This is a genomic window from Nostoc sp. ChiQUE01b (assembly GCF_034531255.1).
In the GTDB taxonomy this organism is placed as follows: domain Bacteria; phylum Cyanobacteriota; class Cyanobacteriia; order Cyanobacteriales; family Nostocaceae; genus Nostoc.
The window spans coordinates 1-57,671 of the sequence record NZ_JAVRBM010000057.1; the positions used below are offsets into that span (position 1 = coordinate 1).

Sequence of the window (57,671 nt, forward strand, 5' to 3'; positions counted from 1 at the left end):
ATCATCTGTTCTCTTCTACTCTTATCTTATAATTTTTTATGTCTAGCTACTTATTTGCAAATCACAGTGTAAGGAATGACAAAGATTGTTTCTGTGTCGATAAATTAGCGATCGCACTGCGAATAACAATTTTTCTTTCTTTACATAATTTGGTTTTTTTATGCCAACTTACTTAGTTTTTGCTATTTGTTAGCCTTATATTTGATTGATAAATCATTTATAACCTGAGATAGATGCTTGTCAACAGGTTTTAACTTTCTGATACAATTTTTAGATGAAGACGCATAGAAATAACCCCATCGCTTGCGGCACATCCCCTCTTGAGGAGAGGTTGGGAGGGGTATAAATTAAATAATGTGCAGCTTTTTAGCAGCAGGGCTATTTCATTCTAAAAAGTTGCTTGAGTGGGGTAAACAAAGCTAGGCATAGTGGAAGAGTATGGCGTTGTCCAGCACGGCGACGGGGGTCTTTTAGCCCAATAAAGGCTTCTATAATTGCGATTTGACACACGGTAGTAGATGCGTTGCCCAGAATTTGTGCGCTGACTATACCATATACTGCCAACATTTAGAATGAAATAGCCCTGTTTTAGCAGCATGAAGCTCTTGGTTTGCTCTGGTCGTAACACCATTTGCACAATCCAACGACAAAAGTCCACGAGCGAATGCCACTAAGAAAAGCCGAAACACTTATGAGTTTCGTGATCAATGGGTAAATTTTTGGGTCGCCGAACCCTTGCACACGAGCGATCGCAAGAGATGGTTCAAGTCGTCAGGAGAACATCAACTTGCAGGGAACTGTGCTAGGAGGTCTTTACCATCAATAATGGTACTAGTGAAGGTGAAACTACTGTTAGCTTGGTAGCGTGGGTCTGACTTAACGATAACCATGAACTCACGATGTCCCTGTTTTGTCCTACCTACTTGACAGCCAGCGCTCCATCTTCCTACGTCGGACTTAGGGTTATCACCTCCCCAATGTTGGTTAATGCCAAAATGACCTGAGTCTATAGAGTCGCCTTTATCGCGGGTGCCTGAACGATTTGCATCACGATGGACAGTGACTGAACCACCAGTTTGGACAAGAGCTTCATGAGGAGAAGCCTGTCCGTGAGTTCCTACCTGCCATGCGGTGTATTGCCCGAAGGCGATAATTGCCGCACCCTTGGCGTTCAAGGGATTGTATGTATAGTACTTACCTGGGTTTGTTGTGGCTTCCCAACAGCCAATCATTTTAGGCTTGCCGTCTTTAAACTCAATCACGATGCGGAGGTCGTTCCAGACATTGAGGGCGTTGTTATTGAGCGTTCCGTCCGGATTCATCCCTTCGATGTAGATAATATTCTTGTATCCAGGTTCTTTGTCAATTTTGTAGCCCTTCTTCTGGCAATAGGCAACGATTTTCTCTTCTAGAGTTTTAGGTTTGGTCGGGACTGTTGCGATTTTGCAGCCGTCAATCTGGACATGCCCACCATAGACAAACCAAATGTGCCGAGCTAGGACTGGAGCCTTGAGCATAACCCGGAGATGGTGAGCGTCTGCGATCGCTACCTCGGTAATTTCCAACTGTCTCCCCGCTTTGACAGTAGTTTTTTCCGATGCCTCGAGCTTGTTGGAGGGCAATGAGCAGCTTTTAAATACCGAGTCAGAAGTCACTTTGAGATTAAACTGCCCCTGCTCGGTCTGGTCATCTTTGAGTCCTATCGCTTGCAGAAAGTACAAAATTGCCGCACAACCAGCAGCCGAATCAATACTCTTAGTGTGATTAGTCCCAGCCCAAACAAACGGCGTAATTCCCTGGCTATCTTTGCCCTGGAAGTCGTTGCACGCATCGAAGGCCAATAAGCGAGCTGAGAGCTTTGCTGGTATCTGTTCGCCCTGAATCTTACTCAGCTTGTGCGTGATTTGATCGAAGAATTGCGTAGAACCCTGGAAATCCGCCTTAGCGTGTAAGATTCCTGCCCAATACCAAGGTAAGTTGGGATAGTACCACTCGATTTTCTCGTAAAAGCCGCGATCGTAATACAGCTTCTCAGCAATTTTTTCTAACTCTGGCAAGAGATTTGATTGCACCTTGCAGACTTGCCATAGTTCTGTATATTTTTCTTGATTAGACACAATATTAGCCATTTTTGTGATATTTACTTGTAACTGTTCACAGATAAGTAAGGAACGGCAAAATTTTGTTATACTAAAAACTGCTTGAAGCTTTACTTTTTAATAATCGCCAAAAGCTTAAACACGCAAAACTTGCATCCGCTTTTAAAAAGTCCAGCTATGAGTCATTTGAAGTATCGCTTGCTGTGTACAAGTTCCAGTGTGGATTTCTTGGCTGTTGATTGCTCGGGTCTTCATGCTCTGTTTCTTTATATCTAATGTCTTGATTTTTAACCTGTTCTATGCGTTGGCAGAGGCTATAGATGATTGTCGGGTCGCGGATGATTTCAGTCAGGATACGGGCTTCATTCAAGTCTCTGGCATCGCTTCTTAAGTCACGCAACACCAGATCGATTAGCTCAGGACTCATTTCTATTTCTAAAGAAATGCTAATCGCAACATCTTGCCCCATTTTGTCTACGTTGATCGAATACTTTTTGCTGTTACGAATCATAATTGTGTCCTGCGGTGAGTGCCTTCATTTTCTGTCTACTGAAGCAGATTGATTGTGATTCTCTACTGTTTTTGCTAACTTAATTCCTCAAGCTTTAAATGCTAAACCATTAAGCGTAGGGTTTCAGAAATAGGTCAGCTTCAGCTTCTCTTCGTCTCCTAAGTCCTTGCTCAACATTTGATCCAGGATTGCGATACTTGATGAAAGTTTCGCGGATATTAGCCCAATCACGATTCTTTAAGACTCTAGTCATTGACTCAAAATTAGAGAGACCGTAAAATTTACTCCCCAAGTTGTAGCCAAAGCTGAGTAAGGCACCTTGTTGGTAAGGGTTGAGTTCGCCCCAGCAAGGTATTTTCATTAAATCGGGTAAGTAGCTTGTTTCCAACTGATAAATCAACAGCTCATCAGCTTGTTGTTGGGAAATACTCTCTCCCATGTACCAAGGACTACCGTCACGTTTCCTGGTCGAACCCCAGCCAATTGTGATTGGTATCCCTCCACTTTTGGGGTCGGGGTATGCATTAAGATAGCAACCTTCAAACTTTTTAATTAGCTCAACTCCACACGTAGGTAGACTTGTGGAGACTTGTTTAGTTTCGGTGAGCTGGTTTGCTGCTGTACCGTTCTTGCTTATAGGATTGCTCTTAATCTTAACCAGAATCTCGTTAGCACTGAGATACTGTACTGAATTAGCGTTTAGGCTGGTGCTGTCACGGTCTTCTTCGTCCTCTTGCAATAAATTGCTAACAGGACTTAAGTCAGGTTGCTTATCTGAGTCCTCTTGGGCTGCCAGAAGTGCTGGTTTTGCGTCATCGCGCTCTTGTTCCAACTGCTGCCTTTCGGCTTGGACGCGCTGCTTCTCGGCTTCTAGTTCCTTAAGTTGGGCTTCATACTGTGCCCGTAACTGCAACTGCTCGTTGAGCTTTTCTAGGGCAAGTTCAGCATTCTTTGTGACTGTTTCTTGTGTCTGCTTAGTGCCTGCCTCTTGTCGTTCTGTTAACTGCGAAATAAAGCCCTGTAAGTCCTGCTGAATATACTGTTCGACGCGTTCAGCAAAAATGGTGTAGGCATCGGAGTGGGTATTAAATTGACGATAGGGGCCAGCCATTTGGAAAAACTGCCACCCCTCAATTTTCAAGCCTTCGGCAGTATTACGATAGTTGCGGTACTTCTCACCATGACCAAAAAACTCTTCAACCGCAGCAGAAACCGCTACTACCTGACTTAAACCGAAAGCCGACCAGCCAACAATTTCTTGCCACTTCTGGTTCCCCTTCTGAAAACCAATTAGTGCCGGGACAATTACCCCGCCAATGATGGTAATCATTCTGAGGTTGTGATGAGCATTGCGTTCTTTGGTGGCTCGTCCCTCCAGCCACATGAGTTGGTCAAGCCAGCGATTTTTCAGAAAGTCTTTTCGCAAGTCTGACAAGTCGAGTCGGTCAATCAGTCCACAGAATATCTGTTTAAGGTACTGACTATAGTCTTCTTTCTTAGCCATAATTTTAAATTTCTCAAAAGCTTCTAGCTATAATTACATAAAAATATTGCTTCCCCATCAGTAGTTTCCCCACTTAGCACTCTTGCTTTAAAAATTCCCGATATGGATCTTTTTTTGCTATTGTTGACTCCTCAAGGTAGATAGTTTGGTTCAGATTCATAAAATCTTCCAACCCCCAAAATTGCTTGGTATCACGGAAGTTAAACTCGATTTGAAAGCGAAGTTTGTAATAATCGATGATTTATATCAGCCTTCAAATCTAGGTCGTAGGAAAATAAAATTACATAGCTACGAACATGAGTTTCGAGATTGGTTTTGACCAAAATTACTACATTAAGAACCTGTGCAAATTCTTTATGTAGCAGAGTGGCTTGATAAACATCAGGATGTCAGGCATGGGCTAAATCGTAGTTTCTGAGTTGTCGTTTGGGAAGACAATAACTCTACTAGGACAGCCCTACCTCTTCGTACTCTTTTTTTGGCAATGGTATTGTTAAGTAGAAAGTAAATGTGTAATTGTGTCAGTTAACTTTTCCCAATCCGCTTTTAAATCAATGGTTTGCAACTTACCAGAAGCAGCTAATTTTTCAGCACGTTCATCTGTAGCTTCTCCATTTAATGCACAGACAAGTTTATCGGCTGTTCTACCACTACCTGCTATTACCATCACCAAGCGTCCGGCGATGACGCTGTTAAGAGCGTCAATAAAGGTAATTTCTCCACCATTTATCAGCACTGTTACCGAAGGTGCGCCGCCAGCTAGCATGGTTGCTACTTGTACTATCCAAGGAGATTCATCACCCCAATTATTGCCAGGGACTAGGATAAAATGAGTATGATGTGGTTCTAAAAGTGCAGCATCATCATTAGATTCAGTCTGATTGGGTAGAATGACTTTTCCTGTAGGCGCTACCCCAATCAACGGAAATTGAGCATTGATTTGATGACGAGCATTACCTATCAATTGCATTACTCCCGCATCTGTACCACCATCGACAATATATGCTCCTAAACGTTGTGCTATTGGGGCTAATACTTCCACAAACAAGCATTGGATACGCACAAAGTCCGCTTCGCTCATCTGACTTGCACCACCAACGATGACTAAAATTGGATGGGAACCAACCAGCCCCATTTGCTCAAGCGCATTAGACAATTCTCCTGGTTCGGATACTGTAGCGGCTGTTGCTGTTTGTCCTTGATTGAAACTCAAGTTGAAAAATTTTTCCATGTTCGGGAATTTTATTACTTAATCAAATGATTTTACTTACTACTTTTGTAGTTTGAGTTCATAAACAGGTGAATTAACAAATTCTTCAAGTTTAAAAAATGATAGTAAATTAGCCCAGTCTTGCTGATTAGCAACTCGGTTCTGAGCAAGTTGGCTAACAGTTTCATACCAAATGTTATTTTCTGCATAAGGAATGTATTGGTGTTGATATGCTGTTTGCTTGATTTGTGCTACTAGCTTAGGACTCGCTCCCACTCTTTGAATCCAACCATTGACGCTAATATTTGTGTTAGATCCCTGAGTATTGACACAAGCAATTTTGAAGTACCAATGATATTTTTTCCCAATCAATAATGGTTTTTCGGTAGAGGGAAGACTAATGCTGACAATGCCTTTTTTTTCTGATAAAGAGAACAGCAATGGCTTTGTCAAAACAGACTTTTTCTGTTCATCTAATAATCTAAATTTAGCAGGAGGTGACTGGGAATTTCCTCCAAAGGGTAAATAAAACCAAAACTGGGGATAATCCTGAGTAGTCAAGCCTCCATTGTTATTAGAAACTAAGGCAATAAGGTTGTTGCTATTTATTTGAGAGCATTGCGATCGCGTTGCTCCTCCTCGCGATCGCCCAGACGCATTTCCCTCGGCTCTAGAACCATTAAACATCTGGCCAATACGCTCAAAGACATTTTGTGCTTGGGCTTTGCGAACAAAAATAGGAGACAAAAAATTAAAATAAAAAACAGTTGTCAGAGTGCAGATAAAAATAGTTGACCGCCGAATCGATAATTGTGGACGAAGCATTTTGTAATCTCCTCTTAGTCTGCTGATTTGTTGACTTAACTTTTACGGAGTCTATTGGTTAAGTATAATACTGCTCCTCCAGTAACCATTAATGTTAAAAATGCTGGAATAAAAGGTATCCAACCGCTTTGACTCATTAAAATTATTGAACATGTAATGTATAAAATTCCAGCAAAAAGTCCTACAGCTATACCTATATAAAGATTGCGGTTAAATTGCCAACAGACAAGACCACCTACCAAAGCCCAACCAAACATCCACACTGTTTCATAACCAAGAGGCCACCACCAGATAAGCGAGCGATTATCTAAGGTCGCACTCAAGATTTGGCTGATGGTTTGCCCATGCAACGTTACTCCGGCAACGTCACCATAGGGTGTACTCCAGTAATCAGCTTGTCTGTTTTGCCTGTCAGTAAAGCCAATCAGTACAATCCGATTTCTAATTTGTTCAGCAGAAACTTTATTGTCCAAAACTGCCAAAATATTGACTCTAGGCGCGAAATTATTGGGGTCGCCTCCAAAAGTACGATATTTGAGCATCGTTTGATAACCTTGAAGCTGATTATCCATGTCTTGATAGCCACCTCCCATTCCCAGTAGTTGGGGAATCACTGTTTTACCAAACTGCATCGGTTGGTCATAAGCTTTGGTTTTGAGATTTAGAGGAGAGGTGAAAGGCTGACCCTTGGTTTCTAGATAGCGACGAGCAATTACTAGACTCAAAGCTTCTGGTGTATTGCAATATTTAGGGTCTGGCTTTTGCATCAAGTATTGTCGGCGCACAAAACGACCACCTTTAGCATCATCATCAACCAAGTCACTAAAGCCAACTTGCTCTACCGAGACTTCTGGTGCTTGTTTAAAGCCAAGAATTTTTTCACCCCGATTATTTTCATAACTGTTTTTACAGACCGAAATGAAGTTTTTTGTTTGCTGCAAACGTTGTTTTAGGCTATCCTCAGCCGGAAAATCACGGATAAAATCCAGCCCAATCATAGTAGGTTGATGTTGGGAAAGATTTTTGAGTAAATCGTTTAGAGCAGCATCAGGAATAGAACCTTTACCACCCGGATATCTTCTGCTTTCATTCAACTTCTCAAGACTTTCCGGATCGACATCGACCATTAAAAATCGTTCGTCCTTGGGTTCATCAGGACGTAAGGACATCATCTGGTCATAAGCCGCTAGTTCTAAAGGCTGAGTGAATCCGAGAAATCTAGCAATGAACATTACCGTTGTCACAGCCAAGCTACTCAGCAGCACAGTGCGGAGCTTGATTTTCCGATAGGGGAGAGCGCGACTGGCTGCAAGATATTCTAGTTGTAGATTGGTAGGGGCTGGTTGTTTGTCAACAGACTGCTTCGACCATTCCTCAGAGGCGACTAAATCTTTACCCCGTAGCAAAAAACTATCGTCACGTTTAGTATCGTCCCACTCTTTCGCTTTCAAGAAAATACGTGTGTGCGATCGCACGTAATCTGGATCTGCATCTAGTGTTCTAGTTAATTCGCCAAATTTGGTCAGAAAATCTGCGCCATGCTTGCAAAAATCAATCCACTGCACTTTTGCTAACCCTGGGTGAATATCTGCAATATTGATTTCCCGATACAAAACGGTAACGATTCGCTTATGCAAATTCATTGCATACTCGACCTCAGCTTTGCAGTAGGGTGAACTGATAGAGTTGGGTGAAATAATAAATAAGAAGTTGTTGGCGCTTTCTATTCCTCGGTAAATCTCTTGCTCAAATTCACTACCAGAGGCGATACTTTCTTGATCGAACCAAGTAGTCTTGTTTTGAATTTGCAATGTATCGTTGAGCTTGCGCGCAAAGTCAGAATCAGCACGAGAGTAAGAAATAAATACGTCTAGCGCCGCCTCTGGGGGTTGCTTGAGGCTTTCAGTGATGAACTCTACTTGCAAAGGTATGGGCAGATGTTGCGTTTTTTGTTTAGCTACCTTTAACCAAGCCTCAGCATTACGGAGATTGTAACCCCGCAACAAAATACTAGAATTGCGTTTTTGTCGTTCCCACTTGAGAGCTTTTACTAATAAATTTTTATGCTGTTCGTAATAAGCTGTATCTTGAAACAGCACATTAATTAGCTGGTCAATATTGGCAGAGTCTTTTCCATCCTGTTGTTGCTCTGTAAAGTCAATGAAGTGCAAGGTACGTAATTCGACAGGAATTAGCTCTAGGTTTACTTGTTCAATCAATAAAGGAATGACCCGCTTTTTCAGAGAGAAAGCATGAGACAGTTCCATTTGACAGTATTCTGATTGCAAAGAGGCCGCAGACATCAGAAAAACCAGATTGTCCGCTTCCTCAATACCTCGATAAATTGACTCGACAAAATCTGACCCCGACTGAATATCTGTTTTGTTTGTCCAAACCGTGAAGCTTTCTCGCATCAAGATTTTGGCAATTTTCTCCATAAATGGCCTCTCTTTTTCTGAGTAGGAGAGGAACACCTGAGTCATCAGGTTGTTAGCATTTTTGATACTCTGACAAATCAAAGCACAGTGTAAATCCGTAGGTTCACAGGGCGGTTGCTCGTGTTTAAACCGAATTTTCAGCCAGTCTTCAGCCTGTATCCGTTCTTCACCAACTAACAGGTATTCTGACTTTTGTTGTTTTTGTTCCCACTCTATGGCTCTGGCTAAAAAGTAGGTGTGTTGACGCACATAATCTCGATGACGGGAAAATAGCTCTAGCAGTCCCGCAAAGGATTTCTCAAAGTCATCTATACCTTCACGGAAGTATACCCAGTTAATCTTGCCAATAGCTAGATGCATATTGGGAAAACTGGAATGTGACCCCTTGGCTTTATATTCTTCCCAGTGACTCGCTTCACCTCTAGGATTGCGTTGCTGCCAAATTTCCTGAGTAATTTGCTCTACATGGAGTAAGGGAATAATGCGTTTATTTCGGCGGAGTGCTAAGTCTATTTCTTTACCACAATAAAGGGAGTTGATTGAGTGAGGCGCAATGATAAAGAGAAAATTGTCTGATTTATCAATCCCATCATCTATTTGACTTTGGAAATCAACACCCAAAGGAATATCATTTTGGTCAAACCAAATTTTCAATTCTGCTTCTACAAGTCGCTGATGCAGCTTAGTTGCAAAATCTTTGCTATCTGCTCTTCCATAAGAAATAAATGCATCTTTAAAGCTATTCATATTGAGTATTAATGCTCGTTTTTAGAAATTGTTTGACATCACGCTCAAAATGAAAACCATTGACTTTAGTCAATAGCGATCGCCTGTGTCACTTACATTTAATTGATACAGTATAAGAGAACAAAGTAGCTTTTAGTATAGTAATAATACTTAAGAAAAATGGCGGAAATATGAAATTAATACAAAAATTCTGGAGATGGACATCAAAGCCAACTACCAACTAAAACATAGGGGGCCCAATAACGAGGGTGGTCATATTTGGGGTTTTTGAGTAGAGCTTGCTGTGCGAGACGAAGTGCTTCGGCTCTGCTGATGTTGGGTTGCCCTAGATGTGTATAAAATTCTTTAATGAATGGAACGCTGGCTTCATCGTCTAGATCCCATAAACTGGCGATCGCACTACTAGCCCCAGCTTGGACTGTAGTTCCAGCAATACCCATCACTTCTTGGTCATTACCTGTAGCTGTCTGGCAAGCACTAAGAACCAGTAACTCAATTCGGCGATGCCTGCGCCGAGCGAAGCTATCGCGCTTTTGCCCTTGGTTAAGAAACAATCGATCGAATTCATCTATCTTCAACTTTCCATCGGCTGTCACCACAAAAGTATTTTCTCGATTTGCACTAAATAGACCGTGGGTTGCTAAATGTACTACGTCAAAATTAGCAGCATTTAGTTTTTTGTTAAAATTGTTCGTGGTAAATTCTCGATCGGCGATCCAGTTAACGGCTAATCCCGTCTTTTTAATCTCCTTGATTTCTTGCTCAACATTTGCTAATCGAGAAAAGCCAGAAAGTTCTGTGTTATTTGGTGGTTGAGTTAAGCTGGCAGCCAAAACTTTGATTTTCGCTCTATCTAAAGGAATTGGTTCGCGTACTTGTAACCCCAAAGCTAAGGAGACAGCATATTTTTCTACTAGATACTGTTGTCCATCATAGAGACTAGCCATCGGAATTTTTCTTAAAGGGCCATCCAAAACAAAAATCAAATTTTTAATTTTGCTATCCTTTAACTCTTTTTCTATTGGTTGAATCAGCCAGTTATAAACTTTTTGACCATCCTGTTGTACTTCTTCATAACTACCATCTTCTTGCAGATTTTCATATAGTCGGCTGACAACTTCCTCAATTTTCTGTTGAGGCGGGGTAGCATAATGGCTAAGTTCTTGATTAGGTCGCTTCAGGATAACTTCTAAACGGTTATTCAAAATAATTACATAAATAACAGCAGATGTTTTATCTTTGGAGTCAATCACCTTATCGAGTGCTAATTTTGTATCTTCACAAGCTTGCCGCAAATAGTTTTGTAATTTCGCCACTTGCAGCGCTTCAATAACATTACGAGCCTGTGTTAAATTCTCTTGACTTGATGCTGATGATTGAAGTAATAAATCTACTAAACGGCGATATACAGGTTCTACGGTTTCCCGAAAAGAAAACTGCACATTTTTATTCGTAGCAATCAAATCGCTACGGATATTTTGTAGAGTATTAAATGCTTGTTGATAGGCAGCGATCGCTTCTGTCTGATCGCACTGGGGTTTACTTTGGCAAAGAATACGTCCCAGTTGCCACTGCCAACGATAGGCGATATCTGGCGCTTGAATTGACTGTGATAAATTCAGCGCCTGTCTGGTCAAATCCTGGGCTATAGACCATTGTTGAGATAATTCATATAGGTGTCCAAGATTACCTAATACAAAAGACTCTGAGCGTACATCTTGCAATTGTTGCGCCTGCTGACGTGCCACAGCCAGGATTTTACCAATTGTTTCGGGGTTGGGATTGGGGAATTTCTGCCTCATTTCTAAAAGGCGTTGAGCCAAATTTACCTGAGCGTAAATCGCCGAACGGCCAAGCGGCAGGCGAGCAATTTGACTTTGAATTTCGGGATACAATGCTTGAGCGGCTGGCCATTGTTCCAACTCAATCAACAGGCGTAAACAGTTAAGTTGGGCGGGGATTTTGCTAGTCGCAGTAGTTGATGAAACAGCTGCTTTTTCGTAATAAGCCAGAGCAGTGTTTTTTTGTTCTATGCTGCTACCGGGAATATAAGCGAGATTACCCAAACTCAGGTAAGCTGTAGCAATATTTTCTGCTGATTGTAGTTTTTCGGCAATCTCTAGACTTTGTTGTAAATGTTTTTTTGCCTGCTCGATATCGCCAGCCAGCGCCAGCGCCTCACCTAAGTTGCGAAAACTAGCCGCCTTAGCCAGAGAGTCTGGTTCTTTTTGCAGATCCGTTGTCAAACTCTGGAGTAGAGAAATCTCTCGGCGATAGAGTCCTAAAGCCTGCAATGCTTGTGCTTGGTTAATTTGGGTGAGGATAGCTCTATTGCTATCTTTTAATTGTTGGTAGAGCGATGCGGTTGTTTCCCAAGATGACAAAGCTGCTTGAGCTTTACCTTGTGCTAATTCCAGATTACCTTTAATATCCCAAACTTGCGCCCAAACTGGCAGACGTTGTGGTGAATTGGCAGTATTTTGTAAAATAGCGATCGCTTCTTCAATTGCCCCACTTGCTTCATCAATGCGGCCTAATTGGTGCAAGTTGAGAGCCAAATTACTCAGAATCACCGCCTTTTCTACTTGGTTCCCACTTGTTTGATAGGCTTGCTGTAATAGCTTTACTGCTTCTGCAAATCGTCCTGACATATAGAGATTTTTAGCTGCTTCCTCTTGAGAGGAAGAAGCAACCACAGATGCAGTCAACCCTTGACTTACTACATCACGAGCCACCACAGGCGAAACCAATATACACAGTAAAGTTGTTAGACAAGCCAAAACTCCATACCAGAATTTTTGGCGTTGTTTCTGAGAAAAAATTTTTACTTTTAGCATCAATCCCCGAATTAAAAAGGTGTATAGATCACAGAGAAATACAAACCGTTTTCTTGCCATGTTTTACCCTTTTGAGAATCAACTGATGTTAGCGGGATACCCCAATCAAAACGTGCAGTAAAATTATTACCCTGTCGCCACAGCAAGCCCATTCCGGTACTGATTAAAGTGTTATTACGGGGATTTGAGCCGCCATTATTCCAGCCAGTACCTATATCTACAAAAGGCGTGAGTTGCAAGACTCCTTGAGGAACTCGCAGAATCGGTAAGCGAATTTCTGCGGTTGCTTGCACACCATTATCTGTTAACAGTTGATCCTGACGGTATCCGCGCACAGTTGTTTGTCCACCGATGCCAAATTGTTCCAGTCCTAACAGTTTTCTATCTGCTAATTGCATATCAGCTTGCAGCAGCACTAAGGTATCAGGCGCTAGTTGGCGCAGCCATTGTGCTTGTCCTCGCCAGCTAAAAAAACGGCTATCAGGTTCATCTTGATTGATTGTGGCCCCTAAAATACCTAAGCCGAGACTAAATTGCGATCGCGCTGCTATTACTTGTTGGCTACTGCGTTGAGTCCATTCTTGAAAAAATCGGATAGCAGAAACCCTCGTCCTTCCTTGGTTATCAGCACCAACTGCTAGCGGAAACGCCCCGATGTCGTTATAACCTAGAAATGTTTGACTTGCTTGGTGGCTGGCGGTAATTCCTAAAGTGAACTCTTGGTTGGGAGTTTGTAAGAGGGGTTGACGGAAGGTTAATTCGTAGTAACTTGACTGAGAATTAATATCCAAGGGGTTAAAAGGACGTTCTATAACATCACTATTAGTATTGCCATAGGTAAAAATCAGCTTACCGTTGCGTGGGTTGACTGGTAGGCTATAGCTAACATCAAAGCCATTACTACCATCTGTATTGGTGTAACCAACACTTAAACCGTCTCCAAGCCCTAACAAATTGGCTTCGTTAACATTAATGCGCCGGCGAAAACTTCCCACACTCGGACTGCGTTGGTTATCTAGGACTAGCTGAGTGCTAAAAGAATCGGCTTCAGTAACTTTAACTTCTAAAATATTAGTACTCGGACGTATGCCAGCTTGTAAGTCAGTAGATATACTTTTAATTAAAGGATCGAGTTGTAATAGTTGCAATCCTACGAGTAGGCGATCGCGGGATAATGGTTTACCAGCAGCAATTGCCAAGCGATCGCGTATATAGCTGGGGTTGAGGCGGCGCGTACCTGTAACATTTATCTTTTCTATACTTCCTTCTACCGCCTGCATTACCACTACCCCTGCTTTCACAGTTTGGGGAGGAATAATTACTCCAGAGGTAATATAGCCTCTATCTATATATAATTTCGTCAGTTCTAAACGTAGCTTGAGTAAATCATTAAAGGTAATTTGACGTTTGAGGTAAGGAGCCGTCAACTTCGCCAGTTCTTGGGTGCTAAAAACTGTGTTCCCCACAAACTCAAACCGTTCTACAACCAACGTTTGTGCTAATGTCTGCGGATTAACATCTGGTTGAGTTGGTGACTGGGGTGCAGTGGGTAATAGTTGTTCTGGAGGCGGTAGTTCTGGTAGAGGTTGTGGCTGGGGTAGTGGTTGTATCGAAGGTGGTTTTACCTCAATGGGAGCCTGTTGAGCCGCTAACTGTTGTGGATAAATGCTGATATTTAACCCTGTACATAGGAGGAATACATAACCCCAATTTGCGAAAAGAATCCGACTGATAGATTTTGTTTTCTTAGAGGATGTTTGAAAAGTCGTCTTGTCGGTATAAAAAGTTCTAGATCCCCCTAAATCCCCCTTAAAAAGGGGGACTTCGATTCCGGTTCCCCCCTTAAAAAGGGGGGTTAGGGGGGATCTAAAAGTGCCTAAAATCACAGTGAAATACTTTTCAAACAACCTCTTAGAGATGATGAACGTATTGCCAGTCTGGGCCAGGTTTTGTGGTTGGTTTGTGACCCAATCTGAATAGTATTGATATAGATTGGGCGATCGCCTACCCAGCCAGTCGTTCATCATCGGACATTCCCTTGAGTAACATTACAGGCTTGAGTAGATAACCCCGACTGCAACAAAGTAGCCGTTGTTGATTGAGCAGTCAAAACAATATCTCCATTCGCACTGCGTACCATACCTACTGCTTCTACTAAAGGAGCGGAAATATTTGATGATAATTGCCTAAAATTCCTCTCAGTCATATTTTCCGAATCATTACTACCATTAACCGTATTATTTACTACCCATTCCGGTAAAATAGCCCCAGGCTTAAGAGTATCATCAGGACTGGGTGGTAATCCCCCACGTCCAGTAATCACAAACTCACTTTGTCCTTTAGCAACGTTACTGTTGCGATCGCAACTTTGGGCAATCAATCTAGACGGATCTACTAGATTTGTCGGCAGTGCGACAAGCCCCTGGCTAGGGTCAATACTGAGAGTATTAAGGGATACTTCCCCATTGTCACCCACATCGGAACTGGCACTGATGTCGCTGATGCCGTTGTCTTTAAGATTGCTCAGTTCTGCTGAACTCAAATTTTCCTGCTTTTTAAATCCTAGAATACGGTTAGCATTAATCTCAATCCTGCCACCCTTACCGCCAAAGGCATTGGCAATAATATCGCTGTTTTCTGATGGCACTGCTATGACAAATCCATCCTTGGCAGTAATTGTGATACTACCGCCATTACCACCAATTCCTTCTTGACCGGCTGTAGTGGAAATTTTGCTTTGGCGACGAAGTAGCAAATTATTTGTTGTGATGTTGATATCTCCTGCATTGCCAGAATTATTATTAGTATTGATTTCCGACTTCTGATTCAGAAACAAGCTGCGTGTGGTGATATTAATATAGCCATTATTTCCTTGGCTAGATATCTTACTGCCATTGAGAATCGATATTTTATCACTAGCATTAATTGTGATATATCCTGCAATCTCTGAACCTTTACTATCAGTATTAATTTGAGATTCTTTATCCATAAGAAAGCTTTTAGGCGTATATCTATCACCAATATATATATTTCCCTTATTTCCATTACTAAATATCTTACTGCCGTTGATAATGGATATTTGGTCACTAGCATCAATGCTGATATTTCCTGCATATTCTGCTGAATCCTTACTATTCGTATTTATTTCTGAATTATCAATAATAATGCTCTTAGGGTTATCTATATCATTAATACCACTCAATCGTAATTTATAAGTATTCAATAGTACTTTATCATTAATACCAATCAATATAAATCCATTATTTCCCTGACTAAATATCTTGCTTTTGTTGAGAAAAGATATTTTGTCACTAGCATTAATGATGATACCTCCTGCCTCATCTAAATTATTACTATCCGTATTTATTTCAGAATTATTAATAATAACGTTTTGAGGCGTATATATCTTATTACGATCAACCTCAAAATTTATTGGATCATCATTATCAGTCGATATTATTAGATTAATACCAATGAGTAGTAATCCATTATTTCCCTGACTAAATATCTTGCTGTTGTTGAGAAGAGATATTTTGTCACTAGCATTAGTTATAATATATCCTGCATAGCCAGAACCATTGTTAGTGGTAGTTAATTGAGAATTATTTAAATTAAGTGAACCTTTCGTAGAATTAATGGTGATGTTACTATTATATTCTTCTATCTCATTATTACTAATGGCTTCTATATTACTATTAGAAACAGATATATCTCTTAACGCTTGAATCGAGACGCTTCCAGCAATTCCATTATTGGGAGATTTAGATATAATATCCGCGTTTATATCAATTTTTCCTTCCTGACTGTTCAGATAAATATTGCCACCATTGCCATTAACACTACCATTTACATTAGATAACAGATTACCTTGAATCAAGATATTTTTATTTGCTAGGAGCCTAATACTACCCCCTGTTCTGTTTTTTTCTACAAAATCATAAATATCAGTTAAAATTGTCCCATTAGTTGTAATATCACCCCGCGAATCAACAGCGACATCGCCATAAGTGCTAATCACTCCAGTTGTAATATCACCTGCCAATGCATTGGGATGATACTGGTTAGTTATAAGTATATTTCCACTGTTAGATTGACTGCCTGAAAAATTACGAATACTACCTTGAATGCTAATATTTGCATTTGTTGGAGTATTGGTTGTCGTAGGATTTTGCAGATTGAAGCCAATAGGTAAATTTGGTGTAAAGTTTGGAATGCCAATATAATTGGAATCTACCCCTGCTCTAATGTCTAGAGTTGGTGTTTGACTACCATCAATATTTATCTCTGTTTCTTCATCTGATAGCGTGACGGTTTGTTGAAGAGAATTGCTTGTGCTGTCTACGCCAGTGATTTTAACGTTACCCGAAATATTGACACTCCCACCCGCCAGAATGTGCAAAGATGCACCTTCGTAACTATCAAAACTCACATCCCCAGTAGCGCGAATTACCGGATGGTCAGGACTAAACAGATTACCTAAATCGCCGTTTAACTTTTCTATCCTAAAATTACCCCCAGCCCAAAAATGTGCATCGCCACCAATAATATTTTCAGACTGCAACACCATATCGCCACCAGAGTAAAAGCCACTATCTGGGTGATTTAAAGCAGAGATATCTACTTTCTGATTACCTTGCGCCAGCAAATTCCCACCCGCAGCCGCAATGAAAGGATTAGTTGCGCTATCTCTAACTTTTAAAGTGTCCTGCGCCTGTAATGTTAAATTCCCACCAGTTTGGAGTTGTCCTTGTAAATCCAGATTTCCTGCACTCAGCGTCAAATCCTTTCCTGTTACCAAATTCCCTTGATTGGTAACACTTGCCGTTTGCTGTAAACCATACTGCACACCCACAGGTACACTCATTGTTAACAGTGGCGGCGCTTGGGGATTAGTAGCACTAAATTCACTACCATCAGGAAACTGAAAACTGTTAGCTGTGGTAGCTAGGAATGAACCTTGAATATCTAACTGGGCATTTGTCCCAAAAATAATGCCCTTGGGATTGAGCAAAAATAGATTAGCTGCACCATTTACGCCCAAAGTGCCCAAAATATTAGAGGCGTTACCGCCAGTAACTCGACTAAAAATATTAGCAATGCCCGTAGGGTTGGCAAAATATAGCCGTTGCCCATTGTTGACATTAAATTCTGCAAAACTGTGAAACAGGTTGCTTCCCCGTTGGACACCACCTTCAATTAAGTCAGCCCCATGTTCCTTAATGTTGACACCAGTCGTAACACGGGAGCTTTCATTTCCCAACGTAGTATCAGGTATAATCTGTGCTAAACAAGGGTTACTAGTCAATATCGATACTACGGCTACTGGGATTATGGTTCCTAGCAAAAGGAACAATCCAGCCTGGGACTGAGTAAAGTTCCTGCTGTTATTCACGGTGGATTTAAGGTTATTTTACTTAAAGACTAAGCATAAGTTGTTACCAATTAAAAGCGATACACTATACTTTGTCAAGAATTTACATACTGATTTTTTTTGATCTAGAGAACCGCCTCCATCTTGGTTGGTATCCGCTTTGAGCAACACACGCGCATGGTTAATTTTGTATGCAGCCGTTTTACCTATAGTTGTTAATTTTTCTAAGTATTCTCTTTCTTCCGCCGTTAGGGAGACAACGTAAATATTAGAGAAAGGGTTGCTCAACTGATTAACGAGTTCCTAGTAAATTTATGATCGAAGTGACACCAAAGCAACAAATTTTTATGCAAGATGATGTGACTATACGTTTACGTCGTTTAGCTACACACTTGTCGCAGATTCAATCTTTATTGACTCAAAACTCATCAGAGGATTTAATACTGGCTTTGGTCGATGAAAGCAGATACTTTATTGAATGGACTGTCCCAGACATGGTAAAGGCAGATGATATTGACCGAGCCTGTGAGTTAGTTGACTTAGTTCGTCTTCTGACTCGTTGGTTATTCCATTGGGACAATATTTGGACTGATGCCGAACAAAAGCAATCTGTGTCTCTTCAAGCTTCATATTGGTTACAGCGAGTTTTGGAAATATCGCGCACAGAACCGGTATCATTGAGTGCCTGATGTCTATGAAGCCTTCTTTCGCTTCACTAAAACCGAGCGCAAATACCGCCGACACTCCCCCTCTCCCCGATATATGAGAATCCGCAGCGCCTCTATTTCCTGCATCGGAGAAACACAAATTTCAGCGATTGCAACAATTAGATTCTGTTGCTTTTGCACATAAGGCAGTTGGGATAAGCAGAGGGGACAAGGGGACAAGGTGACAAAAGTTTAGAACTTACAACAAGTCTTTCCCCTTGTCCCCAATTCTCTTTGTCACCTTGTCCTCTTCCTCATGCCCGATGCCTAAAATTCGCGTTGTGAAAAGATAAAAATAGCGATCGCTAACAACATGGTACTATAAAGTAAGCCGTAACCAGCATTCATAATCAGTGCAGTGGTGTCAGGTAGTGCTTGCAGACCATAAACGGCATCATTTTTCAAATCTAATCGAGATAAATCTGGCAAGAAAAGAAACAAAGCTTGAGTTAGACGTTCCATACCAGGGTTACGGCTAAGACGACCAAGTTGTACTAAATCTTGAGTAATATTTCCGATTAAATATACTGCAAAGGTTAAAACAGTCGCTAGCAGAGAAGCAGTAAAAACACCGAAGGTAATAGCTACGGCAGTAATTAATGACAACTGCAAAAATAAGAAAATTGCAGCAATTAAAATGCTTACCGTAGAATGAGGAATGTTACCAAATTGCAGAAATAGCAGATAAATTACTGTCATTGTGGCGACAAGCACAGCTAGGACTGCGGATAAACCCAAGTATTTGCCGACGATAATTTCACTGCGACTAACAGGTTTAGCAATTAATACTAAGATAGTGCGTTTTTCAATTTCTTTATTAATTAGCCCCGTACCAATAAATATCGTAATAATTAACCCGATGGCATTCATCGCTGCCATCCCAAAGTCTAAAAACATTTTATCTTCAGCCGTAGCTGCAAATTCAGGAAGGAGGCGGGAGGCAATGACGAGTACTAGCGCATAAAAACCAATAATATATAGGATGCGATCGCGTACCACTTCCTGAAACACATTCTTTGCCAATACAAAAATTCTGTTAATAGTCATTTGTCATTTGTCATTTGTCATTTGTCATTTGTTATTGGAAGAGGCAGAGAGGTAATTTTATTATTCTTCCCCTGCCACTCCTCACTGCTGCGGAGGCGGTGAACCAGAAATTAATTTACTGGCGCGATCGCATTCAATTTCTGCAACTGTAATCTTATTCTCTGAATTCTTGACTACTGCAACTGGTTCAATGCGACAAGATTTTTTTAAGTAATAGCCCCGTGGGTTAGAACTTGGGCCTATCCAAATACTTAATAAATCTAATATATATCCAGACTTTGTATTAGCTACACGCGGTTCAACGCGCCATAGTTCGTTCTCTTCATATTTACTCAGGTTCTTTTTAATAATTTCCCTACCCAGATTTCCTACCCGCTGTTTCGCATCTAGCAACCATTTCTCTACTTCTGACCAAGGTCTTTGGGCTATTTGTTCTATTACTATTGGTTGAAGTTTCTCTAGAATTACAACACCGTTTTGGGGAATTTTTACTGCCTTTTCTGTTCTGACAACAAAGGTGCTATGTTTAAAAGTATCTGCCTGTAAACTGGGATATTGTCGTAACCAATTATCCGTTACAAAGTGAAACTGAATCCAGCAACTTAGTAGCATACTACTAGCAACTAAAATTATGATTCTTTGGCGGTCTTCTGGCTTAGGAATACGAGCTTTTGCATCGGTGTCATTTCCTTCAATAAACTCTGGTATTGCTGTAATTAGTGCTGAAATTGTCGGCCAAAAAACGATTGTTCTGGGTGTAATTATATCTCGTTGATCTCCAAATGCAAAAACACTCACTAAGAATCCGGTGATTACTGCCCCGACTGGCATAAAAGTACCAGGAACCCTCAAAGGATCTTCAGTTGTATACCAAGCTGTACCAGCAATTAAAAATAACCAACCGAAAAAGGCAATTATATCTTTGATATAACCTGTGGCAAAATATGAGAGTAACCAAGAAAAAATACTTAAATAAATAAATGTCTGCCAAGAATAAGCTTTGGGTGGAACTAATATTTTCCTAATTCCTGCATAAAGTCCTTCAGCAAATTTAAAAACCCCAAAGACATCTTTTAGTAGCGTATTCATATTCCTCCTTAAAGCTGACTAATTAATAATTTCCCTCTAAACTCAACAAGTAATTTCTTGCTATTTGGAACGAAATAATAAAATAACGGTTATTGCACTATAGCTCAGAGAATTTGCTATTAGTATAGTAGTAACTAAATTAGTATTTTGGAAATTTAGGGTGGTAAAACGACGCCGTTGCAGGCGTTGAGATGTTTGAGGTTCCTCTTCTTTTTTCACAAATGATTCATTTAATGAGAATAACAAAACCCTTAAAATGAAAAATTTCATCAAAAACGTAGTAAAAAAAATTATACAAGCAGTTAAAATAATTAAACTCTGTGTATTCGCCGATTTAAAATTATTAAAAAATATATAGTTAATTAATTCTGATTTAACCTGTATTGGCAACATTGGTTCGGATACAAAAAATATGAACCAACCAATGACACTGGAAAACAGATTAATAGAAATTGCGTAAAAAGTACTGGTTTTTTTGTCAAATTTTAGTCGAAAATGCAAAACATAAGCTTCGATGGGGATGGCAATCAGTACAAATAAAAAGTCAAACAGAAATCCACCAATGGGAAAAACCCCGGGAAGCATCCAATTGTCGGGCATAAATGGTTAAGGGTAAGGGTTAACTGTAGTGAGTATAACTGGGATAGTAAGGGTGATGGGGGAAATTATCCCATTGTTCTTGTCCTTTACTATGGGAGTGTGCCAGTATTCCTCTATTGATATTAGACTTCTTGCAGAAATTAAAAAAAGAACCCCACCCCGCCTTTGACTTACGTCAAATTCTCCCCTAAGAGCCTGCTCTTAGGGCTTGGGGGGGGGTGTTAAGGGACTTTTGCAAGAGACTCCACGAACAGAGTCCACAACGAAGTAATAAAAATATCTCTTTCCCACTCCCCACTCCCCACTCCCCACTCCCTATTTTCAAGCTAGGTCTATTGGTAAGATTAAAGACTGCCATAGTTATAGCTTTTCGAGAGATGACAAGGAACGGTATTGGGATTCGGACGGCGCAAGTGCGTCAAGAACGGCTTATTGGTCAAATTCACGTCTACGATGGTCTGGGTAAAGGTAAATCTCAAGCGGCTTTGGGGGTGGTTTTGCGCTCCATTGGCTTGGGAATAAATACGCCTAGCAATTCTAATCGTGTTTTACTGTTGCGGTTTTTAAAAGGGCCAGAACGTGATTATGACGAAGATGGCGCGATCGCAGCTTTACAACGCGGGTTTCCCCATTTAATTGACCAAGTTCGTACCGGGAGAGCAGAATTTTTTGGGCATGAGGAAATTACCACTTTTGACCGAGATGAAGCAATGCGGGGTTGGGATGTTGCTAAAGGTGCGATCGCTAGTGGTTTATATTCAGTTGTCGTCTTGGATGAAATTAACCCAGTTTTGGATTTAGGTTTGCTACCAGTGGATGAAGTGGTAAAGACATTAAAATCCAAACCCCAAGAGTTGGAAATCATTGCTACCGGACGCGCCGCACCCCAAAAATTGCTCGATATTGCAGATTTGCACTCAGAAATGAAACCTCATCACCACCCAACAGCCAAAGCCCTCTTCCTGGAAGGGATTGAAATTTATACTGGTGCTGGTAAAGGCAAGTCTACTAGCGCTTTGGGCAAAGCTTTACAGGCGATTGGTAGGGGAATTAATCATCCAGGGTCTACTCGTGTGTTGATTATGCAATGGCTTAAAGGTGGTAGCGGCTACACAGAAGACGCAGCGATCGCCGCTTTACAACAGTCATATCCAGAAGTGGTGGATCATCAGCGTTGCGGTGGAGATGCGATCGTCTGGCGAAATTCCCGACAAGAATTAGATTATGTAGAAGCCGAACGAGGTTGGGAAATTGCCAAAGTTGCGATCGCCTCTGGATTATATAAAACTATTATTCTCGATGAACTCAATCCCACCGTTGACTTAGAACTACTCCCCGTTGAACCCATTGTCCAAGCTTTACTCCGCAAACCCCGCGACACCGAAATCATTATCACTGGTCGCTGTCAAAATCCACCCGCGTACTTTGATTTGGCTAGCATCCACTCAGAGGTTTATTGCCACAAACACTATGCAAATCAAGGTGTAGAACTTAAACGAGGTGTAGATTTTTAGGCATTGCTGATTAGTTGATATGCTAGATTCTCTAAAAACATAACAAATTTGTTTACCAAAATGGTAAACTTATATTAGTATAGCGACGCATGGAAATAACCTTCGCTAACAGCAAACTGCAAAAGCTATGCCAACAACAAGACTTAGCGCAAAAAAAATTGGGTGCAAACTGTGCAAGGAAATTGACAGCCCGATTGGCTGACCTTGCAGCTGTTAGCTGTGTCAAGGAATTGTTTGCAGGTCATCCCCATCCCTTAAAAGGAGATCGTACAGGTGAATTTGCAGTAAATCTAGAAGGTGGTAAGCGACTTGTATTTAAGCCAGATAACGACCCCATCCCCCTTACCGAGGATGGAAGCATTGATTGGTCACAAGTTACTGCTGTTTGTATTGTTTTCATTGGAGATTACCATGATTGAGACAACCCGTACCTTTACTCCAGATTGGGTATCTCCTCCCGGTGATACCATCGCTGATATATTAGAAGAGCGTGATTGGACACAAGTACAGTTAGCAGAGCGATTAGGCTACACTACAAAACATATCAGCCAACTCATCAACGGCAAAGCACCTATTAACGAAGAAACAGCCCTGAAGCTAGAACGAGTTTTAGGGAGTACAACAGCATTTTGGCTCAATCGTGAAGCTCAATATCGCGCCGCTTTAGCAAGGAAAGAAGAAGAAAACCGCTTAAAGGATTGGACATCTTGGTTAGATCAGTTACCAGTCAAAGACTTGATGAACCAAGGTGTAATTCCTAAGTGCCGTTTAATTGATAAGAATAAGCCTGGTTTGGTAAAAAAGTTACTGCAATTTTTTGGTGTTGCCTCGCCGGAAGATTGGCAGAATTATTATGCAGGTATGGAAGTTGCTTTTCGTCGTACACGCGAAAAGCAAAGCGATGTTGGTGCTATTTCTACTTGGCTACGGTTGGGGGAAATAAAAGCAGAACAACTAGATTGTCCCAAGTACAGTAAACCAAAATTTGAAAAGGCAGTGCGGGAAATTCGCACTTTGACGGTGTTACCGCCAGAAGAGTTTGAACCACAAATGCAAAAGTTGTGCTGGGAAGCAGGGGTTGTGCTTGTTTTAGTACCATCAATCAAGAAAGCGCACGTCAGTGGTGTTGCACGCTGGTTAAACCCGCATAAGGCGCTGATTCAACTTTCGCTTTACGGTAAAACCAATGACCGCTTCTGGTTTAATTTTTTCCATGAAGCAGCACATATCTTGCTACATGATAAGGAAAATATTTTTCTTGATGAATGGGACAGTGGGGAAAGTTTGAAATCGGAGCAGGAACGCCAAGCAGATCAATGGTCGCGGGAATTTTTGATCCCACCTGAGTATGACGGGGAATTAGCGCGGCTTAAATCGGAAAATGATGTGATTGATTTTGCGAAACGCATCAGTATTAATACTGCTATTGTTGTAGGTCGGCTGCAACACGATCATCTAATTGATCCGTGTTGGATGAATAGTTTAAAGCTGAATTTGCATTTTCAAGGCATAGAATAAGCGGACAATAATATAAGTCGATATGTTGAAAATAGGTGGAAATATTTGAAGTTTGGCACATTAGCGGGAATTTGTACTTTCGGGTAGGAGAATATTTTGCACAAAGCGATCGCGTCCTGCTGCCTTTGCTTGATACAACGCCCGATCTGCTGTGGCAATCATTTCTTCTAAGTCAGAATCTGGCTGAGGAATTTCTGTCGTAAACCCAACACTAATAGTTACATAAGAACTAACTTGGGAATTTTGATGAGGAATTGCTAGTGCTCGGACAGCATGACAAATTTCGTCGGCAACATGAGTCACCCCTTTGGTGTCTGTGTTAGGTAAAATTACAGCAAATTCTTCCCCACCATAACGGGCAACTAAATCTCCAGGACGTTTAATCATATCTTTGATGGCTTGAGCAATTTTCTGAAGACAGTGATCGCCTACCCGATGACCATAGGTATCATTATATAATTTGAAGAAATCAACATCGCAAAGAATTAGAGAAAGGGGACGTTGCTCGCGTTTTTGGCGCTGCCACTCTTGGGAAAAATACTCTTCAAATCGTCGGCGATTAGCTACTTGAGTTAATCCATCGATAGTAACTAATCGCTGCAATTCCAGATTCACGGCTTCCAGTTTTTGCTGCAACTGAGATTGCTGAATCAAGCGTTTTACCCGTTGTCGCAAAACTGGCCAGTGAATCGGTTTGGTAACAAAATCAATTGCTCCCACTGCAAATGCACGGTCAACTGACTCTTGATCTTCAAGTCCTGTAATCATTAAAACTGGAGTGCGCTTGTTGCAATCTAGAAGCTCCAACTGAGTGCAACACTCAAATCCATCCATATCCGGCATTATGGCATCAAGGAGTATTATATCAGGGTGCAATTGGTTAAAAACATTTATTGCTTCTATGCCATTTTGAGCTTCTGCTATTTGATAGCCTTCCCGCTCTAAGAAATGCCGCAATATCAGGCGAATAAAAGGTTCATCATCAACAATTAAAACTAAAGATTGGCTTTCTTGAGCAGTGGCTTTCATGGTGCTTCCTTGGCAAGTTCTTTTTCTAAGGCAGTTTTAACTTGTTCATACTCCTGATACAGTAGTGAAAGTAATTCTAGATTGTTTTCTAAGTTACTACTGCGTGCCTGTACTTCTAGCACCTTGCAAAGGTGAGCTAGGGCGATCGCTCCAATAGAAGCACTGCTGGACTTGAGTTTGTGCGCGGTCTTCCATATAGTCTGGATATCCTGAGTTGCGATCGCTGTGCTGATATGTTGCACTAGTCTAGCTGTCTCTGTAAGATAACACTCAATTAGTTCTGCAAATGCCAGACGATCTCCTCCAAGCATATTCTGCAAGGATTGGAGGATTTTGGCATCAATAGCGCTTTTTAATGTTTGGTTTTCCCCTGACTGTAAGATATTTGACGAAGGTTGTAATTCTAGGCCCATCACTTCCTTTTGTTTTTCGATGGAAGTGAATTCAGAATTTCTTTGGCGTGGACATTTGCTGAGTGCCTGAGCTAACTCTTGCAATTGAATGGGTTTGCTAATGTAGTCATCCATACCAGCCCCAAGACAAACTTGGCGATCGCCCCGCATGGCATTAGCAGTTATGGCGATGATATGGGGACGAAAACCTACCCCCCATTCTTGACAGATTCTCCGAGTTGCTTCTAAGCCATCCATTTTGGGCATGTGAACATCCATCAACACTACGTCAAATCGCTGTTTTTGCAGAGCTGCGATCGCTTCTAGCCCATTGCTGACGACATCTGCACCATAACCTATTTTCTGTAACATCAGTAGGGCAACTTTCTGATTAACAAGCGTGTCCTCTGCCAGAAGAATCCGCAGTGGCAATCGATGGCCCAAATGCCGATCTACCAAGGTAAAATGAGAAATATTGGCTAGGATCGGCTGATTTCCTAAAACATGAGTAATAACATCGTAGAGTTGAGAGTGTTTGATGGGTTTACTCAAAGAAGCAGCAAACTGGACATCATTAAAGTCAGAAGAAGTTTCTACTTTTGCTAAAGAGGTCATAATCACCAAAGGCAGATTTTGACAACCAGATTGCTTGCGGATTTGACGAGCTAGGGTTATCCCATCCATTTCCGGCATCTGCATATCTAAAATAGCAAGATCAAACTGCCTTCCCTGAGCAAGTTGAGCCAAAGCTTCTTTACCAGAGTTGGCAGCATAAGTTTCCATCTTCCAACACTCAGCTTGCAAGTTGAGAATTTGGCGATTGGTCAGATTGTCATCTACAATCAATAGTCGCTTGGACGCAAGTAGCGGCGAAGTGCTTAATTCAGCTTGTACTGACTGAACAGCTACTTTGGTAATAATGGTGAAGTAAAATCTTGAACCCGGTGAAGAGTCAGAAGATGATAATAATTTTCCATTATCCCATGTAGGGCTAGGATTGCCACCAATAAATCCCTGGCTTTCTACCCAAAGAGTGCCGCCCATCATTTTACTAAGCCGCTTACTAATCGCCAGTCCTAGCCCTGTGCCACCATATCGTCGAGTCATGGAGACATCAGCCTGAGTGAAGGGTTGAAATAACCGCTCTATTTTCTCTGGTGCGATGCCAATACCTGTATCTTTGATCGCAAATTGAATTTCGTAGAGAAGTTGCTCTTTTTCAACAGGTATCGGGGATTGGGAAGAAGTTTTTTTATTCAACTCAAGAGTCCCCAGTTCAACACAGAGTACTACTTCTCCGGTTTCGGTAAACTTGATCGCATTATTGAGAAGATTCATCAAGACTTGGCGCAGACGAGTCAAATCACCGACGATCTGAATGGGAACTTGAGGTTGGATCAGATAAATTAGTTCGATATCTTTTTGGGCAGCTTTCGGAGCTAAAAAGAAAATAGCTTCTTCCACACAAGCTCTCAAATCAAAAGGCTGTTCTTCTAATTCCAGTTTGCCCGACTCAATTTTAGAGAAATCTAGAATATCGTTGATGATGGTGAGTAAAGTATCTCCGCTACTGTGAACTATTTCCACAAAGTCTTGCTGTTGAGGTGTGAGGTCAGTATCCAGCAGTAGACCTGTCATAGCAATAACAGCATTCATTGGAGTCCGAATTTCATGGCTCATCATCGCCAAAAACTCACTTTTTGCCCGATTTGCGGCTTCTGCCTGACGTTTTGCCTGCTCCAAGGCAAAATTTTTCAAGGTAAGTTCTTCACGTTGGCGCGTTTCTTGTTCCAGTAAGTGAGCTTGTGCTAGAGCAATACCTAGTTGAGCCGCCACAGCTTCTAGTAATTCGATTTCCTCTTGTGTCCACTGGCGAAAATAGCTGCACTGATGTAAGCCGATCGCACCATTGGGTTCTCCTTGATAGGAAGTGCGGATCGACAGCATAGACTTCAGACCAATTTCTCGGCAGATAGGTTCAGCCATTTGGAGTAAAGGCTCAACGTACACATTTGGAGAAGCGATCGCGCCTTCTTGGGTCATCATCTGCTCGGTATGGGGATTGTTAGTCATGGGAACTTCCAATTTCAATACAGAGCAGTAACCAGGAAATATATTATATTCTGCTACTAAGGGAATTTGCGGTGTGGGGTAACTAATGTAAGAGTGGATCAGACAGCGATCGGCTGCAAATGCTTGTCCAATTTGGGTAGCAGCCGTCTCAAAAATTTTGCTGGTATCCAAACTTTGACGAATTTCCTGAGTAATTTGTTCAAGTAGTAGGGTGCGATGTAATTGCCTTTGCAGTGCCTCTTTAGCTCGTTTATTTTCGGTAATGTCGTGATTGATGCCGACAGTGGCAACAGTTTCCCCCTGTTCATCCTGTAGAGCAACTACGGTTGTTTCGCAAATTCTCTCACTGCCATCTTTGCAAATAAAGTGTATTTCCCCTGACCAGCGTCCTTGCTGGTTGACTGTTGACAAAATGTTGGCGCTTAATGTTGCAGCTACTTCCGGCTGATGCAAAATACTCGGATGTTTAGCCAAAATCTCGGCTTTGGTATAGCCAAACATACTTTCGGCAGCAGGATTCCAGTCAATAATACTTCCGGTTAAATCTGTGATAATTACGCCATCATGCATATTTTCAAAAGTGAGAGCTTGCCGGCGCAGACTGGCTTCGGCTTGCTTGCGTAAGCAAAGCTCGTTGTAGACATCGCTAATATCTCTCTGAATGCCAATGAAGTGGCTTAACTTGCCATTGTCGTCATGAATAGGAGAAATACTCAATTCATTCCAAAACAAAGTGCCATCTTTGCGATAGTTGCGGAGAACAACTTTGCAACTTCTTCCAGATTGCATAGATGAGCGCAATTCATTAAGTGCTGGTTGCTGGGTATCTGTGCGTTGCAAAAATCGACAGTTTTGTCCAATTACATCAGTAGCACTGTAGCCTGTTATTTGCTCAAAGGCAGGGTTAACGTAAAGAACTGGATTGTAGGCGAGTCTGGCATCGGCAATCATAATTCCATTACTGGTAGCGGCAAGTGCCTTCTCCCTTAGTCTCAAGGTTTCTTCAACCAATTTCAAATCAGTAATGTCAAACATAAACCCCCTCAGCCCGATCGCAGTTCCGGCTGACTCAACGACACTAACAATGTCTCGCAGCCAAACAACTCGCCCATCAGCAGCTAACATCCGGTATTCCAATTCGTGATTTTCGCACCTAGCAGTTGCTTCTTGACAAAAACCTTGAGACTTTTCCTTGTCATCTGGATGCAGATGATTAACCCAAAAATTTTCCTCGTACCACTCTCTGATCGGATAATTTAGCAAGTCTACCGCTTGCGGCCCTACGTAAATAAATCGCCAAGTTTTCAAGTCTAATTCCCAAGGGATGACTTTGACAGTTTCCAATAGCTGTCGCAAACGATTTTCACTGGCGATCAGGGCAATTTCTACCTGTTTCTGTTCAAAAATCCTTTGAGTTAACTCCTGATTAATTGCTGTTATTTCTTGGTTTCTTGCATTCATTGCCAAGGCAAAATAGATTGATAATGTCAGCGTGACAACAACTAATAACCCTGCAATCAACTCTACTTGTGTTAATAACCCCGGATTTGGGATTAAAAGTCTCTGCCAGAGTAGGAATACAGAGATTGAGAAGAAGATCCCCAGCAACAGCGCTAGTAATTCTCGTTGACGGAAAGATATCACATTGAACAAGTCATATCGGTGCTGTTTTACCACTTATTAACTCTCTAGCACTTTCAGGTCTTATTGCACTAACTTTTACTTTTAAATAATCTAAAATATCAGTAGCAAGGGGGCAATTACGGAATTTATTTTTAGTTTATATGAAGGTACTACAAACCAAAACATCCCCGACTTCTTGAAGGAAGTTGGGGATCTAAGCCTGTCGCTGGAAAGCAAGTTAAATATAGTGGTTCCTGCAAATTTTATCTAGGCTACATCCGCGATCGCAAAAAAAGGGTAATGGAGATTAAAAACCAATAGAGTCCAGATCAGCCCAAAACCGAGATTCGCGTCTTGATTTATCTTTAACCCAAGCGTATTTGGATTAAAAACAAGGGTTAACAAAGTTTGGGGGTTTAAGTAAAGAGCCTAACGACGGCAGAACGTTTTGTGTCGGGGTCTAAATCCCCGTCACAAAACGTAATTGCGAATTGCGAATTGGTTTAATGCCTATGCTTGTACTTTAAATTATAGCTTCTTGGCGTTGACAATCAAAAACAACCATGTAGGAAGCATTTGGTATTTCTTGAGGAAGGTGTCGCATATAGCCATCGGCATCAGAACGGCTGCGGAAGCGAGCAACAATCTCCCGTTGCGTATTCGGCAGTTGACGAGCGATCGCCCAAGAATTGAGGCGTTCTTTATACGCAATAGTCTGATTGTCTGATTGGGATGTTTTGTTATCCGTATTTTCTGGCATAATTATGTTAACCGTATGAAGTTTAATCAAGGACGTTAATTAGTTTCTAGGTAGGAATGCACTAACGCTTTTTTTAATGCTGCTGCCACCTTGTTACTCGATTATTTATAAATTGTCAACACTGAGCGCTATATTTTAGACCAATTAAGTTGGAATTTTCAGGTGGCAATGAATCTCAAAGCCTTAACTTGCAATTGTTTCCAGGATACAACAATGTTCAAGCAGAAAGTTTAGCAATTATTGGGTTTGCATGATTTGTATGCATATACATAAGTAAAGTCCGCATCAATGGTAAAACAAATATTAATGTCTGAAAAAGTACAATTAAAATCTGAAGATACTTGTAAAAGCTAGATCCTCCCCAACTCAGTTTTTGAAGGCTGTTGCGAACGCTCGCAATGACTATGAAGAAGGGGAAGGGGAAGGGGTCTTGGGGTTCCCCATATTTAAAAATAGGGGTTTGAAGCATCGACGCGGCTTACTTATCGCACTACGTGGCGGGTAAAATCTTCTTTTAATATTCTCCGCAATTAAGATAGGGGCTTTGTACCGTGTAGGGAAAAGTTTTAACTTTAATTCCTTTACCCCAACCCCAAAACCCCTTTTTGGTAATTAATTTTGTGTGGTTACTTATAAACCTAAATTTAATTGACGGTGCAGTTTTAAAAGTGTCACTTACTAAACTCGCTTTTTGATTGAAGCAGTGATACTATTTATTTGTGTGAGGAGCAAGTTAAAAATAAAAAGCGCCTGGGGTGGAAACACGGCAACACTCCCAGGCGCTTTTTAATTGGTGCACAGAAAAAAGTCTTTGCAGATTCGCCAGAACCGATTGCTATGCATGGGATGTAGCAATAGCCCAATCTAAAATCTAAAATTCCTTAAGCCGCACCAAATTCAGTTTGTAAGGCTTCATCGTTATTATCAGCGATCGTTGCCACAATGGTAATTAGCCGAGACACTTCGCCAGGAGATAACTCTGCTAAAGTACGTGTCGATATTACAACCACCCGGTTTTCAATAATACCGAAACGCGCTTCAAAAGTACTAGAGCAGTTTAACTCCAAAAGATACCGCATCAACTTAGGTTCATTTTTGGCTGGTAAATTTAGCACCGCAGACCAAACCGTTATTGTGTCTTCATCGGTTGTCCCGTTGAGTTGGACAAATACTTCCACACTTCCATACTTAAACTTCCAGAGATAACCACCCTCTGGAGTTTGGCTAACCATCGCACTATCATCTTGTTCTAAAGAGTCGATGACATTTTCAATGACCTCAAGATGGTTAATGCTCGTCGTCTCGCCGATTAAAGCATTAACGGATTCGTTATTAGTTAGGGTTTCTGGGTAGCTTGTCATACAGATTTTTTCTCAACATACTCGCTCTACACATACTTTATAACTTGTGGACGTAGTTGTAGGGGCAATTCATGAATTGCCCCTACTGATTGTACGGTTCTTCCCGCGACCATCTGGTATTATTGTGGAAAAATGAAAAACTCCATCCCCTTGTGGGTGGAATTTTTGGGTATGGGGAATGGGGAATGGGGAATGGGGAATGGGGCATGGGGAAGAAATTACCAATGCCCAATGCCCAAAGTGGCGGGGCGGCTGTCCCTCTTTACCCACTCAAGGGAATTGAGTTTCCCGCCGCTTTCAATGAATGACGATTAACTCAACCTACGTCATCATGGGCAAAGCGGTTAAAGAGGAAGTCTAAGGCATAGTTACGCAGTTGGTAATATTGTGGATCTTCCATAATGCGGCTGCGATCGCGGGGACGAGAAAAAGGAATTTCCATAACTTCACCAATCTTTGCATGGGGGCCATTGGTCATCATTACCAATTTATCTGCTAAAAATAGTGCCTCGTCGATGTCGTGGGTAATCATCAGCACTGTACAACGGTTATCGCCCCAAATTTTCAGCAATTCTTCCTGTAATTCTTCTTTAGTGATGGCATCCAGCGCCCCAAATGGTTCATCTAAAATTAAGACTTTCGGACGAATCGCCAAAGCACGGGCGATAGAAACCCTTTGTCTCATCCCGCCAGACATTTGCATTGGTTTCTTTTCCATTGCATCAGCCAATCCCACCATTGCTAGATGATCGCGGACGATCGCTCTTTTTTCAGCTTGTGGTTTGTTGGGATAAACGGCGTTGACAGCTAAGTAGATGTTTTCAAAAGCAGTCCGCCACGGTAGCAAGGCATAGTTTTGGAAGACAACCATCCTGTCTGGGCCTGGTTGGATAATGGGTTCTCCTTCAAGTAACACTTGCCCAGAGGTGGGAAAGTTAAAACCGGATACCATATTTAACAGCGTCGATTTGCCACAGCCAGAGTGACCGATGACGCAAATAAACTCGCCCTGTTCGACGTTGAGGTTAACGCCGTCGAGTACGGTGAAGGGGCCTTTCTTTGTAGGATAAACTTTGGTAACGTCTTTAATTTCTAGGAAAGGTCTGCGGCTGGTGGTTGCAGGGGCTAATGGTTTTCCTAATGTGTTTGTAGCTGTTAAGTTGCGGTTTTGCATGGTATTTGGGGATTGGGGGCTAGGGACTACTCGCCCCTAGAGGCTGATTAATGGAGTTTAGAGGTTCATTAATGGAGTTCAAAGCCTCGCGCGTGATGTGCTACTTCTTCCACTTCCTCTTTCTCTTACGATTTTTTTATGATGCGAGTCTTCTTCTTGGTGCATCAAGAACAACTTCCGCGACTGAAAAATCACGTTTAATTTTCAAGCTGTTGAGATAAGCGATCGGATCGTCGGCGTTAAAGGGAGTACCATCAAACAGTTGAATCGGTTGGCGAATATAGCTAATATCCAAACCTAATTCTCGTGCGGCGGTGCTGAAAACCCGCACGCGACATACCCGTTCCACAACTTCTACCCAATTTCTGGGGAAGGGAGTGTCACCCCAACGCGCCAATTGACTCATAATCCAAATTTGTTCGGTACGGCTGGGGCGGTTGATAGCAGACTCAGAATAAAACTGGTGATGGGCATAGTCCCGCAACGGATGGTCTAAGTCACAGGTGAGATTATCTGGATCTTCAAGTTGAATGTATTCTAAATCAGTGCTGACGTAATCTCGCCCTGCTAAAATTTGGCGAATCTCTTGGGAATTATCAGGATTTGCACAATACTGACACGCTTCTAACAAAGCTTTAGTTAAAGCGATATGCGTATTTGGATAATTTTCTGCCCAATCTTCCCGCACACCAAGAACTTTACCAGGGTGTCCCAGCCAAACTTCTAAGTCAGTAGCGATGGTAAAGCCGACACCTTCCACAGCCGCACGGTAGTTCCAAGGTTCACCGACGCAGTAACCATCAATGCTTCCAGCTTTTAAGTCGGCTACCATCTGCGCTGGAGGAATGGTCTTCATATCCACATCGGTGTCGGGGTCAATTCCACCAGCCGCTAGCCAGTAGCGCAGTAGCAAGTTGTGCATAGATGCGGGATGCACTACCCCCATTGTGTGCCGTTGGTTGCGGGTGAGAACCAGATGATTTCTGAAATCTGATAAGGTTTGCACGCCTTGGTCGTAAAAGCGTTTTGCTAAGGTGATGGCGTTACCGTTGCGAGTCATGGTGAGGGCGGTGACAACGGGCAGAGGTTGGTTATTATGTCCTCCCAAAGAAAGCCACATCGGCATCCCTGAAGGCATTTGAGCCGCATCCAAATAACCACCACTTATGCCATCTTCTATACCTCGCCAGCTACTTTCCCGCACGAGGTTAACTTCATCTAAACCATGTTTGATAAAAAAGCCTTTTTCTTTAGCAACTGCTAAGGGGGCGCAAGCTGTCAGAGGTAAAAAGCCAATTTCTAGGTTAACTTTTTCTAATCCATGACGGGCAATGTCGGCAGTTTTTCTCGCCCGAATTTTCTTAATCCGTTTTTGCTGATTGAGGAAGTAAATCATCTCACTCCGCAAGCTGTAGTAGCTGGGATGTTCTACTACTTCCATCCGCTTGCGAGGTCTGGGAATATCCACTTCTAAAATGTCGCCAATTTTAGATTCGGGGCCGTTGGTTAGCATCACGATTCTGTCAGATAACAGCACTGCTTCATCGACATCATGTGTAACCATTACAGCAGTAACTTGATTTTCTTCACAGATTTGCATGAGTTGTTCTTGCAAATTGCCGCGTGTGAGTGCATCCAATGCACCAAAGGGTTCATCTAGCAAGAGTAATTTGGGACGAATCGCTAAGGCGCGGGCGATCGCAACTCGCTGCTTTTGTCCACCTGATAACATTCCGGGCTGCTTGTCAGTATGGGGACGCAAACCCACCATATTAATATGTTTTTCGATAATAGCGTTGCGTTCGGCTGCGGGTAAACCCTTCATTACTGAGTCCACGGCGAGGGCAATATTTTCTCTAACTGTTCGCCAAGGTAATAGCGAATAATTTTGGAACACCACCATCCTGTCTGGGCCGGGTTTGGTGATTTTTTGTCCTTCGAGAGTGACAAGACCCTCAGTGGGCAAATCCAAACCCGCAATCATATTTAATAAGGTGGATTTACCGCAACCGGAGTGACCAATCAAAGAAACGAATTCTCCTTTTTTAATTTGGAGATCGATTCCTTTGAGGGCGATATATTTGCCACCACCAGTTAATTCAAAAACTTTTTCAATTTGATCGACAGCTACGAACATAAGAGTTAAAAGTTAAGAGTGAAGAGTGAGGAGTTGGAAGTTAGGAGTGAGGAGTGAGGAGTGAGGAGTTGGAAGTTAAGAGTGAGGAGTGAGGAGTTGGAAGTTAAGAGTGAGGAGTGAGGAGTTGGAAGTTGATAATTAAAAGTTGGGAGTTAGAACTTTTTCAATTCATAACTCATAACTCCTAACTCTTAACTCCTCACTCACAACTCATAACTCCTAACTCCTAACTATTTTTGCTCTGCTGGTAAAATTTTGTTTTGTAGCCAAGCCATCGCTTTATCTAGCACTAAGCCAACAACACCGATGTAAACTAGAGCTAAAATCACTTCGCTGACGTTGTTATTTTGATAGGCATCCCAGATAAAAAAGCCGATTCCGACAATACCAGACATGACGATTTCGGCGGCGATAATCGCTAACCATGCTAAACCGATCGCAATTCTCAAGCCGGTAAAAATGTAGGGTAATGCCGCCGGAATCAAAATATTAGTGAAATATTCTTTGCGGCTAAGTTGCAGAACTTTGGCGACGTTGTTGTAATCTTGGGGAATTTGGGTAACACCGACAGCAGTGTTAATTAAGATGGGCCAAATGGCGGTGATGAAAATTACGAATAAGGCGGCTGGTTCGTTTTGTCGTAAAGCTGCTAAAGAAATCGGCACCCAAGCCAGAGGTGGTACTGTCCGCAGTAGTTGAAAGATCGGGTCTAAAGCTTTGGACATGGTTTTATTAACCCCGATCAAAATGCCTAAACCAATACCAACGATCGCAGCTAGAGTATAACTGATGGCGACTCGTTGCAAACTAGCGAGAATCTGCCAAAATAGACCTTTATCAATGCCACCTCGGTCATAAAATGGCCAGAAAATCAGAACCCAAGTGTCTTGAATAACTTGTATTGGCCCTGGTAATGTTGCGCCGGGAATCCAAGCGAAGAGTTGCCAGATAATCAGGAAGATTGCAATGGCGATCGCTGGTGGTATGAGGTCAGGAAATTGCTTTTGCAGACGGGCTATAAAGCTATTATTGAATCTAGGGCTTGCAGGGCGTTTTTGGGCTATTGTCATGAATTATGTTCTCCGCAAATTTTACTTACTTGTCCTTTGTCATTTGTCATTTGTCCTTTGTCAGTTACCAATGACCAATGACCAATGACTTGTACAGACGCGATTAATCGCGTCTCTACTAAATACTGACCTTTTTGATCGTGAGACTCTTCAAATATTCTTCTGGCTTTTCGGGGTCAAATTTGATGCCATCAAAAAACTCTTCTACACCACGGGATGTATTTGGCGGAATATCAGCAGTAGCAATCCCAGCTTCTTTGGCAGCTTCTTTCCAAATATCTTCGCGGTTGACTTTGTTGATAAGTTCTTTAGCCTTGGCAGCATTATTTTCTAGGTAATCTTTTGGCAAGAATCCCCAGCGAACGTTTTCAACTATGAACCATAAATCATGACTCTTGTATGGATAAGAAACACTGCCTTTCTCATCTTTCCAGTAGTAAGATGCCATTGATTTATCATCAATTGTCCGACCATCACCCATGTCATATTTACCTTGGTATGGATCTGCCAGAATTTCTGGTGAAGAAAGATTGAAATAATTTCGTCCAGCCAGAATTTGAGCCGCTTCTTTGCGGTTGTCAAAATTATCTAACCATTGTTGGGCTTCCATAATTCCTTTTAAAATTGCTTTGGTAGCCTTGGGATTTTTATCAACCCAATCGCCTCTGATGGCAAGATATTCTTCAGGATGATTCTTCCAAATTTCGGCGGTTAATGCTGCTATGTAGCCAATTTTGTCTTGAACCAGGCGATAAGGCCAAGGGTCGCCTGTACTAAAGGCATCCATTGTTCCTGTTTTCATGTTGGCCACAGTTTGCGCCGCAGGTACTGTCAGCAATTTGACATCTGCATCTGGATCTAAGCCGCCTGCTGCTAACCAGTAGCGAATCCACAAATCTTGGTTGACGTGGGGAAAGGTGAATGCTGCGGTGAAGGGGGTTGAAGATTTGAGTTCGGTGAACAGGGATTTAGCGCTAGCCAGTTGTAAACTGATACCTTTGCCTTGGTGCTTGCTGGCGATCGCAATTCCATTTCCATGTGTGATTAATTGGCATAATACATACATGGGAATCTTTTGATTGCCCTTGGTAATTAAACCTTCTGTAATTAAATGTGGCATTGGCATCTGCCATTGACCGCCATCTATACCACCACCAGCAGAACCAATTTCTACATTATCTCTAGCTGCACCCCAAGAAGCTTGTTTGGAAAGGTCAACATTAGTCATCCCATACTTTACAAAAAATCCTTTTTCTTTAGCAATAATTAAAGGAGCCGCTTCTACAATAGGAATATATCCTAACTTGACTGTAGTAGTTTCTGGTGTTTGTTCAGGACTAATATTAACCACTGATTGAGCAGTTGGTTGTGCTTGAGTGCTTCCACCAGTCAGGTTTTCAGGAGGATTACCCAAACAGCCTTTGAGTAATACAGCACTTGCAGATACTCCAGCTGTGAAGATGAATTTGCGGCGAGAAATTTGATTAAAAAATTCTGTCATAAATATCTCCTGAAAACGTAAATGTTATTTTTTATAGCTATGACGATTTAGGCAAAAAACGTTAATGTTTATTGCGCTATTAATGAGTAATCAAGCTAGATTTGGCAAAGCGATCGCAGCCATTTCATCAATAAAATAGCTACGTATATAAGAACTCGGTTAAATTATTGACTCTGCTTTTTTAGTGTGATGCAGAGGTATCATTCACCTTGTTGAAATCAGTTTACAGCCTTTGAAGCCGAAATTGTTAAATTGGAGTCGGGATTATTAAACAAATATTAAATTGGATGTATAAAGAAAAATTTATCTATTTTACTTAACTACAAGAAGAATTTTTAATATATAAACTCTTATTTATGAAGACTATTATGTTTACTTTATGATTGACTATTTTCACTTCTTTTGTAACTTAAGTTTAGTAGTAATTTGTCATATATAAGTTTTTATTTATAACAACTATTATATTATCCCTATAATTTAACGTGAGTTAGACGGTTAGAAAACGGCAGGAGGTAGGGAAACATTATAGCGTTGACATGCTCCCAACTTGTGGCGAGTATCAAATCTACTTCCACCCGAATAAACCTTCAACTGTAGAAATTGCGATCGCTACCAAAATGCAAGCGATCGCCATTGTTGCATCTTTGAGCGTGAACATGTATCGCTTCTAGCCTATCCGCCCCGGCTACGGTTTGTCACAGAAAAAGCGTAGATTTGGTCAACCTCATCCCATGCCCGGTTAGCACCCGGACATGGGGAATAAAAAATGCCTGGTGGTGCTACCCCAAAAAATAGTGGTATTGCTGGTGGTCAGCTACTTGGTATCGTTCTGCAAGGGGGGCTTGCAGTTGCCGTAATCAACAATATACTTATCCAGAATTCAATCAATGATGCTGTAGATAGGCAATTACTCAGGATAGGTCTAGATGGAAGCAAAATTCTTACTTCATTAGGAACTCTCTATAGTCGAGTCAAGAACTTTGACACCAAGATACAGAGATTTGAGAAAGAATTAAATGCCAATGCCAAAGATTATTTTCAATTAAATAAGTAACAGGAAGCGACTAGTAAAAATGTAGTAGAAGTAAAAAAACAAGCAAACAAGGCATTGTATGAAACGCGGCAAGGACGAGTAATTGTTGAAAGTAAAGTAGCTGACGCTAAGAAACAAGCGAATGATGCGCTATATGAAACACGTCAAAATAATCAGAAGTTTAATGGGGAAATAGTTGGATTAAGAACTTTTGTTGAGACAAAGATTCAAGTTTTAAATTCTCAAGTATCAAAAGTTAGCAATGGTGTATTTGATACTGTTCAAAAATCTGTAAACATTGTTAGATCAAAAATTCAATCTGACATTAAAACCGAAACAGAAAGTACTAGAAAATATGTTGACAGAGTGCTAGTGCCACGTATTGAAGCGACGGTTACTAAAAGTACGGGAGTAACCGCAGAAATGGCAAAAACAATAACCTATGTAGAACGAGTGCTAGTGCCACGTATTGAAGCAACGGTTACTCAAAGTACGGGAACAACCGCAGAAATGGCAAAAACAATAACCTATGTAGAACAAGTGGTAGTGCCACGTATTGAAGCAAAGGTTACAACAATTGAAGGTACTACGGCTGGACTAAGCCAAACATATCAGCAATCCTATGAAGCTCAAGCGGCGAAATGGAATGCGGATTTAAGCAAAATTCAAGGAAAAGTCGGGCAGATAGAAAGTGTTACATCCTCAAGTAGCTACAAATCTACAACGGCTGAATTAACCAAGGATTTGAATTTACTCAAACAAGAAATTCCTCAGATAAAAAATGATGTTGAAACCAAGAAAACAGACATCCTAAAGATTAATCAAAACATTCCTCAGATAAAAAATAATGTTGAAACCAATAAAACAGAAATTTTAAAGATTGATAAAAAAGTAACGGAACAAGCAAAAGTGAATGAGCAAGCGTTGCCAAAGCTAGACCAAATACTCGGTATACTCCCCTTAATCCCAGCCCGCGCAGCCGCAGCAATCAGACTGGATATTCCTACTATTCCACAAATAGAAACCGCGGCAGTCACGGGCACGTGCCGAACGACTCAGCAGGACGAATAGCTCTCTGGCGATTCACTCTAAAGGTAAAACATCGTGGAAACGGTTGTAATCAATGTAGCGATGTCCATCGGGTGTGTGGTGAAAGATATCGACAAATTGATTGTTCCACAAAATCTCATTAGCACTATAGCTATGACGGGCATTGACGACTTGGGCAACTGTTTCATCAATGCCACTCAAAGAGACAATCAGCATAGTATTTGTCTGGGTTAACGATTCTGGTGTCATCCCAGATAAAGGACTAAACTCATCAATGACATGCATCACTGACCAGCTTAACGTGAAGCTAGGTGTTTGGTTCCTCACCAGTTTGAGATCGTGGAACCGACGCATGAATTGTCCTTCTAGGGTTACTTCGTCGCGCATTAAGTAGACTCGCATCTGCGCCTCCAGAATCGTATTGCGACGCTTATTAGCGCTGCGAAATATCAGAGTCGGCATCGCATCATGAGCTGTAATCACAGCAACACGGCTAAATAGTACACGGGCTGTAGGTCGAGAGAATCGAGCAAACGCTAGTCCTGTCATCACAGCAATTCCCACCAAACCGATCATTGCTTCAATCGTGACAATAATGTTGGCGTAAGTTGTTTTCGGATACATTGCCCCATAGCCGATGGATGCTAGGGTTTGGACGCTAAAGAAAAAGACATCTAAAAAAGAGCCAGGTTGGGCGTTGGCAATACAATCTCCTCCGATTAAGTAAGCTAGGGCAAATAGAGCATTTATAGTTACATAGAAAGTACAAATCAGGAGCAAAAAGCCAGTCCACGGAATCGTTAGCAGCAGATGATAAGGATCGCGCCAGTAGGAATGCCATGCACCCATACCTATAATCTCAAATTTTCCATCTTGAATTTGAATCTTAATCGGTGGGATCAAACGCTGTCGTTTCTTGGGTAAAAGTCTCTTCAGTCGAAATTTCATTGCAAGTAGCCAAAAGAACGGCGACTGCTTAGTATTGTAAATTAAGTTGCTTTAGAGACATTCGCTCTAGACAATTAGAGAGTAAGCTAATACGCTTACATATTGCACTACTTTTTGTAAAGACTGTCATTAGTCATTTGTCCTTTGTCCTTTATAAACACCAATGACAAATGACTAATGACCAATGACAACAAAGCGTGAATGTACAATTTAAATGCGTAACAGCTTAAGAAGTGGAAATTTAAACTTTCTTTTCTTAAATCAGCAAAAAAATAGGGTGTGCAATGCCCACCCTACTATATTTATCTGCTAGAAACTTATTGTTATGGCTTTAGTGATTGACCTTTAGAACAGCGATCAAACCACTCCTGGTATTTTTTCTGGTGTGACTCATCTTCAACAGTAATGGTAATACGCACCTGCTTACAGCCGTGATTTCGTTCTAGTGCGATTGCATTCAATAATAAATTAGCAATTTTAGGCGAGTTAAATTCGCCGCTTACCGTTAAACTGTTGTCAAAATGTGTAGCTTCAAGTCTTTCTGCCTCAGTCAAATAAACGCCAGGAATTTCTCCTTGTCCTAAATCAATTTCTGCGAGTTGTTTGTGTTCTGGGCTAATTTGTTCCACAATCAGCTTTTCACGCCGGACAGGAACTTGTACCATCTGGGTTTCAATTACTTTGCGAACAATTACCTCACCAACTTTACGCTTACTGCTTTCAATAACTAGTCGTTCTTCTATTAGACGAATAATCTGTTCTTCAGGAACCTGTTCTAAATTTAATGGCTCAACTGGGCTATTGGTAATTTGATTTTTAGCTAATTGCTCAGTTGAGTTAAAATCGCCTGGTGTTTCTGATTCTAAATATTCAGGCATATATTCAATTTCTGATTTGTTTAAGTCTATGAAAACAGATTGAGTCGGCTTGTCTATTTTTTTTATTCTTTGGCTCTGCAACTGAAATAAAGAAGGATGTTTATCAGCTAACTGCTGGCTAGATTCAGCAGTTTTTTGATTAGCCCGGTTAGATACAACGAGGTTTAGCCGACGATTACCATCCACAATTAAATCATGAACTACTCCTACTAGCTGACCTTGATTATCAAACACAGCAAAATTGTTCACCCTCTTTCTTAAATCTGCCAGCGAGGAGATAGTGCGAGAATTACCCTTTGCCTGTAAAGTGTTTTTTGCCATAGTTTGGCTATTCATCTGGGAAGTTTACTAACTGCTTTCTACTTGGCTAAATTAAATAGACTTCTTGCATAAATCCAAAATAAGAACCCCACCCCGCCTTTGACTTACGTCAAAGTCTCCCCTAAGAGCCTGCTCTTAGAGGCTGGGGGTGGGGTTTAAGGGACTTTTGCAAGAGGTCTAATGTATTAATCATCTGGATACCATTTAGAAAACATTTGCGATCAATGGATTTATCCAACTCATATCCAGAGTAATATTTGCAATCAAAAAACTTAAGTGGTATCAGCTATTGTAAGCACAGGTAAAGCCAATTCAACAGCCTCACCTGTACTGTGTAGAATTAATTATTAGTCATTAGCTAGTAACTAATGACTATGTTTACTTAGCGTTCTTCAATCGGAAGATTACCAGAATTCACATCTAACTCTTCACGACGCACGGTTTCTTGAGTTTCAACTGTGTCTTGATCGACTACTTTTCTAACTCTAACTTCTTCACGCAAAAATGCTTCTTTGCGAACATCAGCAGTTTCTTCGTGGATTTCTATCCGAGCAACTTCGCCTTCACGAAAGTCTGCTTCGTACCCAGAAACAGCCGTACCTGCATCTACTGGAGTTACACGCTCAATCACAACTCGTTCTCTTTCTACTGGCACTGCAATCCGTGCAGTATCAGTTTCAACATGCTTGCCAATCGTTACTTCTCCAGTTTTTTGGCGTCGTTTGCTAGCAATCAGCCGTTCTTCGTACAATCTCAGAGTTTGATGATCTTGCTCATTTAACCCGTATAAAGCAGGCTCATTTTCGTAAGTATAGCTATCACGGGCGTAAGTGGGAGTTGTACCTAATGGTGTTACAGGCGATCCTAAAGGATCTAATCCTGCTAAAGGGTCTAATGGTGTTGCAGCTTCTACACCAAGGTTGTAGTCTGTGGGCTGGCGATATACGCCACGCACCCGTTCTTCATAATCGTAATCGAGGGTTTGACGCTCATTGAACTCAGGCAAATCTTCAGCTTGCTCTCTAGTCAAACCAACTGTGTAAACGCGATCAACGTTATAGTCGATACGGGCGCGGCCAATTGGTAGTAATACTTTTTTACCAAAAATCCAGAAGCCTAAGTCAACAACTAAATAGCGAAAATGACCTTCTTCATCAACTAAAACATCGCTAATAGTACCAACTTTTTCATCAGTTCCCTGTGTATAGACACCCAGCCCTTTAATGTCATGACCATCAAAACTGTCTTTATAGCTAGGCTCAAAATCTTCTAATTTGTAAAGAACCATGTATGTTTAACCTCAAATATTTTTTGTCATCTCTTAATAACTAAACTAGACATTTATTTATTTTTGTACATCCATCTGCCGAATGAATTATTTCCAGAGTTAAATAATCGAAAGTTATAGAAGTTTTTAATCTATCTATATGGTTAACTATAGACATTAAATTGGGAACATCTCTCTTTACTTTTGTAAAGATATGTCTAGCTTTAGTACACGGTATTCATCAGATATAGCTATCCGATTTGATTCGGTGAATTACTCGTAGAGACTAGGGACTGGGGAAGGTGGGGCCCCCTCTGGGGATAAGGGGTAATGGGGACTCTTAAGAAGGAATAAAGGTGTACTGAGTTTTTTTTCACGCAATCAAATATGAGTCCTATATATTAAGATTTTCATCGCAAAGTTTTGTATCTTTGGATCTGTACAGAATTTCTCAAAATATAATTTTTTGGAATTTTAAGATTTATAACTTCCTAGAAAGTCGAGAATCTTGTTATTGAATAAAAAACACAGGCAGAGGTAAAAATTAACTTTGCCTGCATGATTATTTTCAGATAAATTTATCAAACAAATTTCTAAACCAGCTAATTAAATAGCTTTATATGCAGTAACACCATATTATTCCACATGTAAATTTCCCGCAGTATCAACATCTAACTCTTCTCGACGAATAGTGTCTTGTGCTTCCACAATGTCCTGTTCTACTACTTTCTTCACCCGGACTTCTTCACGCACAAACGCTTCTTTATGTATCTCAGGTGTTTCTTCATACACTTCTATACGCGCTACTTCCCCTTCTTGAAACTGAAGTTCATTAGGATTTACAACCTTTCCTGCTTCTGTTGGTGTAACTCGCTCAATCAGAACTCGTTCTTTTTGAACGGGTACTGTAACGCTTACAGTTTCTGTTTCAATATGCTTACCAACCGTTACTTCTCCGGTTTTGATGCGATGTTTGTTGGCAATTAATCGTTCTTCATAGAGTCTAAAAGTTTGATGAGATTGCTCATTCAACCCATATAAATCTGGATCTTGTTGGTAATTGTATGTATCGCGATCGTAAGTCACACCGCTAGTTGGAGAACGAAATACACTACGTACCTTTTCTTCGTAATCATTATTAACGATCGCGTCATCTGTATGATCGGCTAAACCTTCTATTTGCTGTCTGCTTAACCCATCAACATAGACGCGTCTTTCTGGATAACTGATGCGGCAAAGACCAATTGGTAGTAAGATTTTCTTAGCAAGAAAATCTAAGCTTATATCAATAATTAAATACCGAAAATGACCATCATCATCAACTAAAACGTCAGCAACTGAACCAACTCTATCTCCCCCGCCAGTATAAAGATCCAGCGCTTTCAGGTCGTCTCCGCCAAAAGTTTCTCGATAATTTTGATCAAAATGTTCAAGTTTATGAAGAGGCATACGCTGTTCCTAAGTTGTTTATAAGGTTTATTTACGAGTGTAAAAAATATTGAGCTAAGTATCCTCCTGCTGGCGACTGAGTTTAATGGAGATATTTGAGGATTTATATTATTAGGGGAATACTCAAGTGAAACAGCCCTGCGTTTTAAGGGGATTGGGCGATCTCGTCTGCGTAAGTCCTAATTAAGAGCCAATACTGAAACAATGGGAGTAGATACTACAGAACCATGCAGATTATGAGTGAACTTCCAAATAGTCTTGAAGATGCGATCGCCCAATCTCGTGTAGCCGTCCAAGCTGCCCTTGCAGATGGCTGTACTCGCTTACAAGTTGAGTTCCTGTTCCCAGAACTGAAGTTTATGCCGGTGGCGGAACAATTTCTGCCGGCGTTTACAGCTTATGATTCCCGTTTGAAGATTTTCTTTGCTGACGCTGGGGCTGCGGCCCTAGCCCGTCGTAATTGGGCAGATGCACCATTTCAAATTTTGGATATTGGTACGGGTAGGGCTGCTTCCTTGCAGACAAAAATTCAGCCGGAGGATGAAATTTTCTTATTCATTGCCCCGACATCCGTAGAAGTGCCGCAATTGGAAAAGTTGTGTGAAGTAATAGGCGATCGCCCTTTAGTCTTGTTAAATCCTCGCTTAGAAGATTCTGGAACCGTGGGCATTGGTTATACAGCGAGAAAAATCCGCGATCGTTTTATCAGTACCATTGAATCAGCCTATTACGTGCGCCCCATAGACGATCGAAGTGCCCTATATCGCTGCTACCCAGAACAGTGGGAAGTTTGGCTGGAAACCGGCGGCGAATATCAAAGAATTGCCGAATTACCCACAAAACCATCTGGTGATGATTTGGATCTCATTGTTTTAAAAGGACAACCGCAAACAACAGACGCGACACCTGCGAGAAAACCCAGTCTATTTAAAAGTTTGCAACGGTTCTTAAAAGCATTGAGTAGTTAGGATAATGCAGAGGTAGCAGGAGGAAACTTAATTGCCTGCTGCCTCCTCATTTAATTCGTTGTACCCTACTAAGGTTATAATCGCAGACTTAACGAGAGAGAATATTACAAGATATGAGTTAAGCTAAAGTGCGTCAATGGGTAAGGGTGAGCAGTGAAGATAATGCTTTCGATTAGAGGATGAATCAGTATTTTGCAACGGTTGCTCGCGGATTAGAAACCCTCGCGGCTCAGGAGTTAGAGCAGCTGGGTGCTCATTCAGTGGAGCCTGGGTTTTGCGGTGTAGCTTTTGAGGGCGATCGCACCCTACTTTATCGCGTTAACCTCTGGGCTAGGCTGCCGTTCCGAATTTTGGTGAATATCCATGAGTTTACATGCCTTGATGCCAAGGATCTCTATCGCGGTATCCAGACTATCGATTGGCTAAACTATCTCACGCCAGACATGACGCTGGCGGTGAATGTCACGGGCAAAAACGATCGCCTCAACCACAGCCACTTCACATCTCTCCAGGTGAAAAATGCGATCGTTGACCAGCAAAAAGAAAATCTGGGTGAACGTTCAAATGTAGAGCTTCATGCACCAGATGTGCGGATCAATGTTCATATTGAACGCGATAGTTGTACCGTCAAACTCGATAGTTCTGGAAATAGTCTGCACCGCCGAGGCTACCGTCCTGCGGTTGGATCAGCCCCTCTAAAGGAATCTCTGGCTGCTGCCCTCATTCAACTTTCAGGTTGGCAGCCAGACCAGATGTTCTACGATCCTCTATGTGGATCTGGCACTTTACCCCTGGAAGCTAGTTTAAAGGCACTGAACATAGCACCAGGACTATTTCGTGAGTGTTTTGGATTTGAAACTTGGCTCGATTTTGACTTATCTCTTTTAGAAAAGCTGCTGCAAGAAGCTAAGGATAGCCAACTGGATACCCTGCCCGCGCCTATTTGGGGAAGCGATCGCGATGAAAATATAATAGAGCAAGCGATTAACAATGCTCAAAATTGTGGTGTTGATAACCATGTATGGTTTTCTCAAATCGAGTTAGCGGATGTTGTCGCCCCCGCAGACAGTGGGGTTTTATTCTGCAATCCACCCTATGGCGAACGGCTGGGGCGAGATAGCGATTTAGGGGCGTTCTATAAACTTTTGGGTGATGTGTTAAAACAACGCTTCAAAGGCTGGACTGCGTTTGTGCTTAGTGGCAACAAGGAACTGTCTCAATCGATTGGACTGAAATCATCCCAGAGGATTGCAGTGTATAACGGAGCGTTACCTTGTCAGTTAATGAAATATGAGCTGTACTAACACAGAATTGGTCAGCCCCTTCTGGTGCGTCCGCTACGCCAACGGGGAAGTCAAAAGTCAAAAGTCAAAAGTCAAAAGTCAGATTTGTGATTTGTATAGCACAAGCCTTGGTGGTTAGAACATTAACAGATGATGAAACCTAGACACAAAGAGACTTTTCACCCAGTCCCCATTACCCCTTATCCCCAGAGGGGGCCCCACCTTCCCCAGTCCCTTGCTATATTATGGTTTAGTGATCGCATACGTAACAGGGGCATTACCAACCCCAGTATTCCCAGATAAAGACTCGGCTATGAGTTTAACTTCTCCAGTTGCGGTGCGAATGAATCCGGTTGCTTCGATGATGGGGATATATGAGGTGGAGGCGATGGGTTGACCTTGGCGTTTCAATTCAGAGAGATCACGAATATCATTCCAAGTGCGTTGGCTCCCTACCGATTCATTTGGGTTGGGCGGCAATCCCCCTCGTCCCGTCACCACAAAACTACTGCCTTCAGCATTGCATCCTGTGGCAACTTTTTGGCTAGGATCTGCGAAATTTACAGGCAGTTGGACGATTCCAGCACTTGGATCGACACCCAAATTATTAATCTGCACTGTCCCACTCACACCAAATTGCGAACTGGCAGTAATATCACTATTGGGCGTGTTCTGGGGCTGAAACTGGAGTCCAAAGATGCCCTGAGAAGCAATGCGAATTTTGCCGCCGTTCCCAGTAAACGCATTGGCGCGAATATCGCTGTCCTCCGACAGCACGCCAATGATGAACCCGTTGGGAATATTAATCGTAATATTGCCGCCATCGCCCCCCGATTGAGCGGTACCTGCGGTAGTCGAAATCAAGCTATTGTGCCGTAGCGACAACAAATTGCCTACATCCAGGGTAACGTTGCCACCTTGAGTGCTGGCAGTTTCGGCAGTGAGGGATGCACCGATATCAAGCTTCAGTTGATTGGCTGTAACCGAGATATTGCCGCCTGTACCACTACCTAAACTATCCACTGCGATCGCTGCTTCATCCTGGAACAAAGCCGTTTTTGCTCCGACTGTAATGTTACCGCCCTTGCCCGTAGAACCCGCAGTTGTAGTGGCAAACAGTCCAGTGCCAGCACCAGTGAGCGTTAATTGGTCAGTCTTAAATGTAATATCCCCTGCATCTCCACTGTTGGAAGTATTGGAAGATACCCGCGCTCCCTGACTCAAGTTGATACCATCGGCAGCAATCGTCAGGTTTCCGGCGTTGCCACTGCCAGAGGTGGAAGCAGATAGTTCCACCCCATTGTTAAGAGTCAGTTGCCCGGTGGTAAGGTTGATATTGCCGCCTGCACCGCTACCTAAACTACCCACTGCGATCGCCGCTTCATCCTGGAACAAAGCCGTTTTTGCTCCGACTGTAATGTTACCGCCCTTGCCCGTAGAACCCGCAGTTGTAGTGGCAAACAGTCCAGTGCCAGCACCAGTGAGCGTTAATTGGTCAGTCTTAAATGTAATATCCCCTGCATCTCCACTGTTGGAAGTATTGGAAGATACCCGCGCTCCCTGACTCAAGTTGATACCATCGGCAGCAATCGTCAGGTTTCCGGCGTTGCCACTGCCAGAGGTGGAAGCAGATAGTTCCACACCCCCCTTGATATTAAATTGCCTAGTCGTGACGCGAATATTTCCAGCATTGCCACTGCTACTTGTTTCAGCAGTTAATTTCCCTGCCCCTGTCAGGGCGATCGTGTCTGGAGCAGTAAGAATCAAATCACCGCCTTTACCGCTACCATTGGTAGACGCAGAAATTTGGGATTGGGGCGCGAGGAAGACATTTAAATTAGGATCGTTGGCGTAGGGATTGAGCCGTAGCGTGCCAGCAGGAGCTTGTCCTTGGGTATCGGCAAACACTCCCACGATACCCGCGAGATTCATTTGAGAAGTATTAAGGGTAATGCTGCCACCACCTTCAGTATTAGTTGCCGTGGAGCTTGCTGTGGCGACGATGCGGGCGTTATCGGACAAATTGAGACTGGGGGTATTAATTATAATATCCCCAGCTTTGCCTGTATCGGTGGCTGCTACTGAAACGACGGGGGCAGCACCTTCTACCTGTGCCGCTGCCTTTGGTGTCGCTTTCAATCCGGCTGTTGGTGAGGGTGATAGCGTTGGCGTAGCCCGCCGCAGGCATCGCTCTCAACTACTTTTGCTCAGTAAAAAATACATTGCCTGAAAATTTTATGACACTGGGGATGTGTTGTATTGTTGGAGTTTGTGAGAACCGCGACCAAAATCTGCTGTTGCATGGCATTGGCTATCTCGATAGACTCAATCTGAATTGGTGATATTTTTAATCCTCTTTAATAAATTTAAATTAAGTTAAACAAACTTGAAACTATGTGTAAGTCTATATTCTGGCAGTTAGTATGACAACTTTTGAAACAAGTGGCAGTATAATCAGTGACTGACAATCTGCAATTTATTTATCGTTAAAAGGTAAGGCTATTTATGTCAGACCAATTCACCTTTACCGTTACCAATAAAACTGAATTGGCAATTACAGAGTTGTGGGTATCTGCCGATGATGAAGAGTGGGCTTCATTTAACTTGGGTGAGTTAGGGATTCCATCAGGTGAAACAGCAACAATTGCTTGGGCTGAATATACAAATGGTTCACCCTGTGAATGGTACATTTCTGCTGTATTTGAAGATGAATCAGAAACTGAGTCAGCCCTATTTAACTTCTGTAAAGAACCAGCTTTAACAATCGGATAAATTCTGCACTGCGATCGCGCTTGATACATGATTGCATATTGACCAAATAATTACTAATTCGTAATTCGTAATTACTTGGTGTCAGAGCAAGCACGCTCATCAAGAATGAGCGTGGTCAACTTTCGTAGTGGCGCTTTCTTGCCCCCCACTAATTGCAACTACGAATTACGTTAGCGTAGCGGTAGCGAGTCTGCGTACTCTTTCAGAGAAGCAAGCTACGCTTTTAGCGTCTCGTAGAGAGCGTCATTATCAATTACGAATTACCTTGACTTCCCCGAACGCGAGTGCGTCCCGTAGAGAAGGGGCTGACTGCGCCTATTTGGGGAAGCGATCGCGATGAAAATATAATCGAGCAGGTTTGTAGTATCTTGAAAGCGATCGCTCTCAACCTCAAATCGGATACAAAGTATTTCAGATGTAATTCCTCAAAATACTTAAAGCCACCGCCTCTGCCACCTTAATACCATCGATACCAGCCGAGAGGATTCCCCCGGCGTATCCCGCGCCTTCACCAGCTGGATAAAGACCGACTGTATTTAAACTTTGATAATCCTCTTTGCGTTTAATCCGAATCGGTGATGAAGTGCGGGTTTCCACCCCAGTCAACACGGCATCATCCATTGCAAATCCTTTAATTTGTTTGTCAAAAGCGGGAAGTGCTTCACGGATGGCGGCGATCGCATAATCTGGTAAACTCTGACTCAAATCACCCAAATGTACCCCTGGTGTATAAGACGGCTTAACAGTGCCCAATGCCGTAGAAGGGCGATGATTGAGAAAGTCTCCCACCAATTGCCCTGGCGCTTCATAAGTTCCACCGCCCAACTCAAATGCTCGTTCTTCCAAGCGCCGTTGGAAGTCAATTCCCGCCAAAGCATTGCCCGGATAATCTTCGGGAGTGATGCCCACAACGATCGCACTATTGGCATTGCGTTCATTGCGAGAGTATTGGCTCATCCCATTGGTGACGACTCGCCCCGGTTCTGATGCGGCTGCAACCACCAAGCCCCCCGGACACATACAGAAACTATAGACGGAACGACCATTTTCGCAGTGGTGAACCAGTTTGTAATCGGCAGCACCTAAAAGCTTATGACCAGCTTGAGGGCCGAAACGACATTGGTCAATGAGAGACTGGGGATGTTCGACTCGAAAGCCGATAGAAAAAGGTTTCGGCTCTATGTAAACTCCACGATTAAATAGCATTTGGAAAGTATCGCGGGCGCTGTGACCCACCGCGAGAACTACATAATCGCTGGCGATATATTCCCCACTGGCGAGGGTGACTCCCCGCACCTGTCCATTTTCGATGTTGATATCTTCCACCCGACTTTGAAAGCGAATTTCACCGCCGAGGGATTCGATTTTAGCACGCATACTTTGGACGATTCCCACCAGTTTGAAGGTGCCAATATGCGGTTTGTTGATATAGAGAATTTCCGGTGAGGCTCCCGCATTGACGAGTTCAGTTAGTACTTTGCGCCCATAATGCTGAGGATCTTTGACTTGACTGTAGAGTTTGCCATCAGAAAATGTACCCGCCCCACCTTCGCCAAACTGGGCATTAGATTCGGGGTTGAAGTCTGATTTTTTCTTCCAAAAGCCAAAGGTATCAACGGTGCGATCGCGGACTTGTTTGCCACGTTCTAAAATGATGGGATGGAACCCCATTTGTGCCAGCATCAAACCCGCAAATAATCCACAAGGCCCAGTACCAATCACAATAGGGCGAATCGTCAAATTGCTAGGTGCTTGTGCTACTGCGCGATAACTCATGTCTGGCGTGAGCATCACATGAGGATCTTTTTTCAGGCGCTTGAGTAGATGAGTTTCTTGAGTCGTTTCTACATCCAGAATATAAACAAGGGTAATCTCTCCTTTCTTACGAGCATCGTAGCTACGCTTGAAGATGGAATAACCGATCAAATCTTCGTCCGTGATTTGCAGCTTTTTGAGGATGGCAGTCTTGATCTCATCTTCAGGATGATCGAGCGGAAGCTTTACTTCTGTTAGTCGTAACATAGCGAGGAGAAATACATACTGTCTATCAAAATATTAATCAAAATCACCGAATTTTAGATTTTAAATTTTGGATTGAAGATTCAGAATCCGTCTTGGAAAGTTTGCTCAAGTCAGCAGAGCCGCCCACGTAACTTTACACAAAATTTAAAAAGGTCTAAACGCGAACAGCGTCCCCAAGAATTGCTCCCCAATTTATACTCACTTCGCCAGAAGTAAGCTACGTGCAATAAATCTAAAATCCAAAATTGTTAAGCATGGGGTCAATCCAAAATCCAAAATCTAAAATCTAAAATCGTTTGACAGCCGCCTCTAACATTCGTATTGTTCCAAGTTCAGCATTTATTTCCACTTCCACACCGATTGGCAAGGTAAATTTATCCTTAATATGACCAATCATTGAACCGTACCAAGCAGGAATACCTAAAGGAAGTATGTGGTCTTGCAATACTTGCATTAATGTAAACGATGGTTCATCTCCAAGACTACATTTAGTGCATTGCCCAAAGATAAAGCCAGCAATTTGATTAAGTATTCCAGCAGTTTTTAACTGCGTCAGCATCCTATCTATACGATAAACATCCTCGCCAACTTCTTCCACAAACAGAATGCTTTTGTTCCAAGAAGGTAGGTAAGGTGAACCTACCATTGCTGATAAAACTGACAAGTTTCCACCCACAAGTTTACCCCTCGCCTTTCCCGGTGCTATTATCTGCATCCGCACTTCGTTAGGGTTGAGATTTTGCATTGTCACAGCTTCAGCATTAAATAGGATGCGCTTGAAGTAATCGACTGTAAACTGATTCCAGATAGACGTGGCAACTGGCCCATGAAAAGTAATCATTTGACTACGGGCATTAATTGCTAACAACAGCGTCGTAATATCGCTATAACCGATGAGAATTTTCGGATGGGAGCGGATCAGCGAGTAGTTGAGTAACGGTAAAATGCGATTACAACCCCAACCACCACGCATAGGAATAATTGCTTTTATGGTGCGATCGCTAAACATTAAGTTTACATCCTGGGCGCGATCGGCATCTTTACCCGCTAAATAGCCGTAACGATCTAAAATATGCGCCCCTAGCTTGACTTTTAATCCTAACTGTGAAAGTGATTGCTGCGCTGCTTCGATGTCTTTAGCTTCAACGATACCCGCCGGGGCGATTAATCCGACGGTATCGCCCACTTGCAGGCGAGGCGGCTTACGGATGGTGCTTGGAGATAGCTTACCTTGGGCGGTAAGTGGTGATATCTGGGTGGCTAGTGTAGCTAGTCCAAAGGTTGTGATAAATTCCCGACGTTTGATTGCCAATTCTATCGTGGAGTTAAAGGAAGTATCCATTGCTTGTTTAAATTGCTCCATTGAGTATGTAGCATTATTAACCGTATTGATGCGATCGCTATTTGCCATGTATCCTTCTAGCAACAACATTAACGCCTTCGCCTGTTTTGCACGTTCTGATTTACTCTCACCACCCTCCTGCTGAATAATCGCTTCAGAACCTTGACGTAGCAAGTTAATTATCTCAGCTTGATTGATATTAGCTACTGTTTTAAATCCTAGTTGCTGACACAAAGAAACTGCTTGTTCCTGAATCTTTGCTTCACTTAAAAACGTCAAAACAACACGTTCTTGCTCTATTTCTGCATACTCGATTTTGCATTCTGTACCTGTAGCATGTCCCTCTGCACTGTAGAGTAATTCCCTTTCTAAGAGTGCATTAATTAGCATTGATTTCCCGGCACTAAAAGCACCTGCAAACACAATTTCAAACTTGGGAGAAATCGCTTTACTTAAAGAAGTTCGTACAGGTGTAATATCTTGGGAATGTAGCGTTGGTTCTTGTTGTAAAAGTTGTAATATAGATTCAACCTGCTCTTTCAAATTTTTGCACTGAAGCGGCATATCTGACATATTCAGCATCCTGACAATATTTATGTATATCTTAGTAACATTTAGTATTATAATTCAGCGAAATTACTGGAAATTTCACTGTGCTTTAGCTGCTGGATATTACTAGGACTGACGCACTGTACAAATTAATTAAGGAATTTAGGGGAAACTAAAACTTTTTATACCGACAATACGACTTTTCAAACATCCTTTGAAACAACGAACTTCTAGCTTATAACCTTAAAATAATTCGTAATTGATAGTCTTTAATTACGAATTACGAATTACGAATTAGTAATTATTTAAGTCCGACTCCCTGACTAACAACAAATAAACACAGGAGAAAATCATGGCTAATTCATTCTTGAATCTCACTGACCTGAATGGTAGTAATGGCTTTATTATAATTAACCGCATTGCACAAGCTAGTGAATCAGGGACCTTAGTCAGCAATGCAGGGGACATCAATAACGATGGCATTGACGACCTGATTATTGGGACAAATGGTGTGGAGGAAAGCCAAAGCTATGTAGTGTTTGGCGGAAAGAATTTGGGCAGTGGCGGCACCCTCGACCTCTCTGATTTAAATGGCAGTAATGGTTTTATAATTAACGCCATTACTCCCTATGACCACTTGGGCATCTCAATCAGCAATGCGGGGGACATCAACAACGATGGCATTGACGACCTGATTATTGGGGCAAATACTGCCGACGCCAACGGCATCGAAAATGCTGGGCAAAGCTATGTAGTGTTTGGGGAAAATAATCTGGGCAGTGGCGGCAGCCTCAACCTCTCTGATTTAAATGGCACTAATGGCTTTATAATTAACGGCATTGCAGCAGGTGACTCTTCAGGCTACTCAGTCAGCAATGCGGGAGATGTCAACAACGATGGCATTGACGACCTGATTATTGGGGCAAATGGTGCCTCCCCCAACGGCAAGGTTGGTGCTGGGCAAAGCTATGTAGTATTTGGGGAAAATAATCTAGGCAGTGGTGGCACCCTCAACCTCTCTTCTTTGAATGGCAGTAATGGCTTTATAATTAACGGCATTGCAGCATCTGACTACTCAGGCTACTCAGTCAGCAATGCGGGGGACATCAACAACGATGGCATTGACGACCTGATTATTGGGGCACCTTATGCACCTTATCGCTCTCCCAACGGCATGGAAAATGCTGGGCAAAGCTATGTATTGTTTGGGGGAAATAATCTGGGCAGTGGCGGCACCCTCAACCTCTCTTCTTTGAATGGCACTAATGGCTTTTTCATTAACGGCATTGCATACGGTAACTACTTAGGCGGCTCAGTCAGCAATGCGGGGGATATTAACAACGATGGCATTGACGACCTGATTATTGGGACATATAATGCTGGGCAAATTGTAGTGTTTGGGAGAAAGAATCTAGGCAGTGATGGTACCTTTAACCTCTCTTCTTTGAATGGTACTAATGGCTTCTTTTTCATTCAGTCAGAATTCTCAGTCGTCAGCAATGCGGGGGACATCAACAACGATGGCATTGACGACCTGATTATTGGGGGATTTCATAGCCGGCAAAGCTATGCATTGTTTGGGGAAACGAATCTGGGCAGTGGCGGCATCCTCAAACTCTCTTCTTTGAATGGCACTAACGGCTTTATAATTAATGGCATTGAAATTCAAAGCCCTTCTTTCTACTCAGTCAGCAATGCGGGCGACATCAACGGTGATGGCATTGACGACCTGATTATTGGGGCAGATAATGCCTTCGCCAACGGCAAAAATTCTGATGGGCAAAGTTATGTAGTGTTTGGGGGAACGAATATTGCTAGTAGCAACACCTCTGGCAACCTGACTGGAACTCCCGATGCAGATAACTTCTTTGGCACACCTAGCAACGACATCATTAATGGCTTGACTGGTAATGATAGCCTAACAGGCAACGGCGGTCAAGATAAATTTATTCTTCGCCTTGGCGATAACGATGACACGATCACCGATTTTGGTGGCATTGGTAAAGGCACAACCCCAACTTCAGTTGTAATTGCCAATGTTGACACCTTGCAATTTACAGGTAGTGGTTTAACTGCCCAAAATCTGCAATTAACTCAAAATGCTAACAACTTAGAAGTTACCTTTGAAAATGTGGCATCTACCAAAGTCACTCTGCAAAACTTCAAATTAGAAAACCTCGATAATCTGCCTGCTTCTGGAGCAACACCTGCGATTGGCAATATCCTATTTGATGGGCAAACTAACATTACTGACAGCTTTGATGTCTTCGATGCCAACTCTACTCAAACTAGCCTGTTTAACGAAAACACAGTCACATTCCTCAATAACTTAAATAACAACATCACAGGTTTTGAAAACTCCAACGATGTGATTAATGCTCAAGGGGGTAATGACATTATCTATGGCTTGAGTGGCAACGATCTATTGCGAGGCGGTGATGGTAATGATACTCTCGTCGGCGGTGCTGGCAATGATACTCTTGTCGGCGGTGCCGGCGCCGACTCTTTCGTTTACAACACCGATGCAGCCTTTGACCTGACTGCTGTTGATGTAGATGCGATCGCTGACTTCAACAGTTCCCAAGGTGATAAGATTATCTTAGATAAAACTACCTTTAGTGCGATCGCTTCAACTGCTGGAACAGGTTTTAGTAACAAGAGTGATTTTCAAATCATTTCTAATGCGGAAACCAGCACAGCGAAAATTATCTACGACGCTTTTCGTGGACAGTTATTTTACAACCAAAATGGCAGTGCGGCTGGTTTTGGTAATGGCGGTCTATTTGCAACTCTGACTGGTGCGCCAACTCTGAGTGCATCAGATTTTGTTGTCCAAGTTTAGATGCTATCAACTTTAGAGTTAGAAATTGCCACTTGGGAAAAACAGCGTAATCAGGAACGAGCAAGTGTGAATTGGCGCTTTTAAACCACTGATGCATGAAGAAAAATGGAGCGCTTATACCCGATTGTCTGACCCAGCAAAGTTGCTTTGGTGGACTACTATGTGGATTTAAGTGAGTAGGAGTCGAATGCCCAACAGAATAACTACCTCCTATCATCTTTAAGATATACCCAAGATAGATGTAATAGTATCTAATATGTGCTAAGTACTCAATACTACCAACTGAAGGATTGAAAATTATTATTTTTCTACATAAAATTAAAAATCTAAAATTAAAAATTGGTAACACTGATGGCTAGGAGTGTTAAAGTTTCAAGAAATTCACCGAAACTTTTCAGCGGGTATTCATGCTGAAGAAACTACAGAAAAAACAAATTTCGATAATTGCAGGTGCAGCACTGTTTGCCTTTTTAACTGGGGCAATGGTATCAGCACCTGAGATTGGCAAGTCTCTAGGGAAATGGCTCAAACTGAGTCAGAATCAAGCAGAGCAAAAATCGGACGGTAGTGTTGCTCAATCAGCCGTCTTTGGGTTGATATCGCAATCACTGCCAGAACGGGCAGCAAAACTAGCAACGATCGCTGCCGAATCGCGATCGCCAGATCGGAATCGCGCTCGTTATCTTTTGGCGAGTGATTACATTGAAAGAACCCAAGGGCAAAAAGCTCTAGTTTTACTCCAAGGATTAGAGAAAGACTATCCCATCCTCGCGCCCTACATTTTGCTCAAACAAGCCCAGGCAGAGGATATGCTGGGTGAGGACGGCAAAGCCTCGGATCTCAGGCAAAAAGTGCTGAAACTTTATCCCAAAGAACCGGCCGCAGTGAAAGCGCTATATCTAATTGCTCAACCAAAGCAACAAGAAACTGCGATCGCTCAATTTCCTTCCAATCCTCTAACTTGGGATATTATCCGCAAACGCTTGCAAGAAAATCCCAATCAGCCACAATTACAATTGATTTTGGCTAAGTATGCCTACGATCAACCAGGTATAGTCGGCGTTTTGGATCAGCTAGTAAAAGAGCCTACTCTCAAACCCGAAGACTGGGAACTCATTGGTACAAGCTATTGGGAAAATAATCAATTTCCCAAAGCGGCCAATGCTTACGCCAAAACACCGAAAACATCGCGCAACCTCTACCGTACTGCACGAGGCTTACAGGTGGGAGGCAAAGATAAAGAAAAAGCGATCGCCACCTATCAACAATTAGTGCAGCAATTTCCCAATAGTGAGGAAACAGGGACGGCACTACTGCGGTTAGCCGAAACCGCAAAAACACCTAAAGACGGCTTACCCTATCTTGAGCAGGTAATTAGTAAATTTCCCAAACAAGCTGGTACTGCATTGGCACAAAAAGCCAAAACTCTCCAAACTCTTAAGGATCAAAAGTCAGCTAGCGCGGCGTGGCAATTACTCATAGGTAAATACGGTAACTCTGACGAAGCAGCAGAATACCGTTGGAAAATCGCCCAAGATAAAGCCGAAGCTAAAGATTACGTCGGTGCTTGGCAATGGGCAGAACCAATTGTCACTAATAACCCCAATAGTATTTTGGCTCCAAGAGCGGGCTTTTGGGTAGGTAAATGGGCGGCTGCACTGGGGAAACAGCAAGAATCTAAAACTGCTTATGAATATGTGATTAGCCAGTTTCCCTACTCTTACTATGCATGGCGAGCCGCGACAATGTTGGGGCTAAATGTCGGCAATTTTGACAACGTGCGCATCATGAACCCAGAAGTAATCGCACC

At 42.1% G+C, this 57,671-nt stretch carries 40 protein-coding genes and 2 pseudogenes (1 of these 42 running past the window's edge); 11 read left to right on the forward strand and 31 right to left on the reverse strand.

Annotation, left to right across the window (positions count from 1 at the left end; translation table 11 throughout):
* Positions 1-378: 378 nt before the first annotated feature.
* The 12 genes and pseudogenes from RMY63_RS28690 to RMY63_RS41930 all read right to left on the reverse strand — a co-directional run bounded on the left by RMY63_RS28690 (position 379) and on the right by RMY63_RS41930 (position 17,830).
* On the reverse strand, positions 379-567 hold the full coding sequence (locus tag RMY63_RS28690) for a hypothetical protein (RefSeq protein WP_322731960.1): 189 nt from the start codon (positions 565-567) through the stop codon (positions 379-381).
* Between the two features lie 215 nt (positions 568-782).
* On the reverse strand, positions 783-2,129 hold the full coding sequence (locus tag RMY63_RS28695) for a hypothetical protein (protein ID WP_322731961.1): 1,347 nt from the start codon (positions 2,127-2,129) through the stop codon (positions 783-785).
* 145 nt (positions 2,130-2,274) lie between these two features.
* Positions 2,275-2,568 carry a hypothetical protein gene (locus RMY63_RS28700; RefSeq protein ID WP_322731962.1) on the reverse strand — a complete coding sequence of 98 codons (294 nt, stop codon included), beginning with the start codon at positions 2,566-2,568 and terminating at the stop codon, positions 2,275-2,277.
* 151 nt (positions 2,569-2,719) lie between these two features.
* On the reverse strand, positions 2,720-4,114 hold the full coding sequence (locus tag RMY63_RS28705; RefSeq protein ID WP_322731963.1) for a DUF4231 domain-containing protein: 1,395 nt from the start codon (positions 4,112-4,114) through the stop codon (positions 2,720-2,722).
* 142 nt (positions 4,115-4,256) lie between these two features.
* A pseudogene (locus RMY63_RS28710) lies at positions 4,257-4,497 on the reverse strand (IS4 family transposase); the annotation flags it as partial.
* A 110-nt stretch (positions 4,498-4,607) separates the two neighbouring features.
* Positions 4,608-5,345: a hypothetical protein gene (locus RMY63_RS28715; RefSeq protein ID WP_322731964.1), complete on the reverse strand. Its 738-nt coding sequence runs from the start codon at positions 5,343-5,345 to the stop codon at positions 4,608-4,610.
* Between the two features lie 39 nt (positions 5,346-5,384).
* Positions 5,385-6,149, reverse strand: coding sequence for a DUF928 domain-containing protein (locus tag RMY63_RS28720; protein ID WP_322731965.1), 765 nt, complete (start codon positions 6,147-6,149; stop codon positions 5,385-5,387).
* Between the two features lie 35 nt (positions 6,150-6,184).
* A complete protein-coding gene (locus RMY63_RS28725; protein ID WP_322731966.1) occupies positions 6,185-9,334 on the reverse strand; it encodes a TIR domain-containing protein in 3,150 nt (1,049 codons plus the stop codon).
* A gap of 203 nt (positions 9,335-9,537) precedes the next feature.
* Positions 9,538-12,171, reverse strand: coding sequence for a CHAT domain-containing protein (locus tag RMY63_RS28730; RefSeq protein ID WP_322731967.1), 2,634 nt, complete (start codon positions 12,169-12,171; stop codon positions 9,538-9,540).
* 11 nt (positions 12,172-12,182) lie between these two features.
* Entirely contained in the window at positions 12,183-14,198 is a 2,016-nt protein-coding gene (locus RMY63_RS28735) for a ShlB/FhaC/HecB family hemolysin secretion/activation protein (RefSeq protein ID WP_322731968.1), read from the reverse strand.
* On the reverse strand, positions 14,195-17,476 hold the full coding sequence (locus RMY63_RS28740) for a filamentous hemagglutinin N-terminal domain-containing protein (RefSeq protein ID WP_322731969.1): 3,282 nt from the start codon (positions 17,474-17,476) through the stop codon (positions 14,195-14,197). Before RMY63_RS28740 ends, RMY63_RS28735 begins: the two co-directional genes overlap by 4 nt.
* A gap of 105 nt (positions 17,477-17,581) precedes the next feature.
* Positions 17,582-17,830 (reverse strand): hypothetical protein, encoded by a 249-nt coding sequence (locus tag RMY63_RS41930; protein WP_416212560.1) that lies wholly within the window; start codon positions 17,828-17,830, stop codon positions 17,582-17,584.
* Between the two features lie 26 nt (positions 17,831-17,856).
* Here RMY63_RS41930 and RMY63_RS28750 point away from each other — a divergent pair, with 26 nt between their 5' ends.
* The gene (locus RMY63_RS28750; RefSeq protein WP_322731970.1) at positions 17,857-18,231 is read left to right on the forward strand and encodes a hypothetical protein; all 375 of its coding nucleotides are present in this window, start codon (positions 17,857-17,859) and stop codon (positions 18,229-18,231) included.
* Between the two features lie 285 nt (positions 18,232-18,516).
* Here RMY63_RS28750 and RMY63_RS28755 read toward each other — a convergent pair whose 3' ends face one another.
* The 3 genes from RMY63_RS28755 to fraC form a co-directional block, all read right to left on the reverse strand.
* Entirely contained in the window at positions 18,517-19,296 is a 780-nt protein-coding gene (locus RMY63_RS28755) for an ABC transporter permease (protein WP_322731971.1), read from the reverse strand.
* 81 nt (positions 19,297-19,377) lie between these two features.
* The gene (fraD, locus tag RMY63_RS28760) at positions 19,378-20,385 is read right to left on the reverse strand and encodes a septal junction protein FraD (protein ID WP_322731972.1); all 1,008 of its coding nucleotides are present in this window, start codon (positions 20,383-20,385) and stop codon (positions 19,378-19,380) included.
* Between the two features lie 60 nt (positions 20,386-20,445).
* Positions 20,446-20,985, reverse strand: a complete 540-nt coding sequence (gene fraC / locus RMY63_RS28765; protein WP_322731973.1) for a filament integrity protein FraC — start codon at positions 20,983-20,985, stop codon at positions 20,446-20,448.
* Between the two features lie 377 nt (positions 20,986-21,362).
* On the opposite strand from fraC, the gene RMY63_RS28770 reads away from it, so the two are divergent.
* The 3 genes from RMY63_RS28770 to RMY63_RS28780 all read left to right on the forward strand — a co-directional run bounded on the left by RMY63_RS28770 (position 21,363) and on the right by RMY63_RS28780 (position 24,017).
* A complete protein-coding gene (locus RMY63_RS28770) occupies positions 21,363-22,499 on the forward strand; it encodes a cob(I)yrinic acid a,c-diamide adenosyltransferase (RefSeq protein ID WP_322731974.1) in 1,137 nt (378 codons plus the stop codon).
* A gap of 89 nt (positions 22,500-22,588) precedes the next feature.
* The gene (locus tag RMY63_RS28775) at positions 22,589-22,918 is read left to right on the forward strand and encodes a killer suppression protein HigA (protein ID WP_322731975.1); all 330 of its coding nucleotides are present in this window, start codon (positions 22,589-22,591) and stop codon (positions 22,916-22,918) included.
* Positions 22,911-24,017, forward strand: coding sequence for a HigA family addiction module antitoxin (locus tag RMY63_RS28780; protein ID WP_322731976.1), 1,107 nt, complete (start codon positions 22,911-22,913; stop codon positions 24,015-24,017). The genes RMY63_RS28775 and RMY63_RS28780 overlap by 8 nt, the downstream gene beginning before the upstream one ends.
* Before the next feature lie 60 nt (positions 24,018-24,077).
* Here the strand turns inward: RMY63_RS28780 and RMY63_RS28785 are convergent, their stop codons facing one another.
* The 8 genes from RMY63_RS28785 to RMY63_RS28820 all read right to left on the reverse strand — a co-directional run bounded on the left by RMY63_RS28785 (position 24,078) and on the right by RMY63_RS28820 (position 37,137).
* Positions 24,078-25,046, reverse strand: a complete 969-nt coding sequence (locus RMY63_RS28785; RefSeq protein ID WP_322731977.1) for a PleD family two-component system response regulator — start codon at positions 25,044-25,046, stop codon at positions 24,078-24,080.
* Positions 25,043-29,188 (reverse strand): PAS domain S-box protein, encoded by a 4,146-nt coding sequence (locus tag RMY63_RS28790; RefSeq protein WP_322731978.1) that lies wholly within the window; start codon positions 29,186-29,188, stop codon positions 25,043-25,045. Before RMY63_RS28790 ends, RMY63_RS28785 begins: the two co-directional genes overlap by 4 nt.
* Positions 29,189-29,657: 469 nt before the next feature.
* Positions 29,658-29,894: a hypothetical protein gene (locus RMY63_RS28795; protein WP_322731979.1), complete on the reverse strand. Its 237-nt coding sequence runs from the start codon at positions 29,892-29,894 to the stop codon at positions 29,658-29,660.
* Positions 29,895-30,775: 881 nt separating this feature from the next.
* Positions 30,776-31,255 (reverse strand): YbjN domain-containing protein, encoded by a 480-nt coding sequence (locus tag RMY63_RS28800; protein ID WP_322731980.1) that lies wholly within the window; start codon positions 31,253-31,255, stop codon positions 30,776-30,778.
* Between the two features lie 316 nt (positions 31,256-31,571).
* Positions 31,572-32,429 carry a nitrate ABC transporter ATP-binding protein gene (locus RMY63_RS28805; protein WP_322731981.1) on the reverse strand — a complete coding sequence of 286 codons (858 nt, stop codon included), beginning with the start codon at positions 32,427-32,429 and terminating at the stop codon, positions 31,572-31,574.
* Positions 32,430-32,565: 136 nt separating this feature from the next.
* Complete coding sequence (locus RMY63_RS28810; protein ID WP_322731982.1) at positions 32,566-34,566, reverse strand: nitrate ABC transporter ATP-binding protein; 2,001 nt, start codon at positions 34,564-34,566, stop codon at positions 32,566-32,568.
* Between the two features lie 230 nt (positions 34,567-34,796).
* On the reverse strand, positions 34,797-35,636 hold the full coding sequence (gene ntrB, locus RMY63_RS28815; protein WP_322731983.1) for a nitrate ABC transporter permease: 840 nt from the start codon (positions 35,634-35,636) through the stop codon (positions 34,797-34,799).
* A gap of 118 nt (positions 35,637-35,754) precedes the next feature.
* Positions 35,755-37,137 (reverse strand): CmpA/NrtA family ABC transporter substrate-binding protein, encoded by a 1,383-nt coding sequence (locus RMY63_RS28820; RefSeq protein WP_322731984.1) that lies wholly within the window; start codon positions 37,135-37,137, stop codon positions 35,755-35,757.
* A 766-nt stretch (positions 37,138-37,903) separates the two neighbouring features.
* Here RMY63_RS28820 and RMY63_RS28825 point away from each other — a divergent pair.
* Positions 37,904-38,191 carry a hypothetical protein gene (locus RMY63_RS28825; protein ID WP_322731985.1) on the forward strand — a complete coding sequence of 96 codons (288 nt, stop codon included), beginning with the start codon at positions 37,904-37,906 and terminating at the stop codon, positions 38,189-38,191.
* Positions 38,192-38,245: 54 nt separating this feature from the next.
* On the forward strand, positions 38,246-39,241 hold the full coding sequence (locus RMY63_RS28830) for a hypothetical protein (protein WP_322731986.1): 996 nt from the start codon (positions 38,246-38,248) through the stop codon (positions 39,239-39,241).
* Between the two features lie 12 nt (positions 39,242-39,253).
* Here the strand turns inward: RMY63_RS28830 and RMY63_RS28835 are convergent, their stop codons facing one another.
* From RMY63_RS28835 to RMY63_RS28850, 4 genes are all read right to left on the reverse strand, one after another.
* Positions 39,254-40,168, reverse strand: coding sequence for an ion channel (locus tag RMY63_RS28835; protein ID WP_322731987.1), 915 nt, complete (start codon positions 40,166-40,168; stop codon positions 39,254-39,256).
* A 323-nt stretch (positions 40,169-40,491) separates the two neighbouring features.
* Complete coding sequence (locus tag RMY63_RS28840) at positions 40,492-41,382, reverse strand: YsnF/AvaK domain-containing protein (protein WP_322731988.1); 891 nt, start codon at positions 41,380-41,382, stop codon at positions 40,492-40,494.
* A 367-nt stretch (positions 41,383-41,749) separates the two neighbouring features.
* Positions 41,750-42,655, reverse strand: coding sequence for a DUF2382 domain-containing protein (locus tag RMY63_RS28845; protein ID WP_322731989.1), 906 nt, complete (start codon positions 42,653-42,655; stop codon positions 41,750-41,752).
* Positions 42,656-43,270: 615 nt separating this feature from the next.
* On the reverse strand, positions 43,271-44,083 hold the full coding sequence (locus RMY63_RS28850) for a DUF2382 domain-containing protein (RefSeq protein WP_322731990.1): 813 nt from the start codon (positions 44,081-44,083) through the stop codon (positions 43,271-43,273).
* Between the two features lie 236 nt (positions 44,084-44,319).
* Between RMY63_RS28850 and RMY63_RS28855 the strand changes: the two genes are divergently transcribed.
* Positions 44,320-45,051, forward strand: coding sequence for a DUF1995 family protein (locus RMY63_RS28855; RefSeq protein ID WP_322731991.1), 732 nt, complete (start codon positions 44,320-44,322; stop codon positions 45,049-45,051).
* Between the two features lie 179 nt (positions 45,052-45,230).
* Positions 45,231-46,355 carry a THUMP domain-containing class I SAM-dependent RNA methyltransferase gene (locus tag RMY63_RS28860; protein ID WP_322731992.1) on the forward strand — a complete coding sequence of 375 codons (1,125 nt, stop codon included), beginning with the start codon at positions 45,231-45,233 and terminating at the stop codon, positions 46,353-46,355.
* Positions 46,356-46,577: 222 nt separating this feature from the next.
* Here RMY63_RS28860 and RMY63_RS28865 read toward each other — a convergent pair whose 3' ends face one another.
* Positions 46,578-48,473: an S-layer family protein gene (locus tag RMY63_RS28865; RefSeq protein ID WP_322731993.1), complete on the reverse strand. Its 1,896-nt coding sequence runs from the start codon at positions 48,471-48,473 to the stop codon at positions 46,578-46,580.
* A 366-nt stretch (positions 48,474-48,839) separates the two neighbouring features.
* On the opposite strand from RMY63_RS28865, the gene RMY63_RS28870 reads away from it, so the two are divergent.
* Positions 48,840-49,106 (forward strand): hypothetical protein, encoded by a 267-nt coding sequence (locus RMY63_RS28870; protein ID WP_322731994.1) that lies wholly within the window; start codon positions 48,840-48,842, stop codon positions 49,104-49,106.
* Positions 49,107-49,517: 411 nt separating this feature from the next.
* Here the strand turns inward: RMY63_RS28870 and RMY63_RS28875 are convergent, their stop codons facing one another.
* From RMY63_RS28875 to RMY63_RS28885, 3 genes and pseudogenes are all read right to left on the reverse strand, one after another.
* Positions 49,518-51,128: an NAD(P)/FAD-dependent oxidoreductase gene (locus tag RMY63_RS28875; protein WP_322731995.1), complete on the reverse strand. Its 1,611-nt coding sequence runs from the start codon at positions 51,126-51,128 to the stop codon at positions 49,518-49,520.
* A 286-nt stretch (positions 51,129-51,414) separates the two neighbouring features.
* Entirely contained in the window at positions 51,415-52,440 is a 1,026-nt protein-coding gene (locus tag RMY63_RS28880) for an LD-carboxypeptidase (protein ID WP_322732000.1), read from the reverse strand.
* Positions 52,441-52,479: 39 nt separating this feature from the next.
* Positions 52,480-53,043 (reverse strand): annotated as a pseudogene (locus tag RMY63_RS28885) (dynamin family protein); the annotation flags it as partial.
* Between the two features lie 328 nt (positions 53,044-53,371).
* Here RMY63_RS28885 and RMY63_RS28890 point away from each other — a divergent pair.
* Together RMY63_RS28890 and RMY63_RS28895 are read left to right on the forward strand one after the other, a co-directional pair.
* Positions 53,372-55,861: an FG-GAP-like repeat-containing protein gene (locus RMY63_RS28890; protein WP_322731996.1), complete on the forward strand. Its 2,490-nt coding sequence runs from the start codon at positions 53,372-53,374 to the stop codon at positions 55,859-55,861.
* Between the two features lie 407 nt (positions 55,862-56,268).
* Positions 56,269-57,671 carry the 5' portion of a transglycosylase SLT domain-containing protein gene (locus RMY63_RS28895; protein WP_322731997.1) on the forward strand. The gene runs 793 nt beyond the window's last position, so 1,403 of the gene's 2,196 nt are visible here — the first part of the coding sequence; the start codon lies at positions 56,269-56,271; its stop codon lies off the right edge, out of view.

What these genes read in the sequence shown, in the direction of transcription:
- RMY63_RS28730 (WP_322731967.1), bottom strand. Translation starts at nt 12,171, where the DNA reads ATGCTAAAAGTAAAAATTTTTTCTCAGAAACAACGCCAAAAATTCTGG.
- RMY63_RS28890 (WP_322731996.1), top strand. Translation starts at nt 53,372, where the DNA reads ATGGCTAATTCATTCTTGAATCTCACTGACCTGAATGGTAGTAATGGC.
- RMY63_RS28840 (WP_322731988.1), bottom strand. Translation starts at nt 41,382, where the DNA reads ATGAATAGCCAAACTATGGCAAAAAACACTTTACAGGCAAAGGGTAAT.
- RMY63_RS28810 (WP_322731982.1), bottom strand. Translation starts at nt 34,566, where the DNA reads ATGTTCGTAGCTGTCGATCAAATTGAAAAAGTTTTTGAATTAACTGGT.
- fraC (WP_322731973.1), bottom strand. Translation starts at nt 20,985, where the DNA reads ATGCCCGACAATTGGATGCTTCCCGGGGTTTTTCCCATTGGTGGATTT.
- RMY63_RS28825 (WP_322731985.1), top strand. Translation starts at nt 37,904, where the DNA reads ATGCCTGGTGGTGCTACCCCAAAAAATAGTGGTATTGCTGGTGGTCAG.
- RMY63_RS28695 (WP_322731961.1), bottom strand. Translation starts at nt 2,129, where the DNA reads ATGGCTAATATTGTGTCTAATCAAGAAAAATATACAGAACTATGGCAA.
- RMY63_RS28795 (WP_322731979.1), bottom strand. Translation starts at nt 29,894, where the DNA reads ATGCCAGAAAATACGGATAACAAAACATCCCAATCAGACAATCAGACT.
- RMY63_RS28735 (WP_322731968.1), bottom strand. Translation starts at nt 14,198, where the DNA reads ATGATGAACGACTGGCTGGGTAGGCGATCGCCCAATCTATATCAATAC.
- fraD (WP_322731972.1), bottom strand. Translation starts at nt 20,385, where the DNA reads ATGAATACGCTACTAAAAGATGTCTTTGGGGTTTTTAAATTTGCTGAA.
- RMY63_RS28700 (WP_322731962.1), bottom strand. Translation starts at nt 2,568, where the DNA reads ATGGGGCAAGATGTTGCGATTAGCATTTCTTTAGAAATAGAAATGAGT.
- RMY63_RS28705 (WP_322731963.1), bottom strand. Translation starts at nt 4,114, where the DNA reads ATGGCTAAGAAAGAAGACTATAGTCAGTACCTTAAACAGATATTCTGT.
- RMY63_RS28715 (WP_322731964.1), bottom strand. Translation starts at nt 5,345, where the DNA reads ATGGAAAAATTTTTCAACTTGAGTTTCAATCAAGGACAAACAGCAACA.
- RMY63_RS28785 (WP_322731977.1), bottom strand. Translation starts at nt 25,046, where the DNA reads ATGAAAGCCACTGCTCAAGAAAGCCAATCTTTAGTTTTAATTGTTGAT.
- RMY63_RS28780 (WP_322731976.1), top strand. Translation starts at nt 22,911, where the DNA reads ATGATTGAGACAACCCGTACCTTTACTCCAGATTGGGTATCTCCTCCC.
- RMY63_RS28690 (WP_322731960.1), bottom strand. Translation starts at nt 567, where the DNA reads ATGTTGGCAGTATATGGTATAGTCAGCGCACAAATTCTGGGCAACGCA.
- RMY63_RS28835 (WP_322731987.1), bottom strand. Translation starts at nt 40,168, where the DNA reads ATGAAATTTCGACTGAAGAGACTTTTACCCAAGAAACGACAGCGTTTG.
- RMY63_RS28800 (WP_322731980.1), bottom strand. Translation starts at nt 31,255, where the DNA reads ATGACAAGCTACCCAGAAACCCTAACTAATAACGAATCCGTTAATGCT.
- RMY63_RS28770 (WP_322731974.1), top strand. Translation starts at nt 21,363, where the DNA reads ATGACAAGGAACGGTATTGGGATTCGGACGGCGCAAGTGCGTCAAGAA.
- RMY63_RS28850 (WP_322731990.1), bottom strand. Translation starts at nt 44,083, where the DNA reads ATGCCTCTTCATAAACTTGAACATTTTGATCAAAATTATCGAGAAACT.
- RMY63_RS28755 (WP_322731971.1), bottom strand. Translation starts at nt 19,296, where the DNA reads ATGACTATTAACAGAATTTTTGTATTGGCAAAGAATGTGTTTCAGGAA.
- RMY63_RS28805 (WP_322731981.1), bottom strand. Translation starts at nt 32,429, where the DNA reads ATGCAAAACCGCAACTTAACAGCTACAAACACATTAGGAAAACCATTA.
- RMY63_RS28845 (WP_322731989.1), bottom strand. Translation starts at nt 42,655, where the DNA reads ATGGTTCTTTACAAATTAGAAGATTTTGAGCCTAGCTATAAAGACAGT.
- RMY63_RS28750 (WP_322731970.1), top strand. Translation starts at nt 17,857, where the DNA reads ATGATCGAAGTGACACCAAAGCAACAAATTTTTATGCAAGATGATGTG.
- RMY63_RS28870 (WP_322731994.1), top strand. Translation starts at nt 48,840, where the DNA reads ATGTCAGACCAATTCACCTTTACCGTTACCAATAAAACTGAATTGGCA.
- RMY63_RS28725 (WP_322731966.1), bottom strand. Translation starts at nt 9,334, where the DNA reads ATGAATAGCTTTAAAGATGCATTTATTTCTTATGGAAGAGCAGATAGC.
- RMY63_RS28860 (WP_322731992.1), top strand. Translation starts at nt 45,231, where the DNA reads ATGAATCAGTATTTTGCAACGGTTGCTCGCGGATTAGAAACCCTCGCG.
- RMY63_RS28820 (WP_322731984.1), bottom strand. Translation starts at nt 37,137, where the DNA reads ATGACAGAATTTTTTAATCAAATTTCTCGCCGCAAATTCATCTTCACA.
- RMY63_RS28720 (WP_322731965.1), bottom strand. Translation starts at nt 6,149, where the DNA reads ATGCTTCGTCCACAATTATCGATTCGGCGGTCAACTATTTTTATCTGC.
- ntrB (WP_322731983.1), bottom strand. Translation starts at nt 35,636, where the DNA reads ATGACAATAGCCCAAAAACGCCCTGCAAGCCCTAGATTCAATAATAGC.
- RMY63_RS28855 (WP_322731991.1), top strand. Translation starts at nt 44,320, where the DNA reads ATGAGTGAACTTCCAAATAGTCTTGAAGATGCGATCGCCCAATCTCGT.
- RMY63_RS28875 (WP_322731995.1), bottom strand. Translation starts at nt 51,128, where the DNA reads ATGTTACGACTAACAGAAGTAAAGCTTCCGCTCGATCATCCTGAAGAT.
- RMY63_RS28775 (WP_322731975.1), top strand. Translation starts at nt 22,589, where the DNA reads ATGGAAATAACCTTCGCTAACAGCAAACTGCAAAAGCTATGCCAACAA.